At 70.8% G+C, this 56,476-nt stretch carries 50 protein-coding genes, 9 tRNA genes and 1 other RNA gene (2 of these 60 only partly in view); 31 read left to right on the top strand and 29 right to left on the bottom strand.

The window, feature by feature from the left end; genetic code table 11:
- Nucleotides 1–225 carry the 5' portion of an alginate lyase family protein gene (locus tag ABZ906_RS24325; protein ID WP_361385809.1) on the bottom strand. It extends 987 nt beyond the left edge of the window, so only the first 225 of its 1,212 coding nucleotides appear in the window; the start codon lies at nt 223–225; the stop codon falls past the left edge of the window.
- A gap of 207 nt (nt 226–432) precedes the next feature.
- Between ABZ906_RS24325 and ABZ906_RS24320 the strand changes: the two genes are divergently transcribed.
- Complete coding sequence (locus ABZ906_RS24320) at nt 433–1,209, top strand: TetR/AcrR family transcriptional regulator (RefSeq protein ID WP_361385806.1); 777 nt, start codon at nt 433–435, stop codon at nt 1,207–1,209.
- 62 nt (nt 1,210–1,271) lie between these two features.
- On the opposite strand, the gene ABZ906_RS24315 is transcribed toward ABZ906_RS24320, so the two are convergent.
- The 5 genes from ABZ906_RS24315 to ABZ906_RS24295 all read right to left on the bottom strand — a co-directional run bounded on the left by ABZ906_RS24315 (nt 1,272) and on the right by ABZ906_RS24295 (nt 6,783).
- Nucleotides 1,272–1,347 (bottom strand) — tRNA-Lys (locus tag ABZ906_RS24315).
- A 133-nt stretch (nt 1,348–1,480) separates the two neighbouring features.
- Nucleotides 1,481–3,052 (bottom strand): amino acid permease, encoded by a 1,572-nt coding sequence (locus tag ABZ906_RS24310; RefSeq protein ID WP_361385804.1) that lies wholly within the window; start codon nt 3,050–3,052, stop codon nt 1,481–1,483.
- Nucleotides 3,053–3,169: 117 nt separating this feature from the next.
- Nucleotides 3,170–5,419 carry a DEAD/DEAH box helicase gene (locus tag ABZ906_RS24305; RefSeq protein WP_361385801.1) on the bottom strand — a complete coding sequence of 750 codons (2,250 nt, stop codon included), beginning with the start codon at nt 5,417–5,419 and terminating at the stop codon, nt 3,170–3,172.
- A 338-nt stretch (nt 5,420–5,757) separates the two neighbouring features.
- Nucleotides 5,758–6,330, bottom strand: coding sequence for a hypothetical protein (locus ABZ906_RS24300; protein WP_361385798.1), 573 nt, complete (start codon nt 6,328–6,330; stop codon nt 5,758–5,760).
- Between the two features lie 102 nt (nt 6,331–6,432).
- On the bottom strand, nt 6,433–6,783 hold the full coding sequence (locus ABZ906_RS24295) for a metallopeptidase family protein (protein WP_190082831.1): 351 nt from the start codon (nt 6,781–6,783) through the stop codon (nt 6,433–6,435).
- A 59-nt stretch (nt 6,784–6,842) separates the two neighbouring features.
- Here ABZ906_RS24295 and ABZ906_RS24290 point away from each other — a divergent pair, with 59 nt between their 5' ends.
- The 4 genes from ABZ906_RS24290 to ABZ906_RS24275 all read left to right on the top strand — a co-directional run bounded on the left by ABZ906_RS24290 (nt 6,843) and on the right by ABZ906_RS24275 (nt 8,766).
- Nucleotides 6,843–8,396, top strand: a complete 1,554-nt coding sequence (locus ABZ906_RS24290) for a metallophosphoesterase (protein WP_361385795.1) — start codon at nt 6,843–6,845, stop codon at nt 8,394–8,396.
- Between the two features lie 79 nt (nt 8,397–8,475).
- Nucleotides 8,476–8,548, top strand: a tRNA-Glu gene (locus ABZ906_RS24285).
- 39 nt (nt 8,549–8,587) lie between these two features.
- Nucleotides 8,588–8,662 (top strand) — tRNA-Asp (locus ABZ906_RS24280).
- A 27-nt stretch (nt 8,663–8,689) separates the two neighbouring features.
- Nucleotides 8,690–8,766, top strand: a tRNA-Phe gene (locus tag ABZ906_RS24275).
- A 224-nt stretch (nt 8,767–8,990) separates the two neighbouring features.
- Here ABZ906_RS24275 and ABZ906_RS24270 read toward each other — a convergent pair.
- From ABZ906_RS24270 to ABZ906_RS24255, 4 genes are all read right to left on the bottom strand, one after another.
- Nucleotides 8,991–10,157, bottom strand: coding sequence for an ABC transporter permease (locus ABZ906_RS24270; protein WP_361385792.1), 1,167 nt, complete (start codon nt 10,155–10,157; stop codon nt 8,991–8,993).
- 29 nt (nt 10,158–10,186) lie between these two features.
- Nucleotides 10,187–11,044: a cytochrome c biogenesis CcdA family protein gene (locus ABZ906_RS24265; RefSeq protein ID WP_361385789.1), complete on the bottom strand. Its 858-nt coding sequence runs from the start codon at nt 11,042–11,044 to the stop codon at nt 10,187–10,189.
- Nucleotides 11,041–11,805 (bottom strand): DsbA family protein, encoded by a 765-nt coding sequence (locus ABZ906_RS24260; RefSeq protein ID WP_361385786.1) that lies wholly within the window; start codon nt 11,803–11,805, stop codon nt 11,041–11,043. The genes ABZ906_RS24265 and ABZ906_RS24260 overlap by 4 nt, the downstream gene beginning before the upstream one ends.
- Nucleotides 11,806–11,868: 63 nt before the next feature.
- The gene (locus tag ABZ906_RS24255) at nt 11,869–12,243 is read right to left on the bottom strand and encodes a hypothetical protein (RefSeq protein ID WP_361193421.1); all 375 of its coding nucleotides are present in this window, start codon (nt 12,241–12,243) and stop codon (nt 11,869–11,871) included.
- A gap of 84 nt (nt 12,244–12,327) precedes the next feature.
- Between ABZ906_RS24255 and hrpA the strand changes: the two genes are divergently transcribed.
- The 3 genes from hrpA (at nt 12,328) to ABZ906_RS24240 (ending at nt 17,024) form a co-directional block, all read left to right on the top strand.
- The gene (gene hrpA, locus ABZ906_RS24250) at nt 12,328–16,278 is read left to right on the top strand and encodes an ATP-dependent RNA helicase HrpA (protein ID WP_361385783.1); all 3,951 of its coding nucleotides are present in this window, start codon (nt 12,328–12,330) and stop codon (nt 16,276–16,278) included.
- 95 nt (nt 16,279–16,373) lie between these two features.
- A tRNA-Asp gene (locus ABZ906_RS24245) sits at nt 16,374–16,448 on the top strand.
- A 366-nt stretch (nt 16,449–16,814) separates the two neighbouring features.
- A complete protein-coding gene (locus tag ABZ906_RS24240; RefSeq protein WP_361193425.1) occupies nt 16,815–17,024 on the top strand; it encodes a DUF6274 family protein in 210 nt (69 codons plus the stop codon).
- A gap of 609 nt (nt 17,025–17,633) precedes the next feature.
- Here the strand turns inward: ABZ906_RS24240 and bldC are convergent.
- Together bldC and ABZ906_RS24230 are read right to left on the bottom strand one after the other, a co-directional pair.
- Nucleotides 17,634–17,840, bottom strand: coding sequence for a developmental transcriptional regulator BldC (gene bldC, locus ABZ906_RS24235; RefSeq protein WP_003949541.1), 207 nt, complete (start codon nt 17,838–17,840; stop codon nt 17,634–17,636).
- Between the two features lie 525 nt (nt 17,841–18,365).
- On the bottom strand, nt 18,366–19,244 hold the full coding sequence (locus tag ABZ906_RS24230) for a hypothetical protein (protein WP_361385780.1): 879 nt from the start codon (nt 19,242–19,244) through the stop codon (nt 18,366–18,368).
- Between the two features lie 208 nt (nt 19,245–19,452).
- Between ABZ906_RS24230 and ABZ906_RS24225 the strand changes: the two genes are divergently transcribed.
- The gene (locus ABZ906_RS24225; protein WP_361193431.1) at nt 19,453–20,535 is read left to right on the top strand and encodes a Glu/Leu/Phe/Val dehydrogenase dimerization domain-containing protein; all 1,083 of its coding nucleotides are present in this window, start codon (nt 19,453–19,455) and stop codon (nt 20,533–20,535) included.
- Nucleotides 20,536–20,825: 290 nt separating this feature from the next.
- Nucleotides 20,826–21,080, top strand: a complete 255-nt coding sequence (locus tag ABZ906_RS24220; RefSeq protein ID WP_055568369.1) for a DUF3073 domain-containing protein — start codon at nt 20,826–20,828, stop codon at nt 21,078–21,080.
- A 131-nt stretch (nt 21,081–21,211) separates the two neighbouring features.
- On the opposite strand, the gene purM is transcribed toward ABZ906_RS24220, so the two are convergent.
- Both purM and purF read right to left on the bottom strand, forming a co-directional pair.
- A complete protein-coding gene (gene purM, locus ABZ906_RS24215; RefSeq protein ID WP_361193433.1) occupies nt 21,212–22,279 on the bottom strand; it encodes a phosphoribosylformylglycinamidine cyclo-ligase in 1,068 nt (355 codons plus the stop codon).
- Nucleotides 22,280–22,316: 37 nt separating this feature from the next.
- Nucleotides 22,317–23,843 (bottom strand): amidophosphoribosyltransferase, encoded by a 1,527-nt coding sequence (gene purF / locus ABZ906_RS24210; protein WP_361193436.1) that lies wholly within the window; start codon nt 23,841–23,843, stop codon nt 22,317–22,319.
- A 163-nt stretch (nt 23,844–24,006) separates the two neighbouring features.
- Between purF and ABZ906_RS24205 the strand changes: the two genes are divergently transcribed.
- The 3 genes from ABZ906_RS24205 (at nt 24,007) to ABZ906_RS24195 (ending at nt 27,137) form a co-directional block, all read left to right on the top strand.
- Entirely contained in the window at nt 24,007–24,108 is a 102-nt protein-coding gene (locus ABZ906_RS24205; RefSeq protein ID WP_361193438.1) for a putative leader peptide, read from the top strand.
- A gap of 79 nt (nt 24,109–24,187) precedes the next feature.
- Nucleotides 24,188–25,594, top strand: coding sequence for a sulfatase-like hydrolase/transferase (locus tag ABZ906_RS24200; RefSeq protein ID WP_361385777.1), 1,407 nt, complete (start codon nt 24,188–24,190; stop codon nt 25,592–25,594).
- Between the two features lie 154 nt (nt 25,595–25,748).
- A complete protein-coding gene (locus tag ABZ906_RS24195) occupies nt 25,749–27,137 on the top strand; it encodes an LPXTG cell wall anchor domain-containing protein (protein ID WP_361385774.1) in 1,389 nt (462 codons plus the stop codon).
- Here ABZ906_RS24195 and ABZ906_RS24190 read toward each other — a convergent pair.
- The 6 genes from ABZ906_RS24190 to purS form a co-directional block, all read right to left on the bottom strand.
- The gene (locus ABZ906_RS24190; RefSeq protein WP_361385771.1) at nt 27,088–27,909 is read right to left on the bottom strand and encodes an META domain-containing protein; all 822 of its coding nucleotides are present in this window, start codon (nt 27,907–27,909) and stop codon (nt 27,088–27,090) included. The two genes, ABZ906_RS24195 and ABZ906_RS24190, sit on opposite strands and share 50 nt — an antisense overlap.
- Nucleotides 27,910–27,980: 71 nt before the next feature.
- On the bottom strand, nt 27,981–28,775 hold the full coding sequence (locus tag ABZ906_RS24185) for a sterol carrier family protein (RefSeq protein WP_361385768.1): 795 nt from the start codon (nt 28,773–28,775) through the stop codon (nt 27,981–27,983).
- 9 nt (nt 28,776–28,784) lie between these two features.
- Nucleotides 28,785–29,423 carry a TetR/AcrR family transcriptional regulator gene (locus tag ABZ906_RS24180; RefSeq protein WP_361385765.1) on the bottom strand — a complete coding sequence of 213 codons (639 nt, stop codon included), beginning with the start codon at nt 29,421–29,423 and terminating at the stop codon, nt 28,785–28,787.
- 134 nt (nt 29,424–29,557) lie between these two features.
- Nucleotides 29,558–31,807: a phosphoribosylformylglycinamidine synthase subunit PurL gene (purL, locus tag ABZ906_RS24175; RefSeq protein WP_361385762.1), complete on the bottom strand. Its 2,250-nt coding sequence runs from the start codon at nt 31,805–31,807 to the stop codon at nt 29,558–29,560.
- Nucleotides 31,807–32,487 (bottom strand): phosphoribosylformylglycinamidine synthase subunit PurQ, encoded by a 681-nt coding sequence (purQ, locus tag ABZ906_RS24170; protein WP_361385759.1) that lies wholly within the window; start codon nt 32,485–32,487, stop codon nt 31,807–31,809. Before purQ ends, purL begins: the two co-directional genes overlap by 1 nt.
- Entirely contained in the window at nt 32,484–32,735 is a 252-nt protein-coding gene (gene purS, locus ABZ906_RS24165) for a phosphoribosylformylglycinamidine synthase subunit PurS (RefSeq protein WP_135332092.1), read from the bottom strand. The genes purQ and purS overlap by 4 nt, the downstream gene beginning before the upstream one ends.
- A 344-nt stretch (nt 32,736–33,079) precedes the next feature.
- On the opposite strand from purS, the gene ABZ906_RS24160 reads away from it, so the two are divergent.
- From ABZ906_RS24160 to ABZ906_RS24125, 8 genes are all read left to right on the top strand, one after another.
- Nucleotides 33,080–33,397 (top strand): Lsr2 family protein, encoded by a 318-nt coding sequence (locus ABZ906_RS24160; RefSeq protein WP_344522189.1) that lies wholly within the window; start codon nt 33,080–33,082, stop codon nt 33,395–33,397.
- Nucleotides 33,398–33,588: 191 nt separating this feature from the next.
- Nucleotides 33,589–33,660 (top strand) — tRNA-Gly (locus ABZ906_RS24155).
- A gap of 79 nt (nt 33,661–33,739) precedes the next feature.
- Nucleotides 33,740–33,815 (top strand) — tRNA-Gly (locus ABZ906_RS24150).
- A 156-nt stretch (nt 33,816–33,971) separates the two neighbouring features.
- Nucleotides 33,972–34,952: an ABC transporter ATP-binding protein gene (locus tag ABZ906_RS24145; RefSeq protein ID WP_361385756.1), complete on the top strand. Its 981-nt coding sequence runs from the start codon at nt 33,972–33,974 to the stop codon at nt 34,950–34,952.
- Complete coding sequence (locus ABZ906_RS24140; RefSeq protein ID WP_361385753.1) at nt 34,949–35,743, top strand: ABC transporter permease; 795 nt, start codon at nt 34,949–34,951, stop codon at nt 35,741–35,743. The genes ABZ906_RS24145 and ABZ906_RS24140 overlap by 4 nt, the downstream gene beginning before the upstream one ends.
- Before the next feature lie 10 nt (nt 35,744–35,753).
- On the top strand, nt 35,754–37,040 hold the full coding sequence (locus tag ABZ906_RS24135) for a histidine kinase (protein WP_361385750.1): 1,287 nt from the start codon (nt 35,754–35,756) through the stop codon (nt 37,038–37,040).
- Nucleotides 37,037–37,645: a response regulator transcription factor gene (locus ABZ906_RS24130; RefSeq protein WP_361193470.1), complete on the top strand. Its 609-nt coding sequence runs from the start codon at nt 37,037–37,039 to the stop codon at nt 37,643–37,645. The genes ABZ906_RS24135 and ABZ906_RS24130 overlap by 4 nt, the downstream gene beginning before the upstream one ends.
- A gap of 23 nt (nt 37,646–37,668) precedes the next feature.
- A tRNA-Gly gene (locus tag ABZ906_RS24125) sits at nt 37,669–37,744 on the top strand.
- An 85-nt stretch (nt 37,745–37,829) separates the two neighbouring features.
- Here the strand turns inward: ABZ906_RS24125 and ABZ906_RS24120 are convergent.
- From ABZ906_RS24120 to ffs, 6 genes are all read right to left on the bottom strand, one after another.
- Nucleotides 37,830–38,726 (bottom strand): phosphoribosylaminoimidazolesuccinocarboxamide synthase, encoded by an 897-nt coding sequence (locus ABZ906_RS24120; RefSeq protein WP_361385747.1) that lies wholly within the window; start codon nt 38,724–38,726, stop codon nt 37,830–37,832.
- Between the two features lie 85 nt (nt 38,727–38,811).
- Complete coding sequence (locus tag ABZ906_RS24115) at nt 38,812–40,314, bottom strand: N,N-dimethylformamidase beta subunit family domain-containing protein (RefSeq protein WP_361193476.1); 1,503 nt, start codon at nt 40,312–40,314, stop codon at nt 38,812–38,814.
- A 277-nt stretch (nt 40,315–40,591) separates the two neighbouring features.
- Nucleotides 40,592–42,508 carry a hypothetical protein gene (locus ABZ906_RS24110; RefSeq protein ID WP_361385744.1) on the bottom strand — a complete coding sequence of 639 codons (1,917 nt, stop codon included), beginning with the start codon at nt 42,506–42,508 and terminating at the stop codon, nt 40,592–40,594.
- Nucleotides 42,509–42,875: 367 nt separating this feature from the next.
- A complete protein-coding gene (purD, locus tag ABZ906_RS24105) occupies nt 42,876–44,129 on the bottom strand; it encodes a phosphoribosylamine--glycine ligase (RefSeq protein ID WP_361385741.1) in 1,254 nt (417 codons plus the stop codon).
- A 112-nt stretch (nt 44,130–44,241) separates the two neighbouring features.
- Entirely contained in the window at nt 44,242–46,512 is a 2,271-nt protein-coding gene (locus ABZ906_RS24100; RefSeq protein WP_361385738.1) for a DNA polymerase III subunit gamma and tau, read from the bottom strand.
- 44 nt (nt 46,513–46,556) lie between these two features.
- Nucleotides 46,557–46,655: signal recognition particle sRNA small type (gene ffs / locus ABZ906_RS24095), an RNA gene on the bottom strand.
- 131 nt (nt 46,656–46,786) lie between these two features.
- Between ffs and ABZ906_RS24090 the strand changes: the two genes are divergently transcribed.
- Nucleotides 46,787–46,874: transfer RNA gene (locus ABZ906_RS24090), tRNA-Ser, on the top strand.
- A gap of 96 nt (nt 46,875–46,970) precedes the next feature.
- A complete protein-coding gene (locus tag ABZ906_RS24085) occupies nt 46,971–48,299 on the top strand; it encodes a histidine kinase (protein ID WP_361385735.1) in 1,329 nt (442 codons plus the stop codon).
- A gap of 5 nt (nt 48,300–48,304) precedes the next feature.
- On the opposite strand, the gene ABZ906_RS24080 is transcribed toward ABZ906_RS24085, so the two are convergent.
- Nucleotides 48,305–48,952, bottom strand: a complete 648-nt coding sequence (locus tag ABZ906_RS24080; RefSeq protein WP_361385899.1) for a response regulator transcription factor — start codon at nt 48,950–48,952, stop codon at nt 48,305–48,307.
- Between the two features lie 255 nt (nt 48,953–49,207).
- On the opposite strand from ABZ906_RS24080, the gene ABZ906_RS24075 reads away from it, so the two are divergent.
- A complete protein-coding gene (locus ABZ906_RS24075) occupies nt 49,208–49,972 on the top strand; it encodes a serine protease (RefSeq protein WP_361385732.1) in 765 nt (254 codons plus the stop codon).
- Nucleotides 49,973–49,978: 6 nt separating this feature from the next.
- On the opposite strand, the gene ABZ906_RS24070 is transcribed toward ABZ906_RS24075, so the two are convergent.
- Complete coding sequence (locus ABZ906_RS24070; RefSeq protein WP_361385729.1) at nt 49,979–51,202, bottom strand: helix-turn-helix domain-containing protein; 1,224 nt, start codon at nt 51,200–51,202, stop codon at nt 49,979–49,981.
- A gap of 108 nt (nt 51,203–51,310) precedes the next feature.
- On the opposite strand from ABZ906_RS24070, the gene ABZ906_RS24065 reads away from it, so the two are divergent.
- Both ABZ906_RS24065 and ABZ906_RS24060 read left to right on the top strand, forming a co-directional pair.
- Nucleotides 51,311–52,249 (top strand): SGNH/GDSL hydrolase family protein, encoded by a 939-nt coding sequence (locus ABZ906_RS24065; RefSeq protein ID WP_361385726.1) that lies wholly within the window; start codon nt 51,311–51,313, stop codon nt 52,247–52,249.
- A gap of 40 nt (nt 52,250–52,289) precedes the next feature.
- Complete coding sequence (locus ABZ906_RS24060) at nt 52,290–53,237, top strand: LysR family transcriptional regulator (protein ID WP_361385723.1); 948 nt, start codon at nt 52,290–52,292, stop codon at nt 53,235–53,237.
- Here ABZ906_RS24060 and ABZ906_RS24055 read toward each other — a convergent pair.
- A complete protein-coding gene (locus ABZ906_RS24055; RefSeq protein WP_361385720.1) occupies nt 53,177–53,740 on the bottom strand; it encodes a GNAT family N-acetyltransferase in 564 nt (187 codons plus the stop codon). The genes ABZ906_RS24060 and ABZ906_RS24055 overlap by 61 nt on opposite strands.
- 110 nt (nt 53,741–53,850) lie before the next feature.
- Between ABZ906_RS24055 and ABZ906_RS24050 the strand changes: the two genes are divergently transcribed.
- From ABZ906_RS24050 to ABZ906_RS24030, 5 genes are all read left to right on the top strand, one after another.
- Nucleotides 53,851–54,105 (top strand): hypothetical protein, encoded by a 255-nt coding sequence (locus ABZ906_RS24050; RefSeq protein WP_361193502.1) that lies wholly within the window; start codon nt 53,851–53,853, stop codon nt 54,103–54,105.
- Nucleotides 54,106–54,116: 11 nt separating this feature from the next.
- Complete coding sequence (locus ABZ906_RS24045; protein ID WP_361193504.1) at nt 54,117–55,307, top strand: SPFH domain-containing protein; 1,191 nt, start codon at nt 54,117–54,119, stop codon at nt 55,305–55,307.
- Between the two features lie 80 nt (nt 55,308–55,387).
- The gene (locus ABZ906_RS24040) at nt 55,388–55,969 is read left to right on the top strand and encodes an HhH-GPD-type base excision DNA repair protein (protein WP_361385717.1); all 582 of its coding nucleotides are present in this window, start codon (nt 55,388–55,390) and stop codon (nt 55,967–55,969) included.
- 88 nt (nt 55,970–56,057) lie between these two features.
- The gene (locus ABZ906_RS24035; RefSeq protein ID WP_361385714.1) at nt 56,058–56,375 is read left to right on the top strand and encodes a hypothetical protein; all 318 of its coding nucleotides are present in this window, start codon (nt 56,058–56,060) and stop codon (nt 56,373–56,375) included.
- Between the two features lie 66 nt (nt 56,376–56,441).
- Nucleotides 56,442–56,476, top strand: the 5' portion of a protein-coding gene (locus ABZ906_RS24030; protein WP_361385711.1) for a hypothetical protein. It continues 124 nt past the right edge of the window; the window shows 35 of its 159 coding nt (coding positions 1–35); the start codon lies at nt 56,442–56,444; its stop codon lies off the right edge, out of view.

Genomic DNA, 56,476 nt, shown 5'->3' with positions numbered 1-56,476 from the left:
CTCGAACGCCGAGAGCCAGGGCTGCTCGCGCGCCTCGACGTGGGCGCGCACGCGCTTCAGCTGCGCCTTGCTGACGAGCACTCCGGGGTGTTCGAAGCCCAGCTCGGCGGGGCGGGCCCGTGCGGTCTCCCCGTCGGAGCCGCTGCCGGATCCGCCGCAGGCCGCCGCGAGGCCGACAAGGAGTGCCGCGAGCACCATCACGAGAGCCCGTCGTACGGAACCCATGCTGTACCTCCGGATCGGCCGCCTGGCAGGCTCAGCGTCACCCGCGGGGCGCGGGGCCGCAGGCGAGACGGGGCCGTTCGGGCGGTTCGGGCGCCTAGGACGAGAAACCGAACACCGTACGCAAACTCGTACACTGTTCGCCCAAGAGCTACGCTGACGGAACCCGTATCTGACGGAACCCGTAATTCGAGTGAGGGAGGACGCCGTATGCCGGCGGACAGCGCGAACGACAAGCAGGTCCTCTCGGTGTGGACCCGCCCCGAGCGACGGCGGCGGGAGCAGCCGTCGCTGAGCAGGGGCCAGATCGTCTCCGAGGCCGTCCGGCTGCTCGACGCCGAGGGCATGGACGCCCTCAGCATGCGCAAGCTCGGCACCCGCCTCAACGCGGGCGCCACCTCGCTCTACACGCACGTGGCCAACAAGGACGAGCTGATCGAGCTGGTCGTCGACGCGGTCTACGGCGAGATGCGCGTCCCGGACCCCGCGGAGCTCGAAGCCTCCACCGACCCCGAGGGCTGGCGGACGGCCACGGTCGCCTGCGCGGACACCATCCGCTCGACGATCCTCGCCCACCCCTGGATCGTCTCCGTGCTCGGCGAGACGGGCGTGGCCCATCTCGGCCCGAACATGATGCGGCTCACCGACGGCATGCTCGGCATGCTGGAGGCCGGCGGCTTCACCCTCGAAGAGGCCGACCGCGCGGTGAACACGCTCTTCTCGTACGTCATCGGCATGACGACCACCGAAGCGGCCTGGCTCACCTCGCTCGCCCGCAGCGGCAGGAGCGAGCAGGAGTGGGTCGAGCAGCTGCGGCCCGCGGTCGAAAAGTCGGTCGAGGCCTACCCCCGGCTGCGCGCTCTGTACGCCGCGCAGCGCGAGAGCCAGGCGTCCGAGACCCGCGAGGACAACTTCACCTACGGCCTCCACCGCGTCCTCGACGGCCTCGCCCTGCGCAGGAAGGGCGCCGCCACCGACCGGGGTTGAGGCGCCACCCACCGGCGTTGACGCCACAGGCCCAGGTCAGAAGCTTCTGACCTGGGCCTGAGTGGTAGACCGTGTGGGACTCGAACCCACAACCAATGGATTAAAAGTCCACTGCTCTGCCAATTGAGCTAACGGTCCGTGCGGATGCACCCCCCGAGCATAGCCGTCCGGGCCGCGCCGTCCGATCGGGTATCGGTTCCTTGGCCCGTCGCGCGCTCCGCGACGGGCGCGCGACGGGTCCGACGAGGGGTGGCCGGCGGCCGGGTGCCGGTCAGGGATCGGTCGGTTCCGGGGCCCCTTTCCGGGCCGCCTCGCGCGCCGCCGTGCGCTCGTGGTCCGGGTTGAGGAACCAGTTCCTGGCCGATGCCAGCCACCAGGTCGCGGCGAAGCCGAGGACGACCAGGACCGCGATCGGGGCGTAGTTGAAGGTCTCCCAGGTGATCGGCGAGACCTGCGGCAGCATGAAGAGGACCGTGATCACGCCGACCCAGGCCACCGCCACGATGCCGATCGGGCGTGAGAAGCGGCCCAAGTGCCAGGGCCCGCGCTCGAATTCCTCGCCCTTGCGCAGCCTGAGCAGGGTCGGGATGACGTAGGCGATGTAGAGGCCGATGACGGCGATGGACGTCACCGCCGCGTACGCCGTGACGTTGATCAGGTAGGGCAGACCGAGGACGAGCGCGCCCAGTGCCGCGAGCCAGACCGCCGCCACGGGCGTACGCGTACGCGGGTTGACCGAGTGCCAGATGTGCGAGAACGGCAGCGCTCCGTCCCGCGAGAAGGCGTAGATCATCCGGGAGTTGGCGGTCACGGACGCCATGCCGCAGAAGAGCTGCGCGCCGATGACGACGAGCAGGAGCAACTTGCCCGCGGTCGCCCCGAGCGCGTCGAGAAGAATCTGGGCGGGCGGCGCTCCCGTCGCCGACAGGCGGGCCCCGTCGTACGACTGGATGGCGAAGGTGAAGCCCAGGAGCAGCACGAAGCCGGCGATCCAGGACGTCCAGATGGACCGGACGATGCCCTTGGGCCCGGCGGTGGACGCGTCGTGCGTCTCCTCGGTCATATGGGCGGAGGCGTCGTACCCGGTGAAGGTGTACTGGGCCATGAGCAGCCCGATGAGCGCCACGTACAGCCCGCTGCCCCACCCCGTGTTGTTCACGAACTCGGTGAAGACGAAGGACGCCGACTGGTGCGAGTCCGGCGAGAAGGCGAGCGCGCCGACGATGACGGCGACCCCGAAGACGTGCCACCAGACGCTGACGCTGTTCAGGAGCCCGACGATGCGCACCCCGAAGGTGTTGAGCAGGCCGTGCAGTACGAGGATCGCGGCGAAGAGCATGATCGTGCGCCCCTCGGTGACCTGGAAGTCGAACTGCAGATTCAGGTAGGCGCCCAGGAACGAGGCCGCCCCGAAGTCGATCCCCGCGGTGACGGCGACCTGCCCGAGCACGTTGAACCAGCCCGTGAACCACGCCCAGGCGGCCGCGGTCCGCGACGGCGCGAGCCGGTGCGCCCAGAAGTAGAGCCCGGCGGAGGTCGGATAGGCGGAACAGATCTCCGCCATGGCAAGCCCCACGAACAACGTCATGAGCCCGACCCCGACCCATCCCCAGGTGATGAGGGCGGGCCCGCCGGTATTCATGCCGAACAGATACATGGTGAGGCAGCCGGACAGAACCGAAATGATCGTGAAGGAGACCGCGTAGTTGGAAAACGCGGACATCCGCCGGGCCAGAACCTGCGTATACCCAAGCTGAGCAAGCCGCTCCTCATCGGAACCGGGTGTCGAACCGGGTGTCGAACCAGGCGGTGGGCCGGGCGGTGAGCCGGGTGGTGGTTTCATGCACGAGCGTTGCCCACGACAGGGACATGACACACGTCACGTTTGGCATACGACAGCGGGCCCGCCCCCGAAGGGACGGGCCCGCTGCTTCAGTTCAGCCGGTCAGGCCGGGTGACGTCAGCCGTTGCGCTTCCAGCGCGGCTTGTCGTCGCGGCGGCCGAAGGAGCCGGTGCCCGTGCCGGAGCGGTCGCGGTTGAACGACGGGCGGTCGTGGCCGCCGGAGCGGGCGCCGCCCGCGGGGCGGTCGTCGCGGCGGTCACGGTTGAAGGGGCGGTCGCTGCCGCGGTGGCCGCCGGAGGGGCGGTCGTCGCGACGGAAGCCCGAGCCACCGCGGTTGTCGTCACGGCGGTCGCCGCCGCGGAAGCCGCCCGAGGGACGGTCGTCACGGCGGAAGCCCGAGCCACCGCGGTTGTCGTCACGGCGGAAGCCGCCACGGTTGTCGTCACGACGCTCGAAGGAACGGCCGCCACGGTCGTTGCCGCGGTCACGGTTGAAGCCGCCACGGTCGCCACCCTCGCGACGGTCGCCGCCACGGAAGCCACCACGGTCGTCACGACGCTCGAACGAACGGCCGCCACGGTCGTTGCCGCGGTCACGGTTGAAGCCGCCACGGTCGCCACCCTCGCGACGGTCGCCACCGCGGAAGCCACCACGGTCGTCACGACGCTCGAACGAACGGCCACCGCGGTCGTCGCGGCGCTCACGCTCGTAGTTGCCGCGCTCGTCGCGCTGCGGACGGCTGTACGAGGAACGCTCCTCGCGGGCGGCGACGGGCTGCTCCGGGACGGAGACAGCGGCCTCGACGACGGCCTCGGCGGCGGCGGTGGCCTCGGCGACCGCGGTCTCCGGGTCGTCGCCGCGCTCGCGGGCGGCACGCGCGGTCAGGCGCGAGGCCTCCTCGCGCAGCTCCGTCGCGCGGCGCGTCGCGCGCTCCAGCTCCTTGGTGAGGTCCTTGACCTCCCGCTCGGCCTGGGTCGCGGCGTTGCCCGCGGAGTCGGCCTGCACCTCGGTCATCGAACGGGCGCCGGTGATCTCGGCGACCTCCGGGTCGAAGGTGCCGCCGCCGTTGATGATGTGACGCGTGGCGTCGACGCCCGCGTCCTCCATCAGGCGGAAGATCTGGCGGCGCTGGTGCGGGAGCGAGAGCGAGACGACCGTGCCGCTGCGGCCCGCGCGGGCCGTACGGCCGGAGCGGTGCAGGTAGTCCTTGTGGTCGCCGGCCGGGTCCACGTTCAGGACCAGGTCGATGCCGTCGACGTGGATGCCGCGCGCGGCGACGTCCGTGGCGACGAGGGCGTTGACGTAGCCCTTCTTGAAGTCCTCGAGGACGCGGGTGCGGGCACCCTGCGTCATGCCGCCGTGCAGCGCGTCGGCCTTCACGCCGGACTCGCAGAGCTGCTCGGCGATACGGTCGGCGCCCAGCTGGGTGCGGACGAAGATGATCGTGCGGCCCTTGCGCGCGGCGATGGCGGCCGTGACGGGCGCCTTGTCACGGGGCTTCACGATGAGGATGTGGTGCGTCATGGTCGTGACGTTGCCCTGGGCGCTGTCGACCTCGTGCGTCACCGGGTTGTTCAGGTAGCGCTTGACCAGCGTGGAGATCTCGTTCTCCATCGTGGCCGAGAACAGCATGCGCTGGCCGCCGGAGGGAACCTGGTCGAGCAGCTCGGTGACCTCGGGCAGGAAGCCCAGGTCGGACATCTGGTCGGCCTCGTCGAGCACCGCGATCTGGGTGTCCTCGAGGGAGCAGGCGCCGCGGCTGATGATGTCGCGCAGGCGGCCCGGCGTGGCGACGAGGATGTCGACACCGCGCTCCAGGGCGTAGATCTGGTTGCCCATGGACGTACCGCCGCAGACGACCTTCATCTTCAGGCCGAGCACGTCGCCGTACGGCTGGAGCGCGTCCGCGACCTGCATCGCGAGCTCACGGGTCGGCGTGAGGATGACGCCGCGGGGCTTCTTCTTCTCGGTGCGGCCCTCGGAGGCCAGCGTCGCCAGCATCGGCAGACCGAAGGAGAGGGTCTTGCCGGAGCCGGTGCGGCCACGGCCGAGGATGTCCTTGCCGGCCAGGGCGTCCGGGATGGTCGCGGCCTGGATCGGGAAGGGGGTGGTGACGCCGTTCTGGGCGAGCTTGCGCACGACGCCCTCGGGCAGGCCGAGGTCGGCGAAGGTGGGGCCGGCCTCTGCGGTGTCGGCGTCGGCCTCGGTCTCGGCCTCGGTCTCGACGACGACCTGCTCGGCGGCTTCCACGACGTCCGCGGCCCGGACGGTCTCGACAGCCTCGGCGACGGCCTCGACCGTCAGCTCGTCGGTGCCGGTCGTCTCGTTCTCGGGCAGGACGGCGTGGTCAGAATGAGAAATGGACATGCGAAATGCGAAACCTTCCGGAGTCTCGGCACGCGCCCGTCAACTCCGTGATTTCGCAATGGACCGCCTCTATGCGGTCAGCCACGGCAAGGGAGAGTACGCGCCACGCGGCGCTCTTCTTTTTCGGCGCCGGGCAAATGGGATCAAACGATCTACCACCATACGCACCCACCCCCCCATAAGGCAAACCGCATCCTCCGGAGAGCCTTGGAATCCACCCCGCGCAGCGCGTCTCACCTGCGACAAATCGGGTTTAGGACAGGTGCGTATCCATTTCGGACAGAGGCTGAGACGGGGCCTGAGACGGAGACCGAACCGCACGCCCCCGGCTCCCGAGCCTAAGCGGGCCCGGCCTGCGGCGAAGGCTCCCGTGACCTGAACCCCGCCGACCGCTCCCCCAGCTGCGGCCCCTGCCCCGGCTCGTGCGCCGACGACGAGGGCTCCGGCGTGGGCTCGGGAGTGGGCGTCGGGGTCGGCTTGGGAGGATCGGGGGTGGGGGTCGACTTCGGCGGGTCGGGGTCGTTCCGCGTGGGCGTGGGCCGCCCGCCCTGCGTCGGCGCGGCCGGGTCGTCGCCGCCCCGCGAGGCGGAGGCGGAGGCACGGGCGGCGTCGGAACCGGACCCGCCGGGCTCGTCCGAACCCGCCTTGCCCTTGCCCTTGCCTTTGCCCTTGCCGTGCTTCCCGTGCTTGCCGCCCTTCGCGTCGCCGCGGCCCCCCTCACCGCCACCGGCCGAGCCGCCGCCCGACGTGGCACTGCCGCCGTCCGGGGCGGCCGCCGCACTGTGCTCGCCGGCGGAGCGCGCGGGGCCGGGCTCGCCGCCGCCGTCGTCGCCGACGCTCATGCAGCCGGCGGTCGCCATGACCGCCACGGCCGCCGCGGCCCACCGGACAGGAACGTACAACTGGCGCACGGCCGAGCACCTCCGAGGCGCTGAGAAGCGGGGACGCCCTACCCAACTCCCGTGCCCCGCAAGAGGACACGGACCGCGACCGCCGACCGTCGGCGGATCCCGTCAGCCGTATCCCAGGGCGTGCAGGCGCTCGTCGTCGATCCCGAAGTGATGTGCGACCTCGTGGACCACGGTGATCTCCGTCTCCGCGACGACGTCCTCGCGCGACTCGCACATGCGCAGCGTCGGCCCGCGGTAGATCGTGATCCGGTCGGGCAGTACTCCCGCGTACCACTCGCCCCGGTCCGTCAGCGGAGTCCCTTCATAGAGCCCGAGAAGCTCGGGATCCTCGGCGGGTGGTTCGTCCTCCACGAACACCGCCACGTTGTCCATCAACCGCGTCAACTCGGGAGGAATCCGGTCAAGCGCCTCGGCGACCAGTTCCTCGAACTCTTCCCGCGTCATCTCCAGCACACCCCCATTGTCGGCCACCGCCCCGCATAGCCGCCTCTTCCCCCGGGCATACCGGACCAATGGCCCGCGACTTCCGTGCGCTCGCCGCCCTCGTACGCCACTACCGCTCCCGCCACCCGCACCCGGTGAGCGAGCTCACCAGCCCTCCCCATCCGTACGGCCGCGCGGCGGGACTTGTCGCGGTCGTCCTGTTCGGTGCCTGGCTCGGCCTGCTGATCGTCGGCAGCGTGCACGCGCCGGTGGGCCCGATGGACACCCGGATGACGCTGCGCCCCTCGCTCACGGGCGGCACGAAGATCAACGTCTCCCCGCTCGGCGCCCTCGAACTGCGCTCGCACATCGCCCCCATCCGCCTGGACGTGGACGTGGACCGCCTGGACCCGGTCCGCTCCCAGGCGCTGGTCGACCACCCCGAGCGGCTCTCGGGTCTCCAGGACGAGGTGGCCGACGACGTCGGGCACGGCACGCTCGATCTGGCCGCCCGCTCCTGCGCCGCCGTCGTCGCGGGCGCCACGGGACTGGGCCTCGCGGTCTACCGGCGGCCGCGCCGGGCCCTGGCGGCGGGCGGACTCGCCCTCGCGCTCCTCGCGGCGTCGGGCGCGGCGGCGTACGCGACGTGGAACCCGAAGTCGGTCCTCGAACCGAAGTTCTCGGGCCTCCTCAGCAGCGCCCCTTCGGTGGTCGGCAACGCGCGCAACATCGTGAGCGAATTCGACGTGTATCAGCAGGAATTGGCACGCTTGGTCACCAACGTGACGAAGTTGTACGACGCGACGTCGACGCTTCCCGCGTACCAGCCGGACCCGTCCACGATCCGCGTCCTGCACGTCTCGGACATCCACCTGAACCCGGCGAGCTGGAAGATCATCGCTTCGCTCGTCGAGCAGTACGACATCAACGTCATCGTCGATTCCGGCGACACGATGGACCACGGCAGCGCGGCGGAGAACGCGTTCCTGGACCCCATCGAGGAGCTAGGGGCGCCCTACGTCTGGGTCAGGGGCAACCACGACTCCCGTACGACCCAGCGCTATCTCCAGCGCATGAAGAACGTCCATGTCCTCGACGACGGGGCGGCCGTGTCGGTGGCGGGGCTGCGGTTCGCCGGGACGGGCGATCCGCAGTACACGCCGGACCGTTCCGAGGCGCAGTCGCAGGGCAAGCTCTTCGAGGAGACGGCGGGCATCCGGCTCGCCTCCTCGCTGCGGGACCAGCGGGCGGCCGGCACTCCCGTCGACATCGCCGTCGCGCACAACCCCGACGCCGCGCGGAAGACGGACGGCGAGGTGCCGCTCGCCCTCGCGGGGCACGTGCACCACCAGGAGATGGAGGTCATGGACGGCGGCACGCGACTGCGCATCGAGGGGTCCACGGGCGGGAGCGGGCTGCGGGCGGTCGAGGGCAAGTACCCCGATCCGGTCGAGGCATCGGTCCTCTACCTGGACCGGGAGACCCGGCGCCTCCAGGCTTGGGACGAGATCAAACTGGGCGGGCTCGGCCTGACGAAGGCGGAGGTCAGCCGCCATCTGCCGAAGGAGAACCAGCCCGGCGCGACGCCTTCGCCGGCCCCCGGGGGCCGGTCGCCGGGGAGCGGTTCCCCGGCCCCCCGATAACCGTTTTGGCGATACCTCCCCGCATCCCATATGCTTCTCACGTCCCCGACGCGCTGCAAAGCGCCCAGGTGGGCCCTTAGCCCTCATCGTCTAGTGGCCCAGGACGCCGCCCTTTCAAGGCGGTAGCACGGGTTCGAATCCCGTTGGGGGCACGCAACACCTTGTGCGAGACTAGTGCTCGCACAAAGCATGGTCCTGTGGAGCAGTTTGGAGTGCTCGCCACCCTGTCAAGGTGGAGGCCGCGGGTTCAAATCCCGTCAGGACCGCTTGCAGATCACTCAGGTGAACTGCGTGGCTGGGTAGCTCAGTTGGTACGAGCGATCGCCTGAAAAGCGATAGGTCGCCGGTTCGATCCCGGCCCCAGCCACCACCCCGAAGGCCCCGTCCACTGGACGGGGCCTTCGCCGTTCCCGTGCCGGGCCGCGCCTGCTGCCCCGCAGCGACCGGCGATTACCCGCAGCCGGCAGCGCACGCGAGGGGGTGTGCCGGTATTTCCGCCCGGAGCACGGTTCGCAACACTCCCCAGCCGCAGCAAATAGGCGTCCACCGGCGGATGGCGAGGACGGACATACCGGCGCGCCCCCGCACCCACAGTCAGACGGCCCCCGCACCGCCCAAGCCGCCCGCAGCCGCATGTGCCGCCGGCTTCTCCCGGCCCCCCGGGTGCCGGTGGCGCCATACCCAGAAGACCGCGGAGGCCAGCACCGCCCATCCCGCGAGCACCAGGAACGGGAAGGCGTGCTGGCTCTCGCCGAAGTAGACCGCCGTGTGCTGGGCGTTCACCGATGCGCCCGGTGGCAGCCACTGTCCGATGTGGCCGAGTACGGACGGAAGCAGCGGCCACGACACCGCGCCGCCCGACGACGGGTTGCCGAGCAGCACCATCAGGCCCCACGTCGGAATCATCGCCCAGCGCCCGAACAGGGTGTTGAACATCGTGAAGACCATCCCCGACGTGAACATCGTCAGCGCCAGGATCAGCCAGGACTCGACGAACGGCAGATCCACCGCCCCCAGCCACCAGTCCACCACCGCCGCGATCACGAACCCGCCGAGCAGCGCGTAGAGGATGGTGAAGCCGATCCGCTCCGCCGGGTTGAGACCCCGCGCGTGCACGCTCAGCTGGATCGCGCCGACGAAGCCGATGATCACCGCGGCCAGCGAGATGTAGAAGATCGCGAGCCCCCGCGGGTCACCCTCCTGGAGCGGCTTGATGTCCTTCACCGTCACCGGCACCCCCACCTTCTCCCCGACCTTGGGCGCGGTCTCCTCCAGGACCTGGGCCACGGACGCCCCGGAGGCCCCCGAGACGTCGAGGGTCACCTTGCTGCCCGCCTCCCCGCCGCCCGGGGACACCGCGAGGATCGCGAAGACCTTCTGCTCCTCCATCGCGTCCCGCGCCGCGGCCACGCTGTCGTACTCGTGCACTTCGAGGGAGGCGTTCAGCGCCTTCTCCATGCCGTCGAGGAACGCCTTCCCCCGCGTCGCGTCCTGTGCCCCGACCACCGCCGTGGGGATGCGGTGCGGGGTCGGGTTCGCCATGGAGTACGTGTACGAGCCCGCGAAGAGCCCCGCCGCCGCGGCCAGGATGAACACCAGCACGATCGCCGGCAGGAACGGCGACTGTTTGAAGGCCTCCCACCGCTCGCCGCGCGTGGGAGGCCTCCCGTGGGCGCCGTGCTGGTGCTCTTCGCGCTCGGGCCGCCCGGACTCGGGCCGGTCGGGCGCGGGCCGCTCGGGCTCCTGCTGAGGGTGGGACATATACGTACGCTAAACCACCCAAAGCAGACTCACCCTCGCTCGGCCTCCACTGGCCCACGCCCCCTCCGGCGCCGCCCCCGAAGCCCCCGCACCCCGAACCCCACGCCCACAACAGTCACCACGGCGACCAGGAGCACCGAGTCAGGCACCGCCCGGCCCACGTCCCCGGCCCACCGCTCCACGGCGAACGAGTCGTCCACGTCGAGCAGCCCCGGCAGCGCGGTGGTCCCGTCGTACGCGAGGAAGAGCGCGCCCAGGGCCACGAAGAAGAGGCCCGAGAGGAGCGAGGTCGTATGCAGTTCGAAGCGGCCGATCCGGAAGGCGCGGCCCCGCAGCCAGCGCCGCCGCCCGAGGTCAAAACGCTCCCAGAGCAGCGCGAGCACGAACAGCGGCACCGCCATCCCCAGCGCGTAGACGGCGAGCAGCAGCCCTCCGTAGACGGGGCTGCCGCTCACCGCCGCCACGGTGAGGACGCTCCCGAGGATCGGCCCCGCGCAGAAACCGGCGAGCCCGTACACCGCACCCAGCGCGTACACGGACACCGCCGTGGTCGGCCGGATGCGTCCCGAGAGCTCGGCCATCTTCCGCGAGGCGAACCCCATGCCCACGACCTGCAGCACGCCGAGCGCGATGATCAGCCACCCGGCGACGAGCACCAGCTGGTCCCGGTGCCCGAAGAAGAACCGCCCGGCGACCGAGCCCGCCGCGCCGAGCGGCACGAGGGTCGTGGCGAGGCCCGCGTAGAAGATGCCGGTGCGCGCGAGCAGCCGTGAGGCCGAGTCGATCGAGTACGCGAAGAAGGCGGGGAGCAGCAGCGCGCTGCACGGGCTGATCAGGGCGAGGAGACCGCCCAGGAACGCCGCGAAGTACCCGACGTCGGCGGTCACTTCTTCGCCCCGGAAGACTTCGCCCTCTTCGCCGCCTGTTCGATCGCCTGGTCGAAGACCTCGTCCGGCTGCGCCCCTGAGATGGGCTGCCCGTTGACCAGGAAGGACGGGGTCGACGTGGCCCCGAGGCCGTACGCCTCCTCCTGGTCCTTCTTCACCGCGGCCTTGGCCCCGGCGCTGTCCGCGTCGTCCGAGAAGCGGCCGATGTCCTTGACCCCGGCCTCCTTCGCGAGCTCCTTCAGGCGGTCGCCCCCGAAGCCCTTCTCCTTGGCGCCTTCGGCGTACGCGGCCTCGTGGAACTGCCAGAAGCGGCCCTGCTGCCCGGCGGCCCACGCCCCGCGCGCGGCGGACTCGGAGTCCGCGCCGAAGATCGGGAAGTTGCGCCACTCGATGCGCAGGGTGCCGTCCTCGACGTACTTCTTCACCAGGTCGGGCTCGGTGTCGCGGGCGAATTTGCCGCAGTAGCCGCACTTGAAGTCGGCGTACTCGATGAGCACGACGGGAGCGTCCTCGGGCCCCTGCGCGAGCGGGTCCTTGCCGTCGCGCCGGGCGAGCTTGGCCAGCTCCGGGTAGACCCCGGCCTGCGGGTCGGCGGAGACGTCCGCGGCGGACTCCTCCTTCGCGGTGACCGAGGAGGGCTCGTCGGGCTTGGTGGCGCTGTAGGAAGCGGCGCCGAGCAGCAGGGCGGCGACGGCCACTCCCGCTCCGATGGCGATGTTCTTCTTGCGGGGGTTGCTGGACGTGCCGGGCTTCTTGGGCATGGCTGTGCGTTTCTCCTGTTGTGTACGTCGATTCGAGGGACCCCTGGCTGGGACAGGGGTCTCCTAGACGCGCAGAACGGAGAGTTCTATCGGGGTGGGCGGAGCGAGTACGGGCGGTGCGCGGCCGGGGGTGACGGCGAGGAATGCCTGGTCGGCGCCCCAGGAGCCGGTCGCGGCGTGGGCCTCGTACAGGGCGGGGAGCAGTTCGTGTGCCGAGCTGGGGCGCGGCGGCGACACCGGACGGCCCCCGCTGTCCTGCTGCCCGCCCTTGCCGCAGCCGGGCACGCTGTCGGCCTCGTGGACGAGGGAGGTCGCCGCGGGTCGCGGCTGCTGGTCCGCGGCGCTCGACGCGACGGCCGCGGGCCCGCAGAACGCCCCGAGCACGACGAGCAGCACCCCGAGGAAGGGGCACCACGGCAGACGCGCTCGGGACAACATGCCCGGAATCGTACGTCCCCTGGCGCCCCGCCAGAGAAATCGGTTCGCCACCTCCGAGCGGCGGGTGAGATCCTGGACGCCGATATGTCTACGCAGCCTGCCCTCACCCTCGACGCCCTCGCCCCCCGCCTGTCCGAGCTGTCGCTGCGCGACGAGCACCGGATCGGCCGCCGGCTCGAGGGTGCGCGCCGGATCCGCAAGCCCGAGGCCCGGGCCGCCGTCCTCGCCGAGATCGCGACGGACGTCGACAAGGCCGCGGCCCGGATGGCCGAGCGGGGCAGCCGTCTGCCCAAGATCACGTATCCCGAAGAGCTGCCGGTCAGCCAGAAGAAGGACGACATCGCCGAGGCGATCCGCGACCACCAGGTCGTGATCGTCGCGGGTGAGACCGGCTCCGGCAAGACGACGCAGATCCCCAAGATCTGCATGGAGCTCGGCCGCGGCCTGCGCGGCATGATCGGCCATACGCAGCCCCGCCGTATCGCGGCCCGTACGGTCGCCGAGCGCGTGGCCGACGAGCTGAACACCCCGCTCGGCGAGGCCGTCGGCTGGAAGGTCCGCTTCACCGACCAGGTGGGCGGCGACACGTACGTGAAGCTGATGACGGACGGCATCCTGCTGGCCGAGATCCAGACGGACCGCGAGCTGCGCGCGTACGACACGATCATCATCGACGAGGCCCACGAGCGGTCCCTCAACATCGACTTCCTGCTCGGCTATCTCGCCCAGCTGCTTCCCAAGCGCCCGGACCTGAAGGTCGTCATCACCTCCGCGACCATCGACCCGGAGCGCTTCTCCAGACACTTCGGGGACGCCCCGATCGTCGAGGTCAGCGGCCGTACGTATCCGGTGGAGGTGCGCTACCGCCCCCTCCTCGAAGAGGACTCCGAGGACTCGGACCGCGACCAGATCACCGCGATCACGGACGCCGTCGAGGAGCTCCAGGGCGAGGGCAAGGGCGACATCCTCGTCTTCCTCTCCGGGGAGCGCGAGATCCGGGACACGGCGGACGCGCTCAACAAGAAGAACTACAGATTCACCGAAGTCCTCCCCCTCTACGCCCGTCTGTCGCACGCTGAGCAGCACCGCGTCTTCCAGCAGCACACGGGCAGACGCATCGTCCTCGCGACGAACGTCGCCGAGACCTCCCTGACCGTGCCGGGCATCAAGTACGTGATCGACCCGGGCACGGCCCGCATCTCCCGCTACAGCCACCGTACGAAGGTGCAGCGGCTGCCCATCGAGGCAATCAGCCAGGCCAGCGCCAACCAGCGCAAGGGCCGCTGCGGCCGTACGTCCGACGGCATCTGCATCCGCCTCTACTCGGAGGACGACTTCGTCGCACGCCCCGAGTTCACGGACGCGGAGATCCTGCGCACGAACCTCGCATCCGTCATCCTCCAGATGACGGCGGCCGGTCTCGGCGACATCGAGAAGTTCCCCTTCATCGACCCGCCGGACCACCGCAACATCCGTGACGGCGTCCAGCTCCTCCAGGAACTGGGCGCGCTCGACCCGAAGCAGAAGGACCCGAAGAAGCGCCTCACCGAGCAGGGCCGCAAACTGGCCCAGCTGCCGGTGGACCCGCGCCTGGCCCGCATGGTCCTGGAGGCCGACAAGAACGGCTGCGTGCGCGAGGTCATGGTGATCGCCGCCGCCCTCTCCATCCAGGACCCGCGCGAGCGCCCCGCCGAGAAGCAGACGCAGGCCGACCAGCAGCACGCGCGCTTCAAGGACGAGACGTCCGACTTCCTGGCCTTCCTCAATATGTGGCGGTACATCCGCGAGCAGCAGAAGGAGCGCGGCTCGTCCTCGTTCCGCCGGATGTGCAAGTCGGAGTACCTCAACTTCCTGCGGATCCGCGAGTGGCAGGACATCTATACGCAGCTGCGCACGGTCGCCAAGCAGATGGGGATACAACTCAACGAGGACGACGCGCCCGAGCAGCACGTCCACATCTCGCTCCTGTCCGGCCTGCTCTCCCACATCGGGATGAAGGACGTGAAGGACGGCGCGAAGAACGAGTATCTGGGCGCCCGTTCGGCGAAGTTCGCGGTCTTCCCCGGCTCCGCGCTCTTCAAGAAGCCCCCGCGCTTCATCATGTCCGCGGAGCTGGTGGAGACCTCGCGCCTGTGGGCCCGCGTCAACGCGAAGATCGAGCCCGAGTGGGTCGAGCCGCTCGCCCAGCATCTGCTCAAGCGCACGTACAGCGAGCCGCACTGGGAGAAGGACGCGGCGGCCGTGATGGCGTACGAGAAGGTGACGCTGTACGGCGTCCCGATCATCGCCCAGCGCAAGGTGAACTACGGCCGCATCGACCCCGAGGTCTCCCGCGACCTGTTCATCCGCAACGCCCTCGTCGAGGGTGACTGGCGCACGCACCACAAGTTCTTCGCCGCCAACCGCAAGCTCCTGACCGAGGTCGAGGAGCTGGAGCACCGGGCCCGGCGCCGCGACATCCTCGTCGACGACGAGACGCTCTTCGACTTCTACGACCAGCGGGTGCCCGAGGACGTCGTGTCCGGCGCGCACTTCGACTCCTGGTGGAAGAAGAAGCAGCGCGAGGAGCCCGAGCTGCTCGACTTCGAGCGCTCGATGCTGATCAATGAGCGCGCGGGCGACGTGTCGAAGGACGACTATCCCGATACGTGGCGTCAGGGGCCGCTCAAGTTCAAGGTGACGTACCAGTTCGAGCCGGGCGCGGACGCGGACGGCGTCACGGTGCACGTGCCGCTCCAGGTCCTGAACCAGGTGACGGCGGACGGCTTCGACTGGCAGATCCCGGGCCTGCGCGAGGAGGTCGTGATCGAGCTGATCCGCTCCCTGCCGAAGCCGATCCGCCGGCATTACGTGCCCGCGCCCAACTATGCGAAGGCGTTCCTGGAGCGGGCCGTACCCCTCCAGGAGCCGCTGCACGTGACCCTGGCGCGCGAGTTGCAGCGGATGGTCGGGGTGCCGGTGTCTCCGGACGACTTCGACCTCTCCCGCGTACCGGACCACCTGAAGATCACCTTCCGGATCACCGACGAGCGGCGCAGGAAGCTCTCCGAGGACAAGGATCTGGAGGCGCTCAAGCTCCAGCTCCGCCCGAAGGCGCGCAAGGCGCTGTCGCAGGCCGCGGCCGCGACGGCGGAGCGGACGGGCGGCTCGGCGGTCGAGCGCTCCGGGCTCACGGACTGGTCCATCGGCTCCCTCAGCCGCGTCTTCGAGACGCGTCGCGCGGGCCAGCCGGTGAAGGCGTTCCCCGCGCTCGTGGACGACGGCTCCGACGCGAACACCGTCTCCGTACGGCTCTTCGACACGGAGGCCGAGCAGCAGCAGGCGATGTGGAAGGGCACGCGCCGGCTCATCCTGCGCAACATTCCGGTCAATCCGGCCAAGTTCGCCTCGGACAAGCTGACCAACGCCCAGAAGATCGCCCTGTCCGCGAACCCGCACGGCTCCATCCAGGCGCTCTTCGCCGACTGCGCGATGGCGGCGGCGGACAAGCTGATCGGTGACTTCGGGGGACCCGCCTGGGACGAGGAGTCGTACCGCAAGCTGTACGAGAAGGTGCGCGCCGAGATCGTCGACACCACCGTCCGTACGGTGAGCCAGGTCCAGCAGGTGCTCGCCGCCTGGCAGGCCTGCGAGCGGCGCCTGAAGTCGACGAAGAGCCCGACGCTGCTGCCCAACCTCACGGACGTCCGCGCCCAGTTGGACGCGCTCATCGGCCCCGGCTTCGTCACGGCCACGGGGATTCGCCGCCTGCCGGACCTGATGCGCTACATGGTGGCCGCCGACCGGCGCCTCCAGCAGATGCCGACCAACGTCCAGCGGGACACGTCACGCATGCAGAAGGTCCACGAGATGCAGGACGAGTACGCCTGGCTCCTGGAACAGCTCCCGCAGGGGCGGCCCGTCCCCAAGGAGGTCCTGGACATCCGCTGGATGCTGGAGGAGCTCCGGGTCAGCTATTTCGCGCACGCGCTCGGCACGGCGTACCCCATCTCGGACAAGCGGATCGTGAAGGCCGTCGACGCCGCCGCACCGTGATCACCCGGGCACCCTGGGTGAGTTCGACCGCCGGGCCTGCGCTGCTGTAGAGTCCTGTCTCGCAGCGCAACGCAGCAATCAGCGCCGCAAAGCAAGGTCCTGTGGAGCAGTTTGGAGTGCTCGCCACCCTGTCAAGGTGGAGGCCGCGGGTTCAAATCCCGTCAGGACCGCAGTAGAAGAAGGGCCGCACCGGCAAAGGTGCGGCCCTTCTTGCGTTCCCCCTCCCCTCCGCCAAGCCCGGAGGCCGCGCCCGCGGCGGAGCCGCAATCCAACACAGCAAATCCCGTCAGGACCGCAACACCCAGAAGGGCCGCACCTACCAAGGTGCGGCCCTTCTTGCGTCTCCGCCCACCCCTGGCCCCCTCGCCGCCAGCAAATCCCGTCACGACCGCAGCGCCCAGACGTGAGTGGGGCCCACCGGCGCATAGAGCCGCCCCCCCCTCGCGCCCCGCCCCGCGTCTTGACTGCTTCGCGCTCCGCCGGTACCCAGGCAGCAGGGAGCGGGGCGGGACCGGGTTTCCTTTTGGAGGTGGCGTATGGCGGCTTCGGCGGCGTCCGCACGGCACGAGACACGCGCTCTGCTCCGCGCCCACCTCTCCGCGGCGATGAGCTACCGCCATCTGACCCGGCACTGCCCGATCTGCCACCGTCTGGAGCGCCTGGCCCTGGAGACCTCTCCCGCGGCCCAGAGCGACTGTGAGGGCGACCTGGAGGCGGACGAGGACGAAAGTCCCCCGAACGCGTGACCAAAGCCGACCCGCGACCCACCCCGGTGGTGGCAGGGTGAGGGATAGGCCCTCGGGGTTCAGGGTTCGGGGGTCCTCGGCCAACTCCCCCGAACAGCCCGCGATCTCCTCTAACTCAGAGACATCGCGGGCAACAAGGCTCACGGCGTGTGACGGGTGTCACCGAACTTCTTTTGGAAACCCCGGAACTTACACCCGTCTTACAACCAGTCAATTTAATATGTGCAATTGCACCGCCCCGCAGCCACCCCGCCCAACGTCCGCCCGGACACCACAAGGCCGCCGCGGGGACGGTACGGAGCCGGCGCCACAGCCTCCCCACAGCGCGGCGACAGCACCCCCCAGAGACCAACAAGCCCGCTCACAGCGGCACTCACCAGCACTCATCGGCGGGCTCATCGGCGGGCCCATCGGGCGCTCAAAAAAGATCGCGCTGGACCCGGCGGAGTCCAGCGCGATCTTCAGACGACTCACCCATGAGGCTCAGGCGTGGGACCCGTTGGGGCGGGACCCGCGTCGCATGTAGCTAAAAATCGGACGTTGCGGCCGGATTGGGGGACCCAGCAGCGGTCGTACTTTTTCGTCCGGGTACTGCGGTTATGCGGTAATTCAGGCCTCGCTGCGCTGCTGCGGGATACCCGCGAGCAGTGCGCGGACCTCAGCCTCGCGGTAACGGCGATGGCCGCCGAGCGTGCGAATCGACGTGAGCTTGCCAGCCTTGGCCCAGCGCGTAACCGTCTTGGGGTCGACGCGGAACATCGTGGCAACCTCAGCCGGGGTCAGCAGCGGCTCGGCATCAGGGGTGCGAGCGGTCATGAGCGGCCTCCTCGGAGAACCGAACCTTCTCGGTTCATTCCTCTAAATTCTGCACCTTGACCCGCGTTGCCCGAAATGGCGGACGCGAGTCGAGTCGGTTATAGGACGAACGGCTTGTCCTCGGCACTACAACTACACCATCCGTCCAGCCACGTCGGCCAAACCGATGGAATTGCCCTCCCAGGTGTCTATCAGCGACGGAAGCCGATGGACCATGCCATAGCGGACAGTCACGCCACAGTGACGATCAGTCACAGAGCGATCAGGAGTCAACAGACCCCCCATTAGCGTGCAATGCTGAGTATTCCGCCCAGACATGGACGGAAGGAGCCCTCCCCGGACTCCTTGTCCTATTTTGGCACGAGGGTGGGTGATGGGCGCAAGGGCGCAGTAAGTGCGGTCCGTCACGCTTGACACAAAAGCCCGGATCGGGACCAACGTCCTGTGTAGGCGCCGCGTATGGATGACGGGACGCCTGACGGGATGAAGACCTACGGGATGACCTACGGACGGCCCGGCTGACGCTCAGTTCGAGAACTGACGGTCCCGGACCGCCTTCCATCGCTCCATGAGCCTCGCATACGCCTCGCCGGCCCCCTCGCCGTCGCCGTTGCGCAGCGCCTCGATTCCTTCCGCGACATCCGCCGCCGAGTGATCCTCGTCGAGCTGCTCCTCGGACAGGGAGTGCACGAGCCCGCCGTAGTCGAGCTCGACCAGCGAGCGCGGATGGAACTCCTCCAGCCACCGGCCCACGTCCATGAGCCCGTCGACGAGCGGCCCGTCGTCGATCGTGTCCCGCAGCGTCCTGAGCCCGCGGGCCACCCGGCGCCGCGCCTGCACCATCGGCGTGCGGTAGCGCAGGACGGGGGCGCAGGCCACCTCCTCGCCCGCCCCGCCGTCTCCGGTCCCCTTCTCGTACCCCTTCTCGAACTGACGCTCCTCGTCCGAGACGAGCACGAACCAGTTCAGCGGGACCTGCCACGTCGACGTACGGATCCAGGGGCGGGCGTCGGGGTTCCTGGCGAGCCACTGCTCGTAGTCCGCGGCCGTCTGGCGGCGCACCACCGGCGGCAGGACCGCGTCGAGCACCGGCGTCGGCAGCTGTCCCGGCAGCTCCCCCAGGGCCTGCCAGCCGCGCAGCCGGGTGCGCCAGGGGCAGACGCACACCACCCCGTCGGCCTCCACCACGAACGCGTCGCTGCTCTCGTGCACCGGCACGGGGACGGGCGGTGTGGGCAGCAAGTCCGCCAGGGAGCGCCGGAGTTCGTCCTGGTACGAGGGGCGGTCGGGGCGACGCGCGTAGCGCGCCCAGTGGCCGCGCTCGGGTTCCGGGAAGGCAGCGAGTGGCTCATAAACGCGCAAGTAGGACGCGTACGGGACAACCAATGAAGACACCTTGGGCACGGCTGCTCCCTCCCCCGCCTACCGGCTGGAAAACACTGCAAATCGTGCCATGGCCGAACTCCATCGTGCTTCCAGCGCGACAGGAGAGGGTGATCCTCGGCACTGCGCGGTCAGCGGGTTCTCCCAGGCTCTAGTCTCATGCCCAATGGGCCCCGCCACCCGCACGGGCGCCCGCCTAACCGCCGCCACTTGACCGGGAGTCACCACCGTGACCGAAGCAGACAACGGCGTCCTGCACACCCTGTTCCACTCGGACCAGGGGGGCCATGAGCAAGTAGTGCTCTGCCAGGACCGTGCCAGCGGCCTCAAGGCCGTCATCGCCATCCACTCCACCGCCCTGGGCCCCGCCCTCGGCGGCACCCGCTTCTATCCGTACGCGAGCGAGGAAGCCGCCGTCGCGGACGCGCTGAACCTCGCGCGCGGGATGTCGTACAAGAACGCCATGGCCGGTCTCGACCACGGCGGCGGCAAGGCCGTGATCATCGGTGACCCGGAGCAGATCAAGAGCGAGGAGCTCCTGCTCGCCTACGGCCGCTTCGTGGCCTCGCTCGGCGGCCGCTACGTGACGGCGTGCGACGTCGGTACGTACGTCGCGGACATGGACGTCGTCGCGCGCGAGTGCCGCTGGACGACGGGCCGCTCCCCCGAGAACGGCGGCGCGGGCGACTCGTCCGTGCTCACCGCCTTCGGTGTCTTCCAGGGCATGCGGGCCTCGGCCGACCACCTGTGGGGCGACCCGTCGCTGCGCGGGCGCAAGGTCGGCATCGCGGGCGTCGGCAAGGTCGGCCACCACCTCGTGGAGCACCTCCTGGAGGACGGCGCCGAGGTCGTGATCACCGATGTGCGCGAGGAGTCCGTGAACCGGATCATCCACAAGCACCCCTCCGTGACGGCCGTCGCCGACACCGAGGCGCTGATCCGGGTCGAGGGCCTGGACGTGTACGCCCCCTGCGCGCTCGGCGGCGCCCTGAACGACGACTCCGTGCCGGTGCTCACCGCGAAGGTGGTCTGCGGCGCCGCCAACAACCAGCTCGCGCACCCCGGCGTGGAGAAGGACCTCGCCGATCGCGGGATTCTCTACGCGCCCGACTACGTGGTGAACGCAGGCGGCGTGATCCAGGTCGCCGACGAGCTGCACGGCTTCGACTTCGACCGGTGCAAGGCGAAGGCGTCAAAGATCTTCGACACCACTCTTGCCATATTCGCTCGCGCAAAGACGGATGGCATTCCGCCGGCTGCCGCGGCCGACAGGATCGCCGAACAGCGGATGGCGGAGGCCCGCCGCCCCTGACCCCGTAAGACCCCTCGGAAGGCCCCGCCGACGTGCGCGAGAGACAAGACTCACCCCCGTCGGCGGGTCGCCCGGCAAGAAGAGGTTAAAATCGCAGTTGACCAGCGAGGACAGGGCTCCTCGCGGGTTCTGCGCCGAGGCGCGTCCTGCGGGCGACGTACCGTATGGCCGCAGGAGCAGGTACCGTGGAAGCCCTACGGACCGGCCTCTCCACGGAGAGCCCGTTCCTGATCATGAACGCGTGTCAAGACTCTGGGGTCACCAAGCCCCATATCCGAGGGGGTCGAGCCATGGGGCGCGGCCGGGCAAAGGCCAAGCAGACGAAGGTCGCCCGCCAGCTGAAGTACAGCAGCGGCGGGACTGACCTCTCGCGTCTGGCCAATGAGCTGGGCGCTTCGACTTCGCAACAGCCGCCGAATGGCGAGCCGTTCGAGGACGACGACGAGGAAGACGACCCGTACGCCCAGTACGCGGATCTGTATAACGACGACGAGGACGAGGACTCCGACGAGTCCGGTCCTTCGTCGCAGCGCCGCGGCGCTTGACCTCGTTGCATTCGCAGCATTCAGAGCACGTGCAGCATTCGCAGTTGGCGTAGCAACTGCACTTCACCCGGTCCGGGGTGGTCATCACACCGGACCGGGTTTTGTGCTGCTCCCGCAAGCGGCTCACCCGCCTACTTCGCGTAGTCACCGATCAGCGCCGCGCCCTCGGTGTGGTCGCCGCGCTCGGTGATCTCACCGGCGATCCAGGCGTCCACGCCGCGGTCCGCGAGGGTCGTGAGGGCCGCGTCCGCGGACTCCTCGGGGACGATCGCCATCATGCCGACGCCCATGTTCAGGGTCTTCTCCAGCTCCAGGCGCTCGACCTGACCGGCCTTGCCGACCACGTCGAAGATCGCGCCGGGTGTCCACGTCTCGCGGTCGACGATCGCGTGCAGACCGTCCGGGATGACCCGGCCCAGGTTCGCCGCGAGGCCGCCGCCCGTGATGTGGCTGAAGGCGTGGACGTCCGTGGTGCGGGTGAGCGCCAGGCAGTCCAGGGAGTAGATCTTGGTGGGCTCCAGGAGCTCCTCGCCGAGCGTACGGCCGAACTCCTCGACCTGGCGGTCCAGGGCCCAGCCCGCGCGGTCGAAGACCACGTGACGGACGAGCGAGTACCCGTTCGAGTGAAGACCGGAGGACGCCATGGCGATCACCGCGTCACCCTTACGAATGCGATCCGGACCAAGGACACGGTCGGCCTCGACCGCGCCCGTGCCGGCGCCCGCGACGTCGAAGTCGTCCGGGCCCAGGAGGCCGGGGTGCTCGGCCGTCTCGCCGCCGATGAGGGCGCAGCCGGCGAGCACACAGCCCTCGGCGATGCCCTTCACGATGGCCGCGACGCGCTCGGGGTGGACCTTGCCGACGCAGATGTAGTCGGTCATGAAGAGCGGCTCGGCGCCGCACACCACGATGTCGTCCATGACCATCGCGACCAGGTCGTGCCCGATGGTGTCGTACACGCCGAGCTGGCGGGCGATGTCGACCTTCGTGCCGACACCGTCGGTGGCGGAGGCGAGCAGGGGGCGCTCGAAGCGCTTGAGGGCGGAGGCGTCGAAGAGTCCGGCGAAGCCGCCGATGCCGCCGAGGACCTCGGGGCGCTTCGTCTTCTTCACCCACTCCTTCATCAGCTCGACGGCGCGGTCGCCCGCTTCGATGTCTACGCCTGCGGCTGCGTAGCTGGCACCAGTGGTCTCAGGCATGGGGGATGAGAGCTTTCGTGTCGTTACTACGGGTGGCTTACGGGCGACGGATCGCGTCGGCCGCAGCGGTGGACGCCGGACCGGCGGCCAGCTCCGTCTCCAGGAGCTGCTTGCCGAGCAGCTCGGGGTCGGGGAGATCCATCGGGTACACGCCGTCGAAGCAGGCGCGGCAGAGGTTCGGCTTGTCGATGGTGGTGGCCTCGATCATGCCGTCGATGGAGATGTACGAGAGCGAGTCGGCACCCATGGAGGTGGCGATCTCGTCGATCGTCATGCCGTTGGCGATGAGCTCGGCGCGGGTGGCGAAGTCGATGCCGAAGAAGCAGGGCCACTTCACGGGCGGCGAGGAGATCCGGATGTGGATCTCGGCGGCGCCGGCCTCGCGGAGCATCTTGACCAGGGCGCGCTGGGTGTTGCCGCGCACGATCGAGTCGTCGACGACGACCAGACGCTTGCCCTTGATGACTTCCTTGAGGGGGTTCAGTTTCAGACGGATGCCGAGCTGGCGGATCGTCTGCGAGGGCTGGATGAAGGTCCGGCCCACATAGGCGTTCTTCACCAGGCCGGCGCCGAAGGGGATGCCGGAGGCTTCCGCGTAACCGATCGCGGCGGGCGTTCCCGACTCCGGGGTCGCTATGACGAGGTCGGCCTCCACCGGGGCTTCCTCGGCCAGTTTCCGGCCCATTTCGACGCGCGAGAGGTAGACGTTCCGGCCGGCGATGTCGGTGTCGGGGCGCGCCAGATAGACGTACTCGAAGACACAGCCCTTGGGCTTCGCTTCCGCGAATCGGGACGTTCGCAGTCCGTTCTCGTCGACCGCGATGAACTCGCCGGGCTCGACCTCGCGGACGAAGCTGGCGCCGCAGATGTCGAGCGCCGCGGACTCCGACGCCACGACCCAGCCGCGCTCCAGGCGGCCGAGGACCAGCGGGCGGATGCCCTGCGGGTCACGCGCCGCGTACAGCGTGTTCTCGTTCATGAAGACGAGGGAGAAGGCGCCCTGGACGTCCGGGAGGACCTTCGTGGCGGCTTCTTCGATGGTCAGCGGCTTGCCGTCGTCGTCCACCTGGCCCGCGAGGAGAGCCGTCACCAGGTCGGTGTCGTTGGTCGCGGCGACTTGGGTCGCGCGGCCGTTCTCCTTGGGCAGGTCGGCGACCAGCTCGGCGAGCTGGGCCGTGTTGACGAGGTTGCCGTTGTGCCCGAGCGCGATGGAGCCGTGCGCGGTGGCACGGAACGTCGGCTGGGCGTTCTCCCAGACGGAGGCTCCGGTGGTCGAGTAGCGGGCGTGACCGACCGCGATATGACCCTGGAGCGAGCTGAGGGAGGTTTCGTCGAAGACCTGGGAGACGAGCCCCATGTCCTTGAAGACAAGGATCTGGGAGCCGTTGCTGACCGCGATTCCCGCGGACTCCTGGCCTCGGTGTTGAAGGGCGTACAGCCCGAAGTATGTGAGCTTGGCGACCTCTTCACCCGGAGCCCAGACACCGAAGACGCCGCAAGCGTCCTGGGGGCCCTTCTCGCCGGGGAGCAGATCATGATTGAGTCGACCGTCACCACGTGGCACGACATCGAGTGTAGGCGAGATCGACCACTGGTCCGAATTGGGGATACGGCCCCCGCACGGAGCGTGATGACACCGCCGGGGCGTACGTGGAGTGCTACGCCCGTGTGAACAGGTGGGCCGGAGCGTTGACAGGGGCACACGGGCCCCGTGAAGCTCCTGGTCCATGCCCCTGCAGCCCCTCGGTGACCCGTCGGTCACCCTTGTGGAGCGCCGCCACGTCGACCTGGTCCGTGTCGCGAGCGCCATCTGTCGCAGCGCTGCCTGAAATCACTCTCCGTTCCCTTTCTTCCCGTCTCCGGGTACGCGTCGCCGCCGAGCGCCGCGGCCCGTCCAGGAGCGCAGCCATGTCTTCGTCCTCGCACGACTCGTCCCCTTTGTCCCGACGCGCCTTCGGGGGTGCCGTGGGAGCCGGTGCCGCAGCCGCCGTGGGGCTGCCCGCTGCCGCCGAGGCGCGTGAGCGGCCCTTCCGCGCCGCGCGCCGCCCCGGCTCCAAGAGGCCGAACATCCTGTTCATCCTCGGCGACGACCTGGGCTGGGCCGACCTCTCCTCCTACGGGTCGCCGCACATCAAGACCCCGAACCTGGACCGCCTGGCCCGCCAGGGCGTGCGCTTCACCGACGCCTACTCCGGGTCCGCGACCTGCTCGCCGACCCGCTTCAGCCTCTACACGGGGCGCTTTCCGGGGCGTACGAAGGGCGGGCTCGCGGAGCCCATCGCGGACAAGTCCGCGGGCCTCGATCCGACGCATCCCACGCTGGCCTCGCTCCTGAGGGACGCCGGGTACGCGACCGCGCTCATCGGGAAGTGGCACTGCGGATATCTGCCGGACTACTCGCCCACGAAGTCGGGCTGGGACGAGTTCTTCGGGAACTTCGGCGGGGCTCTTGAGTACTACTCGAAGCTGGGGCTCGGCGGTGAGTACGACCTCTACGAAGGCGACGCCGAGTACAAGGACCTGCGCTACTACACGCGCGTCCTGACCGAGCGGGCGAGCGAGTACGTGCGGCGGGACCACGGGGACAAGCCCTGGCTGCTCAACCTGAACTTCACCACTCCGCACTGGCCGTGGATAGCCGACGGGGACACCGAGGAGAGCGCCGAGATCGTACGGAGGATCAAGGCGGGCGAGAAGGGCGCGCTCTGGCACCAGGACGGCGGCTCCGTGGAGAAGTACACGGAGATGGTGCAGGACCTGGACCGGTCGGTCGGCGAGGTGCTCAAGGCCCTGAAGAAGTCCGGGCAGGAGCGGGACACCCTGGTCTTCTTCGCCTCCGACAACGGCGGCGAGCGCTTCTCGTACAACTGGCCCCTCTCCGGCAACAAGGCCTCCCTCCAGGAGGGCGGCATCCGCGTGCCGACCATCGTGCGCTGGCCCGCGCGGCTCGACGGCGGGCAGGTCAGCCACGAGCCCGTGTTCACGCCGGACTGGACGGCGACGCTCCTGGAGATCGGCGGGGCCCGGCCCAGTCCCGCGTACAAGCTCGACGGGACCAGCCTCGCGCCCTATCTCCTGAAGGGCGAGAAGCTCGCCGAGCGTGAGCTGTTCTGGCGGGTGCGCGGGGAGCGGGCGCTGCGGCGCGGGGACTGGAAGTACTACCGGGGCAAGGGCGGCGAGGACCAGCTGTTCAACCTCGCCGCTGATCAGCGGGAGCAGGCCGACCGGGCCGCGGTCGAGCCGAAGCTGCTCGCGGAGCTGAAGGCGGCGTGGGAGAAGACGGACGCGGGCCTGCTGCCGTATCCGGCCGCGTGAGCCGCCTGGACTGCCGGGCTGCCTGAACTGAGCCTTAAGCGCGGCCTAAGAAGCCCTCCGAGGGGTTCGCGCGGGCCGATGTGATCGCTAGCGTGCCTCGCGCGCGCCGAGTTGATCTCCAGGTCCGCGCGATCCCCCACCCGGAAGGTCCCCCATGAAGCCGTCCCCGCGCCTCTGCCTCGTTCCGGCCGCCGTGGCAGCCGCCCTGACCGCTGCCGCCGCCGCTCCCGCGCCCGCCGCCGACGAGCCGGAGCGGCGCGTCCAGGTCGCCATGGTCAACTTCACGGACAGCCGGATCCCGGACGCGGGCAAGCTCGAAACCGCCCTGAAGGACAACTACTTCGGCGAAAGCGGCTCTCTGACCTCGTACTACAACGAGGTCACCGGCGGCGCGACCACCTTCAAGGCCGCCGAGGGCGACGGCGTCACCGGGCCCGTCGACATCGATCTCGCGGCCACCGGCTGCGACACCGGCAAGATCAACGACCTGACGCGCAAGGCACTGGCCGCGAAGGGCGTCCCCGAGGACAGCTACGACCACCTGTCGCTCGTCTTCCCCTCGGAGAAGGCCGGCTGCGACTGGCTCGCGCTCGGCACCGTCGGCGGCGGCACCACCTGGATGCCCGTCGGCGCCGACGCCAAGATGTCGATGACGGCCCTGGTCCACGAGTTCGGCCACAACTTCGGCTACAGCCACCACATGCGCCTGCGCTGCCCCGACGGCGACCTCGGCGAGGGCTGCAAGGAGGACGGCACCAGCCACAAGACCCCGATGGGCGGCGGCGGTTGGGAGGCCGGTCTCACCTCGCCCGAGCTCCTGCACAACAAGTGGCTGACGGGCGGCGAGGTCGCCAAGCCCGGCAAGTCGGCGACCTACACACTGCGTCCGCTGTACGGGAACGGGAGCGGGGTCCGTGCCATCGACATTCCGCTGGGCGACGACCGCCTGGTCGTGGAGCTGCGGCACGAGTCGGGCACCGTGGACGGCGAGATCCAGGGCGTGCACGCCTACCGGGTGCCGGGCGGGGACTACGCGAAGTCCGCGCTGGTCGACCCGACCCCGGACGCCGACGAGTCCACCGGCGGCGACGCCCCGGCCGACGCGGACGCGCTCAAGGCGGGGGCGACCCTGACGGACAAGGCCCGCAAGGTCGAGGTCGAGGTCGTGAAGGCGGGAGCCGAAGCGGCGACGGTGAAGGTGAGCCTGGACGGGGTTGCGGCCCCGGCGGCCCCCGCAAAGGCAGCACCTGAGAAGCCCGCGGAGGCCGGGGAGCCCGTACAGGACGAGCCCGCGAAGGCCGGGGAGGCCGGAGAGCCCGCCCCGGAGAAGGCCGCCGAGGCCCCCAACGAAGCGCGCCCCGCCGGCAATTCCACCGAGCTCGCCGAGACCGGCGGCGATTCCGACACCACGCTCGCCTACTCGATCGGCGGCGGCCTGCTGCTCGCCGCAGGCGGGGCGTTCCTGCTGAAGTCCCGCACCCGCCGACCGGCCGCTACTTCTGCTTCTCCTGCTTCTCCTGCTTCAGGTCGGCATTCGCGCTGACGACCGTGCCGTCCTCGGCGGTGAGCGAGAGCCCGTTGTGGCTCAGCCGGTAGCTCACCTTGCCGTCGAACAGCTTGAGGAGCTTCTTCTCGGTCTCCCCTTCGGCCCCCTGGCACATCATCCGGGTGGTCCGGGGGGCGCCGAAGGTGATCTGCCCGTCCTTCACCTCGGCCTTGGCGGTGACGCTGTTGCAGCCGAGCTTGCCGCGGACCATGCCGTCCTTGCCGAAGGTCAGATGGGCCTTGCCGTCCACTTCCTTCGGCAGGGGGGCCACGGCCTTGCGGTCACCGACGGCGTTCACGTTCCACTTCGTGCCCGTCAGCGGGGCGTCCGGCTTCGAGGTGAGGGCCACGCGGTCTCCCTTGTCCGTGGTGAGCGTCAGCTTGTCGCCGTCGACCGCGGCCTTCAGCTCACCCTTGCCGATGGCGCCCTTGAAGGCGTTCTCGAAGTCCAGCTTGTCGCAGCCCGCCTTGGTGGAGAGGGCGTTGGCGAAGTCGACGGAGTCGCCGTCCATCGACACGTCCGCGGTGAAGCCGTTGCAGCCGTAGTTGCCCTCGGCCTTGCCCTTGTCGCCGATCTTTACGTACGCATCGCCGGGGGCCTGCTGCTTCTTGCCGTTCACCGTGACGCTCTCGACGCTCCAATGGACGCCGGTGAGGTTCGGCTGTGACCCGACGGACCCGCTGCCGGATCCGGTCTCGGTGCCGCACGCGGTGAGCATGCCCGCGGCGGCCAGGGCCATGACGGTCGGAGTCAGTCGTTGCTTCTGCATGCCGCTGTGACGGGACAAGTGGGTGATCCGGTTCCCTCCGGCCCGCGACGCACCCCGTTCCGGGGCCCCCGCTAGCTCATGACCGGCAGCAGTTCCGCCAGATCCGCCCGCTCCCCGCTGGCGCTCACCTTCGCCGCGTCGAGGGCTGTCTTCCAGTCCGTACGCCCGGTCGCCAGGCGGATCCAGGTCAGCGGGTCGGTCTCGACGACGTTCGGCGGGGTGCCGCGGGTGTGCCGGGGGCCTTCCACGCACTGGACCACGGCGAACGGCGGGACCCTGACCTCGACGGCACCGCCGGGCGCCTTCACCGCGAGGGCGTCGGCGAGCAGCCGGGTGCAGGCGGCGAGGGCCTGGCGGTCGTACGGGACGTCCAGGCCCGGCACCGCGTCGTTCAGGTCGTCGGTGTGGACGATGAGTTCCACGGTCCGCGTGACCAGGAAGTCGTCCAGGGTCATCGCGCCGAACCGCGTCGGCATGAGCCGCCCCTGCGTGAGATCGGGCAGCGCCTCCTCGAACTCGGCGAGCGTGCGCGCGTACAGCCCGGGCAGGTCCTCCTGCGCGGCGAAGGCACGCGATGCCTCGTCGACCTGCCGGGCGGCCGACGCGGTCGCGAAAGGCCAGTCGAGCAGCGCCACTTCACGGGCGGGCGGCTCCGGCATGGCGAGGAAGCGGGTGGTGCCGCCGAGCGCCATCGTGAGGTGCGCGGCCAGTTCGCGGACGGTCCAGCTGCCGAGCCGGGTCGGCAGGGCGAGCTGCCCGGGCTCCAGGGCGCCGACCGCCGCTCGTACGTTGCCGAACTGGGCGAGCACGGCGGTGCGGATCTTGGCGGGGTCGTACGAACGGGTGCGCTTCTTGGCCGGTGGCATGGGCCGAGCCTAATTCTTCCCGGGGTAGCCCCGAAGACCGTTTTCCACCTGGTCGAAGACCCGCTCGGCGGAGGCGGCGCAGTCCTTGGCGATCTCCTCCAACGGGTCGCCGTCGAGGGTGCGGCGGTGGTTCTCGACGACGAGCGCGTTGCGGGCGCCGATCAGCTGCGACGCGGCGACGCGTGCCAGGAGCATGTCGCCCGTCTCCTCGGCGAGGGCATCCGCGAGGAGCTGGACGCTGCGCATGTGGAAGCCCACCATGCGGTGCGCGAGGGTCGGCGTCTCGCTGATGAGCTGGCGCACCTTGAGGGCGCGCGGATCGCCTGCGAGGCCGATCGAGGGGTCCCGCTCGTTGATCTGCGCGAGGAACTGCGCGCGCAGCGCGGTGACCGCGGACTGGCCGGGCTGCCGTTCGCGCACCGCGCGGGCCGCGTCGCCGACGTGCTCCTCCATGGGGCTGACGATGACGCCTTCCTTGGTGCCGAAGTAGTTGAAGACGGTCATCTTCGACACTTCGGCGGCCTCGGCGATCTCCGCCACGGAGACGTGGTCGAAGCCCCGCTCCGAGCAGAGATCCACCGCGGCCCGCCAGATACGTGAGGCCGTCTGCTTCTTCTTGCGCGCACGCAGCCCCAGCTCGTCAGTCATGCAGGTCACGGTACCGGGGCGGCTTCTTCCCCGACCCCGAGCGCCATGGGCATCGTGAGCGTCGTGAGCGCGACGAAGCCCCCGCCCGGATCAGCAGTCCGGACGGGGGCTTCGTGAGCCGATCGGAGAACGGATCAGGCGAAGAGCCCCGGCAGGGTCCCCTCGTACGCCTCGCGGATGTCGCTCAGCGGCAGCGTGAACTCGCCCTGGAGCTCCACCGCGTCACCGTCGACCACGCCGACGCGCGTCGCGGGAAGACCCCGCGCCCCGCACATGTCGGTGAAGCGCAGCTCCTCGGAGCGGGGGACGGAGACGACCGCGCGCCCCGCCGACTCGCTGAACAGCAGGGTGAACGCGTCGAGACCGTCCGGGACGACCAGGCGCGCGCCCTTCCCGCCGCGGAGGCAGGACTCTGCGACGGCCTGCGCGAGACCGCCGTCCGAGAGGTCGTGCGCGGCGTCGATCATGCCGTCGCGCGAGCCCGAGATGAGGATCTCGGCGAGCAGCCGCTCACGCTCCAGGTCGACCTTCGGGGGAAGCCCGCCGAGGTGATCGTGGACGACCTGCGACCAGGCCGAGCCGCCGAACTCCTCGCCGGTGTCGCCCAGGAGGTAGAGGAGCTGGCCCTCTTCGGCGAACGCGATCGGCGTGCGCCGCGCGACGTCGTCGATCACGCCGAGCACCGAGACGACCGGGGTCGGGTGGATCGCCGCCTCGCCCGTCTGGTTGTAGAGCGAGACGTTGCCGCCGGTCACCGGGGTGCCCAGGATCTGGCAGGCGTCGGCGAGACCGCGGGTGGTCTCGGCGAACTGCCACATGACGTCCGGGTCCTCGGGCGAACCGAAGTTCAGGCAGTCCGATACGGCGAGCGGCTTGGCGCCGGTCGCGGCGACGTTGCGGTACGCCTCCGACAGGGCCAGCTGCGCACCCGCGTACGGGTCGAGCTTGGAGTAGCGGCCGTTGCCGTCGTTGGCGAGGGCGACACCGAGGCCGGACTCCTCGTCGATACGGACCATGCCGGAGTCCTCGGGCTGCGCGAGCACCGTGTTGCCCTGCACGAAACGGTCGTACTGATCCGTCACCCACGCCTTCGAGGCCTGGTTCGGCGACGCGACGACCGCGAGAACCTGGTCGCGCAGCTCCTGCGAGGTCGCCGGACGTGCCAGCTTGCCGGCGTCGTCGGCCTGGAGGGCGTCCTGCCACTTCGGCCGGGCGTACGGACGCTCGTAGACCGGGCCGTCGTGGGCGACGGTGCGCGGGTCGAGGTCGACGATCTTCTCGCCGTGCCAGAAGATCTCCAGGCGGTCGCCGTCGGTCACTTCACCGACGACGGTGGCGATGACGTCCCACTTCTCGCAGATCGCGAGGAAGCGCTCGACCTTGTCGGGCTCGACGACCGCGCACATGCGCTCCTGCGACTCACTCATGAGGATTTCCTCGGGAGTGAGCGTGGAGTCGCGAAGCGGTACGTCGTCGAGCTCGACGCGCATGCCGCCGGAGCCGTTCGACGCAAGCTCCGAGGTCGCGCAGGAGAGTCCGGCGGCGCCCAGGTCCTGGATGCCGACGACGAGCTTCTCGGCGAAGGCCTCCAGGGTGCACTCGATGAGGAGCTTCTCCTGGAAGGGGTCGCCGACCTGCACGGCCGGACGCTTCGACGGCTTCGTGTCGTCGAAGGTCTCACTCGCCAGGATCGAGGCGCCGCCGATGCCGTCGCCGCCGGTCCGGGCCCCGTAGAGGATGACCTTGTTGCCGGGGCCGCTGGCCTTGGCGAGGTGGATGTCCTCGTGCCGCATGACGCCGATGGCACCGGCGTTGACCAGCGGGTTGCCTTGGTAGCAGGCGTCGAAGACGAGCTCGCCGCCGATGTTCGGCAGGCCGAGGCAGTTGCCGTAGCCGCCGATGCCCGCGACGACGCCCGGCAGGACACGCCTGGTGTCGGGGTGGTCGGCGGCGCCCATCCGCAGCGGGTCCACGACCGCGACCGGGCGCGCGCCCATCGCGATGATGTCGCGGACGATGCCGCCGACACCGGTGGCCGCGCCCTGGTAGGGCTCGACGTACGAGGGGTGGTTGTGCGACTCGACCTTGAAGGTGACCGCATAGCCGTTGCCGACGTCGACGACACCGGCGTTCTCGCCGATGCCGACGAGCATCGCGTCGTTCTCGGGGGCCTTCTCGCCGAACTGGCGCAGGTGGACCTTGCTGCTCTTGTACGAGCAGTGCTCGGACCACATGACGGAGTACATGGCGAGCTCGGCGCCGGTGGGACGGCGGCCCAGGATCTCGCGTACGCGGGCGTACTCGTCTTCCTTCAGGCCCAGTTCGGCCCAGGGCAGCTTGACGTCGGGCGTCTCCGCTGCGTGCTTGACGGTGTCCAGAGTCATCAGGCGTTGACCAGCTTCTTCAGGATCGAGGTGAAGAATCCGAGGCCGTCCGTGCCACCGGTCCCGACCAGCGGCTCGACGGCGTGCTCGGGGTGCGGCATGAGGCCGACGACGTTGCCCGCCTCGTTGGTGATGCCGGCGATGTCACGGAGCGAGCCGTTGGGGTTGCCGTCCAGGTACCGGAAAGCGACGCGCCCCTCGGCCTCCAGCATGTCCAGGGTCCGCTCGTCGGCGGTGTACTTGCCGTCGATGTTCTTGAGCGGGATCTGGATCTCCTGGCCTGCCGTGTAGTCGGCGGTCCAGGCGGTCCGGTCCGTCTCCACCCGCAGCTTCTGCTCGCGGCAGATGAAGTGCAGGTGGTTGTTGCGCAGCATCGCGCCCGGCAGCAGGTGCGACTCGGTGAGCACCTGGAAGCCGTTGCAGATACCGAGAACCGGCATCCCGGCCTTCGCCTGCTCGATGACCGACTCCATGACGGGCGAAAACCGTGAAATGGCCCCGGCCCGCAGATAGTCGCCGTACGAGAATCCGCCGGGAAGCACCACGGCGTCGACCTGCTTCAGGTCCTTGTCCCGGTGCCAGAGCGGCACGGCTTCGGCGCCGGCGACGCGGACGGCGCGCTGGGTGTCGCGGTCGTCGAGCGTTCCGGGGAAAGTGACGACTCCGATTCGAGCAGTCACTTCTCTTCCTCCACCTTTACGAAGAAGTCTTCGATCACGGTGTTGGCGAGGAAGGTTTCCGCCATCTCGTGGATACGGGCGAGGGCGGCGTCATCGACGGGCCCGTCCACCTCGAGTTCGAAGCGCTTTCCCTGACGTACGTCGGCGATCCCCTTGAATCCGAGGCGCGGCAGTGCACGCTGCACCGCCTGGCCCTGGGGGTCGAGGATCTCCGGCTTGAGCATGACGTCGACTACGACGCGTGCCACTGGCACTCCCGGTGTGTGGTGCTGGCTGAGCGGTCCCTTCAGACTACCCGTACAAAAATTCTACTCGCGTAGATTCGTAGAAACCTACGTGAGGACGGTCACGTTCCGACTCATACTCACGTATCGAACGGGGCACCTTCGCGAAAAATCCAGGAAAAGATCACGCAACACCATTGCGTCCGGACACGCGGGCGGATTTAGTCGGGCTTCACAATGCAATGCCAGGCACTGTACAAAGGAAATGGCATTAGCCGATGCTTTGCACATAACAGTGCCCATAACAGCCGGACAGTCGGCATCACCGCACGTCAACGCGGTCGAGCCGCACGAAGGGACCGATATTCGTGGCGCAGCGTGTCGTAGTCACTCTCTCTGACGACATCGACGGCGGGGATGCGGCCGAGACGATCGCCTTCGGTCTTGACGGCAAGTCGTACGAGATCGACCTCAATCAAACCAATGCCAAGAAACTGCGCAAGGCACTTGCCCCGTACCTGGACGCGGCCCGCAAGCAGTCGAAGTCCGGCAAGGCCTTCAAGCACACGACGGTGGCGGCGAACCCGGCGGCGGTCCGCGCCTGGGCCCGCTCGCACCAGATGGACGTGCCGCCGCGCGGCCGCATCCCGAAGAAGGTCTACGAGGCCTTCGAGGCGGCGAACTGACGCCGGCCCCGGAGAGCCGACCTGACGCCGGACCAGCCGGACCACCGGCGCGGCGAGGGCACGGCCACCTCGGCCGACCCCCTGCCAGGAGGGCCCCTCGGGAACCGACTTGACCTGCACCCCCGCTGGTCGGCTAGAGTTTGGTCATCGCCGAGGGGCAAGGCCGAAAGGCCCGAACCTCACGAAGTCTTGCGGGTGTAGTTCAGTAGTAGAACATCCCCCTTCCAGGGGGAAGGCGCAGTGTGCAATTCCTGTCACCCGCTCTGCATCGCCGACCAGGCACTCTTTCGAGTGCGGTAGGCTGATGCCCGCACCGATCAGTGAAAGCTGGTCGGAGGCAATGCGAACGTAGCTCAGTTGGTAGAGCGCAACCTTGCCAAGGTTGAGGTCGCGAGTTCGAACCTCGTCGTTCGCTCCAGAGAAGAAGGCCCCGGTCATCACGACCGGGGCCTTCTTCGTGTCTCCTCGTTCTTGCTCTCCCCCGTTCTTGGTCTCCCCCGCTTCTGACATTTGTCATGCGAGCCGGTGACAGCGCGCACTGCTCCGGCGCCCGGCAGCGGGGGACGCTTCTTGCATGACTGACCAAGTGATCGACGTGACCGATCTGCGGCGCGTGTACGGGGGCGGTTTCGAGGCGGTCCGGGGAGTCTCGTTCTCCGTAGGACGAGGTGAGCTCTTCGCACTGCTCGGAACGAACGGCGCGGGAAAGACCTCCACCCTCGAACTCCTCGAAGGGCTCGCCGCACCCGCCGGGGGGCGGGTGCGGGTGCTCGGGCACGATCCGTACGCCCAACGCGGCGACGTACGCCACCGGATCGGCGTGATGCTCCAGGAGGGCGGTTTCCCCTCCGAACTGACCGTCGCCGAGACCGCCCGGATGTGGGCCGGCTGCACCAGCGGCGCCCGTCCCGTGGCGGAGGCCCTGGACGTCGTGGGGCTCGGCAAGCGCGCCGACGTCCGCGTGAAGATGCTGTCCGGCGGCGAGAAGCGGCGCCTTGATCTCGCGACGGCCCTCATCGGACAGCCCGAAGTGCTCTTCCTCGACGAACCGACGACCGGGCTCGACGCCGAAGGGCGCCGCGAGACCTGGGAGTTGGTGCGGGCCCTGCGCGACGGCGGCACGACCGTGCTGCTCACCACGCACTACCTCGAAGAGGCCGAGAACCTCGCCGACCGGCTCGCGATCATGCACGAGGGTCGGATCGCGGCCTCGGGACGGGTCGCCGACGTGGTGGCCGAGCAGCCCTCGCACGTCTCCTTCGAGCTGCCCACCGGGTACTTCGTCGGGGATCTGCCGCCGCTCGCCGAGCTCGGGGTGAGCGATCACGAGGTGGTCGGCGGCCGGGTCCTGCTGCGTACGCACGAATTGCAGCGGGCGGCGACGGGGCTGCTCCTGTGGGCGCGGGACGCCGACGTCTCGCTCGGCAGGCTCGACGTGCGTGCGGCCTCGCTGGAGGAGGCGTTCCTGCGGATCGCGCGGGACGCCGAGGGTTCGGCAGGTGGCCGGGGTGCCGCTGGTGCGGCTGGTGTTGCGCAGAAGGAGACGGTGGCATGAGTACGACGACGATGAACCCTCCGGCGACGACGAGCCCCGCCGGACGGATGCGGGCCCTCGCGCGGGCCGAACTGACGCTGCTCGGGCGCGCCAAGGGGACACTGTTCGCGGCGCTCTTCGTGCCGCTCGTGATGCCGTTCAGCCTGCGCCAGGTCGCGGGAGGCATGGACCTGAAGGCCAACGGGCTCACGGTCGGGGCCGTCGTGGTGCCCGGCGCCATCGGGATCTCGCTGCTCTTCGCCGTCTACTCGGCGCTGACGGCCGTCTTCGTCGCCCGCCGCGAGGAACTCGTCCTCAAGCGGCTGCGCACCGGTGAGCTGCGGGACCCGGAGATCCTCGCCGGTGCCGCGCTGCCCTCGATCGCCATCGGCGTCGCGCAGTGCGTGCTGCTCGCGGTGGGCTGTGGGGTGCTGCTCGACGCGGGGGCGCCGAGCGCGCCCCATCTCGCGATCGTCGGCGTGCTGCTGGGGATCGTGATGTTCGCCGCCCTCGCCGCGGTCACCGGCAGCTTCAGCAGGTCCACGGAGTCCGCGCAGGTCATGAGCATGCCTCTGATCTTCGCGTCGATGTTCGGCTCGGGGCTCTTCATCCCCTTCGAGGTCATGCCCGACAGGATCGCCTCGATCTGTGAGCTGCTTCCGCTCTCGCCGGTGATCGAGCTGGTGCGCGGCGGCTGGACCGGGGGACTCTCCGGGTCCGACACCCTGAGCGCCCTCGCGCTCGCGGTGGCCTGGACCACGGTCTCGGTGTTTGCTGTACGCCGGTGGTTCCGGTGGGAGCCGCGGCGATGAGGAAGCGGCGTTGAGAAAGGGGTCAGAGGTGGTCGGTGGCCGGGTGCGGGGGTGGTGGAAGCAGGAGTGGCGGGACCGGAACAAGATCGAGAAGGTCGAGTTCCAGAGCATGGTCATGTGGCACGTCATGCCGTGGTTCTTCTTCCTCAGCTGGGCATCGCTGCCGCTGGGCGTGAGCATGAAGCACGAGGCGCTGCCGCTGGTCCTCGGCTGGACGCTGATCGCGGTGGCCGCCCTCCAGTGCCTGCACGTCAACCGCTCGCTGCGCCGGTCCGTCGACCACTATCTGAAGCGCGCGGGGATGCCGCGCCGCGACCTCGCCGTGGCGGGCGCCCTCATGGCCGTCGGCCTCGGCCTCACCCTCGCCCTGACGGCCTCCGACGGCGTCAAGGACGAGATGATCGGCTTCCCGCTGCTCTTCCTCGCCGTTCCCTTCGGCCAGGCACTCGGCTTCGCCGTGCCGATCCGCCGCTTCTTCGTCTACTTCGCCGCGCTGGATGTCCTGCTCGTGGGGGCGTTCGCCGCCGTCGGGGTGCGCGGCGGACAGCTCGCCGCGCTCGCCGCGATCATCGTCGTCGCCGGTCTGCTGACGCTGCTCACCTCGCGCTGCGGCGCCTGGACGCTCGCCGTGATGTGGGAGGGCGACCGGGCCCGCGAGGTCGAGGCGCGGCTCGCGGTGGCCGAGGAGCGGCTGCGCTTCGGGCGGGATCTGCATGACGTGATGGGGCGCAATCTGGCGGTCATCGCGCTGAAGAGCGAGCTGGCGGTGCAGCTCGCGAGGCGGGGGCGGCCCGAGGCGGTCGACCAGATGGTCGAGGTGCAGCGGATCGCGCGGGAGTCGCAGCGGGAGGTGCGGGAAGTGGTGCGGGGCTATCGCGAGGCCGACCTCGCGGTCGAACTCGTGGGTGCGCAGGGCGTACTGGAGGCGGCGGGGATCGACTGCCGGGTGAGCGGCTCGTCGGCGGGACTGCCGGTCTCCGTCCAGTCGGCTCTGGGCTGGGTCGTACGGGAGGCGACCACCAATGTGCTGCGGCACGGGGACGCGCAGCGGTGCGACATCGCGCTGACGGTCACCGGGGAACGTACGACGTTGACGATCGAGAACGACGGGGCGCCCGAGGTCGTCCCGGAGAGTACGGGTTCGGGCCTCGCCGGGCTCCGGGAGCGGCTGGCCATGGTGGACGGAACGCTGGACGTCACGTCCGGCAACGGCACGTTCCGCCTGGCCGCTCAGGTGCCGCTGCCCCGCCCGCAGAAGTCGGCGGGGGCACGGGAGCCGGAAGAGGTGGGGCTGTGAGCCTGCGTGTGCTGCTCGCCGACGACGAGCACCTCATCCGCGGGGCGCTCGCCGCGCTCCTCGCCCTTGAGGACGACCTTGTCGTGGTCGCCGAGGCCGCGACGGGGCCCGAGGCGCTCGCCATGGCGCGGGCCCACCGGCCCGATGTGGCCGTCCTCGATCTGGAGATGCCGGGCGCCGACGGTGTGAGTGTGGCCACATCGCTGCGCGACGAACTGCCGCACTGCCGCACCATGATCGTGACGAGTCACGGCAGACCGGGGCATCTCAAACGGGCACTCGCGGTGGGCGTACGGGGCTTCGTGCCCAAGACCGTGAGCGCGCAGCGCCTCGCCGAGATCATCCGTACGGTTCACGCAGGTAACCGCTATGTGGACCCGGAGTTGGCCGCCGACGCGATCTCCGCCGGGGACTCGCCGCTGACCGCCCGTGAGGCCGAAGTGCTCGAACTGGCCGCCGACGGGGCGCCCGTCGCGGAGATCGCCGAGCGGGCCGCGCTGTCCCAGGGGACCGTCCGCAACTACCTCTCGTCGGCCGTCATGAAGACCGGGGCGGAGAACCGTCATGCCGCGGTGCGTCTCGCACGCGAGCGAGGTTGGGTATAGTTGGCGTCGCGCTTCGGCGCAGCGCGGACGTAGCTCAGTTGGTAGAGCGCAACCTTGCCAAGGTTGAGGTCGCCAGTTCGAACCTGGTCGTCCGCTCCACATGAAGAACCCCCGGTGCCTCGCACCGGGGGTTCTTTCGTCTGCCGCTTTCGTCTGCCGCTTTCGTCTGCCGCCGCGGGCGTCCCTACCAGGGCAGGCCCGTCAGCCGCTCGTACGCCTCGATGTACTTGGCGCGGGTGGCGTCCACCACGTCCTGCGGGAGCGGGGGCGGCGGCTGCTCGCTCTTGCGGTCCCAGCCGGAGGCCGGCGAGGTCAGCCAGTCGCGGACGAACTGCTTGTCGAACGACGGCTGGGCGCGGCCCGGCTGCCAGCTGTCCGCGGGCCAGAAGCGGGACGAGTCGGGGGTCAGGACCTCGTCCGCGATGACCAGCGTCTCGCCGTCGAAGCCGAACTCGAACTTCGTGTCGGCGAGGATCACGCCCCGCTCGCGGGCGATGTCACGGGCGCGGCCGTAGACCGCGAGGGTCGCCTGGCGCAGCTGGGCCGCCGTCTCGGCGCCCACCTGACGGGCCACTTCCTCGTAGCTCACGTTCTCGTCGTGCTCGCCGACCTCCGCCTTCGTGGCGGGCGTGAAGATCGGTCCCGGCAGCTCCGAGCCGTCGCTGAGGCCGTCGGGCAGCGCGAGGCCGCAGACGGTGCGCGACGCGTCGTACTCCAGCAGGCCCGAGCCCGTGAGATAGCCGCGGGCGACGCACTCGACCGGGACCATCGACAGGGACTTGCAGACCGTGGTGCGGCCCTCCCACTCGGCGGGGGCGCCGGGCGGCACGTCGGTGGAGATGACGTGGTTGGGGACGAGGTCGGCGAGCTGCTCGAACCACCACATGGAGAGCTGCGTGAGGACCCTGCCCTTGTCGGGGATCTCCGTGGGCAGCACCCAGTCGTAGGCGGAGATGCGGTCGCTCGCGACCATCACGAGGTCGCCCGCCTCGTTCCGGTACAGGTCGCGCACCTTGCCGGTGTGCACATGCACCAGGCCCGGCACCTGAAGCGGCTCGGGCTTTTCTACGAATCCGGACACGGTTCCTCCCCGTGGTTCTGACTGAATGCTGCTGATTCTCCCGCATGGGGAGAGGGCTCGCGGCCAGGGGGGATGCCGGTGAGCGTCAGTCGCGTTTGCAGATGCGGTCCAGGAGGTTGGCCGTGGCGCGCTGGACGCGGGTGTCCACATGGCCGGGGCGGTCGAGCGCCGGGGACCAGGCGAAGGTGCCGGAGGCGAAGACCAGGGCTCCGGAGGGGGCGCGGTAGAGGGACGACTCCTGGTGGCGCTTTACGCCGTCGGAGTCCTCGTACGGAGAGTGGGCGAGGAGGATGCGGTCCTGGTGCTCCGGGAGCGAGGTGCGCGGGAAATAGCGGTCGGCCTCGCCCGCGACCAGTCCTGCGATCTCGTCCTTCTCGTGCGCGCCGGTCGCGTCCCACAGCCAGTGGTCGGCGTTGCGCACGACGAGGGGGGCGGGCTCGGGGACCCGGCCCGCGTACTGGATGCCGAGGAGTTGCTGTTCGGCGCCCTTGCCGCCGTCCCGCTCCCGCCAGAGGGCCGGTTTGCCGGGGCCGTGGCGCTTGCGGCAGGTGAGCAGGCGGTCTTCCACGCCGGACGCGGAAGGGCCCAACTCCACCTGCCAGTACATCGTGTTGGCGGAGAGGAAGACGAGGGATGTGCCGTGGTCGCGGGCCTGCTCCGTCGTGCGGCGCATGCTCGGCGACCAGTACTCGTCGTGGCCGGGGAAGACCAGGCCTCGGTAGCGGGCCGGGTCGACGCGGCCCGCGTGCAGGTCACGGGTGTCGGCGTACGCGAGGTCGTAGCCGTACCGCTCGGCCCAGCGGATGAAGTCGTAGGCGTGGCCGACGTGCAGGGGCAGGCCCGCGCCCGCGTACGGACGGTCGAAGGAGACCGTGTGCGCGGCCTCGCTCTCGCCCAGGAGGCGGCCCTTCTCGTCCCACGCGTGGTAGAGGCTGGCGCCCGTGCGGCCGTCCTCGGGGTAGAGGTTGTAGGCCTGCCACGTGATGTCGGGCAGGAGCAGCAGGAGATCCGCCCGGTGGTCGTCACGGACCGTGAACGGGACGTGGGAGCGGTAGCCGTCGACCGTGGTGAGCACCGCCACGTACGCCCCGACGCTCCAGTAGCTCGGGATCTGAAGCCGCCAGGAGAGCCACCAGTGGTGGCAGGAGACCGTGCGGTCGGCGGTGAGCGGGGCGGGCTGGACGAGGCCGGAGAGACGGGGGCTCGTACTGATCTTGCTGGCGCCGTCTCCGCCGTAGTGCCCGATGCGGTAGATGTCGACGTAGAACTGCTGGGGCGGGTCGACCGTCACGTGGAAGTCGATCGCCTCGCCCGGGGCCGCGGCGCCGGTGGACGCGAAGCCTTTGATCTGGCCGTGCACGTCGTCGGCGGTGCGGGGGCCGTTCGTACGGACGCGGTTGCGGGGCGCGGGGATGTTCTGCGCGCCGGGGGCCGGGGCGTGGTCGACGTACCAGGGAACGACCTGGCCGGTGTCGTCGAAGTAGTGCTCGGCGCCTCGGAGCCAGGGCAGGGGTCCCTGGCCGAAGGGGTCGGTCACGGCGTGCGCCAGGGCGCCCGATTCCCACCTGCGGATCTGCTCCGACCCCATGTTCGTACCCCTCCCTCACTGCTCCCCCGCGACTGCCCTGTGGTGATGCTGCGTCGTGGTGCGCCGTCCTCACACGGCGGAGCTGCCGGCAGGTCCCGTACGGCGGACGATCCCAGCACATCACATTACGCACGCAGTCCGTCACCGTTCGTCGCTAATCGACGAGAACGGAAGGAAGCGTTCCGCGGGCCGCGCGCTGGCCGGGGCCGGAGGCTGGAGCAACTCCGGGTGGGCGTGGGGTGGATGGGGCCGGCGGGAATGTCCCGGCCCGGACCGGTCAGACCAGGCGGACCGGCTTCTCCGGGCGGACGCCTAGGCGGGCCAGCCAGCCGCGCAGGGGGATGGGGTCGCCGTCCTCCACGAGGCTCAGGACGTGCGGCGCGAGGTCCTTCGCGCGCTCTCCGTCGATCAGGAGGGACGGGCCGTCGAGCCAGTCGAGGCCGGGGGCCGCGCCCGCCGTGTCGACGGCGGCGCAGCAGACGAGGGCCGTGACGTGGTCTGCAAGCAACTCCCGTCCCGTGCGCGGCGGCTGGAGCGGGAAGAGCGGCAGCATGCCGTCGTCCCAGAGGGCGTCGTCCGGGCCCTGTCCCGTGGGCGCGGGGCGGGGCGGCGCGGCGGCTTCCTCGCGGGCCAGCTCCGCGGTCAGGCCTGCGGCGAGGCGTCCGCCGGGGCCGTCGGCGGGCTCTTCCTCGTCGTCCGCTTCGGGGTGCGCTTCGTTGTCCGCTCCGGGGTGCGCTCCGGGGTGTGCGGCTTGGGCTTGGGCCTCGGCTTCGGCTTCGGCTTCGGCTTCCGCGAGGATGGCTTCGAGTTCGGCTTCGGGGTGGGCGGTCCCCGCCTCGGCTTCCGCCGCGGCTTCGGCGAGGTCCGGCCGGGCGGGGCCGGGGTTCTCCGCCGTCAGGTGGTCCAGTACGCGGCCCAGCGTCGGCCCCTCGGAGCCCGGCGTCGACGCGCCCGCGCGATGGCCGACGCCCAGGGAGTCGAGGACGCGGTGGAGGCGGGCTGCGTCCATGCGCCACTTGCGGTCGACGACCTCGTCCGGATACTCCTGCCACGCCACCGGCGCCCAGTCCGGCGTCTGCTCGGCGGGCCCGCCGTGGAAAAGGCGGGCCGCGAGCAGGGAGGCCGCCTCGTCCACCGCGCCCGGCTCCTCAAGGAGGTCACAGGCGGGGCGCTCGCCAAGGCGTGAGGTGAACCCCTCGGCCAGGCGGTCCCTGCGGGAGAGCTCGGTGAGCGCGGAGACCACGCCCGCGTCCAGCCGCGACGGCCAGCGGCCCATCCGCCACGCGGGAAGCGCGACCTTGGTCAGGAGCCGGTCCCACCCGGCATACGCCAGGCCGACCTGCTCCTGGGCGACGATCCGCACTCCGTAGTCCACGGCCTGGGCGCGTTCGGCGGCGGCTGCCGCGACCCCGCGCTCCATCTCACCGGCGTGCCCGCGGCAGCTGCGCAGGAGCAGCCGCGTCACCCAGCCGACACCGCCGAGGACCGTACGCACGAGCGGACCGCGCCCGGGAGCGGAGCTGACCGCGACCGCCGCGTCGAGACCGCGGATGAAGCGCCGGGCCGCGGCTATGTCGGGATGCGCCGAGGGGCCGGTGCCCGCGACGACCGGGGCGAGCACCGCGCGCAGTTCGCCGACCCGCATCCACCACAGGAAAGGGGAGCCGATGACGAGCACCGGAGCCACGGGGGTCTGGCGGCGGGGGCCGGGGCGGCCGTCCCGTACGCCATTGCCCTCGTCCTTCGCCGATGCCGGTCCCGACGTCTCAGCGGGCGGGCCGTGGGCCGGGTGGGTGCGGTCCTCCAGCCAGCTGTCGCAGTCCGGGGTGAGCGCTATCGCCGACGGCGCGGGCACGTCCAGGCGGTCGGCGAGGTCGCGCACCAGGCGGTACAGATCGGGGGCCGAGCCCTCGGTGATCGGGACCGTCGGGCTGACGGCGGGCCTGGAGCGCGCGACCACGAGGGCGACGCCCGCGGCGGCGAGCAGCACGAGGACGGCGACGGCGATCACGATGCCGCGCACGACGTCCCAACTGCCGCCGCTCATCTGGCCCGTGGCCTCACCGGCGATCAGCACGACGGCGACGGCCGCCGGCAGCAGTGCGACGGCAAGGGCCCTGCTGCGGATGCGCAGCACGGCGAGCGCCTGGGAACGCGCTGACTGCACGCCCACGTCCACACCCGGACCTGACACGACCGATGTCACCCCCTGCTGCCTGTGCCGCCTGCTGCCCGGCCGTCGGCCGGGTCGGTGGGCGGACGGCAGCCGCCGATGGATTTGCTCACTCCCCCACTGTGGCACCCGCCACCGACATCGCAATGCCGGTGGTCTGTTTGGCTCTGGGCACCTGAACCGCTTGCGCCGCACCCTAGTTGGGGTGTCGGGCATCGTCAGCCGGATGGGCGAGCGGTCACTCGATCGAATGGCTTTGGGCAGAGGTGTATGAGGGCGGCAAGGCGATTACGGGACGACAAGGCCCCGGATCCAATGCCGGATCCGGGGCCTGTGAGCCGTTGCCGGGCGGGCGCGGGGAGCCTCTGCCGACGCCCCCGCCCTTCGCTTACGCCTCCGCCGCCGCCTTCGCCGCGATGTCCGTGCGGTGCTGGGAGCCGTCGAGGCGGATGCGGGACAGCGCCGCGTACGCACGCTCGCGCGCCGCGGTCAGGTCCGTGCCGGTGGCCGTCACGGAGAGCACACGGCCACCCGCGCTGACCACGGCGTCACCGTCGCGCTTCGTCCCCGCGTGCAGGACGTACGCGTCCGGGGCATCCTGTGCCGCCACGTCGCCGAGCCCCTCGATGGGGTCGCCGGTGCGCGGCGTACCGGGGTAGTTGTGCGAGGCGATGACCACCGTCACCGCGGCGTCGTCGCTCCAGCGCAGCGGGGGCAGGTCGGCCAGGGTGCCGTTCGCCGCGGCCAGCAGGACTCCGGCGAGCGGGGTCTTCAGGCGGGCGAGGACGACCTGCGTCTCGGGGTCGCCGAAGCGGGCGTTGAACTCGATGACGCGTACGCCGCGGCTGGTGATCGCGAGGCCCGCGTAGAGCAGCCCCGCGAACGGGGTGCCCCGGCGGCGCAGCTCGTCGACCGTCGGCTGGAGCACGCTCTCCATGACCTCGTCGACCAGCTTCGGGTCGGCCCACGGGAGGGGCGAGTAGGCGCCCATGCCGCCGGTGTTCGGCCCTTCGTCGCCGTCGAGCGCGCGCTTGAAGTCCTGCGCGGGCTGGAGCGGGACGACGGTGACGCCGTCCGTGACGGCGAAGAGGGAGACCTCGGGGCCGTCGAGGAACTCCTCGATGACGACGCGGTCGCAGGCGAGGGCGTGGGCGCGGGCGGCCTCGACGTCCTCGGTCACGACGACGCCCTTGCCTGCGGCGAGGCCGTCGTCCTTGACGACGTACGGCGCTCCGAAGGCGTCGAGGGCCTTGTCGATCTCTTCCGCGGTCGTGCAGACGTAGGACCGGGCGGTGGGCACCTGGGCGCCCGCCATCACGTCCTTCGCGAAGGCCTTGGAGCCCTCCAGCTGGGCGGCCTGCTCGGAGGGCCCGAAGCAGGGGATACCGGCGTCGCGTACGGCGTCGGCGACTCCGGCGACCAGGGGCGCCTCCGGGCCCACGATCACCAGGTCGGCGCCGAGCCGGGTGGCCAGGGCGGCCACCGCGCCGCCGTCGAGGGCGTCGACCGGGTGCAGCTCGGCCGCGTCCGCGATGCCGGCGTTGCCGGGGGCGCAGTACAGGGCGGAGACGTCGGGGTCGAGGGACAGAGAGCGGCACAGGGCGTGTTCGCGGGCACCACTGCCGATGACGAGGACCTTCACGGGCGTCAGCCTAGCTGGCGCGGGCCAGTGCGTTCGTACAGGAGCCCCAGCCCCAACACCCTCCCCACTCGTACGTTCCTCCAGCCCGACGCCCCTGCCTCGCACTCCCCGGTCAGGGTTCGTTGTTGTATTCCTCGAGGATTGTTGCGCCCAGTTCGCGGACGATCAGGTCGTGGCCGGAGAGGGCCGACTCGACCAGGTCGGGGTCGTCGTCCGCCGGGATGTCGTCCTCGGCGGAGACGTGCTCCGGGGCGCGGCGTTCCGGAGCGGGCGCGGGAGCCGGGGCCGGCGTCCGGTTCGCGGCGGGCGGCGGGGACGGCTGCTGCGGCTGCGGAGCCGGGCGGGAGGGGGCTGGCGCGCTGCCCCCGAAGTTGCCCGCGGCGGGCGGCGGCGCCGAACCCCCCGAGGGGTCGACGATCGCCTCGACCTTCCACTGCACCCCGAACTGCTCCGACAGCGCCTGCCGCAGCACATCCTCACTGCCGCTGCTCGCGAAGTTGTCCCGCGCCCCCGCGTTCACGAAGCCGATCTGCAGGGTCGTCCCGTCGAAGCCCGCCACCTGGGCGTTCTGGCTCAGCAGGATCCAGGTGAAGCGGCGGCGCCCCTTCACCGCGTCGAGGATGTTCGGCCACAGGGAACGCGGGTCGGGCCCGCCCGCGGGAGCCGCCTGAGCCGGGGCAGGCGCAGGGGCAGGGGCAGCAGCCGGAGCCGGGGACGCCGCCGGAGCGGGCGTCGCCTGCGCGGGCTGCTGCGGAGCCGGAGCACCGCCCCCCGCCGCCGCGGCCGTGGGCCAGCCCCCCGGGCGAGGCGCCGCCGGAGGAGGAGTGGCGGCGGCAGGAGCAGGGGCACTCGCCGGGCCGCTCCCCGGCGCCGAAGCCGTGGGCCACCCGCCGGGCCGCCGCTCACCGGCGGGCGGCGCGGCAGCCGCCTCCGGAGGAGCGGCCGGGGGAGCCGGAGCAGCCGGAGCCTCCTGCACCGGAGGAGCCACCGGCTCAGGCGCAGACGCAGGAGCTGGAGTAGAAGCCGGAGCCCCCGGCCCCCCGCCCCGCACAGCCGCCCGCGCAGCAGCCGCCCCGCCCCCCGGCGGCACCTGCGCCGCGGCGGGACCCGAAGGCATCGCGCCGCCCCCTTGCTGCTGAACCCCCTGCTGCACCCCCGCATGCGCCTCCGGACCCGGCGCGTACCCCATCGCGGGGCCGCCCCCCTGTCCCGCCGCCACGAAGTTGCCGCCACGCTCCAGCCGGTCGATGCGGGCCATGAGCGAGCGCTCGTCGTCATACGCCGCCGGAAGCAGTACGCGGGCGCAGATCAGTTCCAGCTGGAGCCGGGGCGACGTCGCCCCCCGCATCTCCGTGAGGCCTTCGTTGACGAGGTCGGCCGCGCGGCTGAGCTCGGCGCCGCCGAAGACGCCCGCCTGCGCCTGCATCCGCTCCACGACGTCCGACGGGGCGTCGATGAGCCCCTTCTCCGCCGCGTCCGGGACGGCCGCGAGGATCACCAGGTCCCGCAGCCGCTCCAGGAGGTCGGCGACGAAGCGCCGCGGGTCGTTCCCGCCCTCGATGACGCGGTCGACGACCTCGAAGGCGGCCGCCCCGTCCCCCGAGGCGAAGGCCTCCACCACGGAGTCGAGCAACGACCCGTCCGTATAACCGAGGAGGGACGTCGCCATGGCGTATGTCACACCCTCGTCGCCCGCGCCGGCGAGAAGCTGGTCCATGACGGACATCGAGTCACGCACGGACCCGGCACCGGCCCGCACGACCAGCGGGAACACGCCCTCCTCGACGGTCATCTGCTCCCGGCCGCACACCTCCGCCAGATACTCGCGCAGCGTCCCCGGCGGCACGAGCCGGAACGGGTAGTGGTGGGTGCGCGAGCGGATCGTCCCGATGACCTTCTCGGGCTCCGTCGTCGCGAAGATGAACTTGAGGTGCTCCGGCGGCTCCTCGACCACCTTCAGGAGGGCGTTGAAGCCCGCCGAGGTGACCATGTGGGCCTCGTCGATGATGTAGATCTTGTAGCGACTCGACGCGGGGCCGAAGAAGGCCTTCTCGCGCAGGTCACGGGCGTCGTCCACGCCACCGTGCGAAGCCGCGTCGATCTCGATGACGTCGATCGAACCCGGCCCGTTCCGTGCGAGGTCCCGGCAGGACTGGCATTCGTTGCACGGCGTGGGAGTGGGACCTTGCTCACAGTTGAGGCAGCGGGCCAGGATGCGCGCGCTGGTCGTCTTGCCGCAGCCGCGCGGACCACTGAACAGGTAGGCGTGATTGACCCGGTTGTTGCGCAGCGCCTGCTGCAGCGGGTCGGTTACATGCTCCTGCCCGATGACCTCGGCGAACGACTCCGGGCGATAGCGGCGGTACAACGCGAGAGACGACACGCATACGAGGTTAATGGCGACCACTGACAACCTGGACCGCCCCAACGCAAAGCGCCCCCCACGCACCCGCCAGAGCCAACCTACCCTTGCTGCCTTCCGGCCCTGGGGGAGTTCAGTCAGATAGCGCCACGTGAGGGGCTGACGCCCACCCTAGCGGATCCCCGGGGGCGGAAGCGACGCCGGGAGGCGGCGATCTGACCTCGGGGTGACCCCGGGGAGCCGCCGAGTGGATCGTGTTCGCGAGCACTCCCCAACGTCTTGTATTGTTTGCGGCGGAGGATTCGCCTAGTGGCCTAGGGCGCACGCTTGGAAAGCGTGTTGGGGGCAACCCCTCACGAGTTCGAATCTCGTATCCTCCGCCATTGCTCTCACCGGGCAATACGACGAAGGCCCCCGCTGTTCGCAGCGGGGGCCTTCGTCGTTGGTGTGCGGACGCCGCCGCCTCCTATCCTCGCCGGGTGAGTACCACCCGTCGCACCCGCCACTTCCGCAACACCTTGCGCAGCTGGGCGCTCCTGCCCTCCGGCGACGGCGGTATGGCGCAGAGACATCCGGCGCCGCCCGTACCGCGCTCGCCCCGTCTGCCGCCGCGCGCCACGGATGTGGTCCTCATGGTCGTCGCGGTGGTGCCCGCGCTGATCAGCAATGTGCAGAACCCCTACATAGGACCGGCCGCCCAGTGGGTGAACCTGCTGCTCGCCGCGGTGAGCCCGCTGCCGCTGCTCGCGCGGCGCCGGGCCCCCGAGCTCGTGCTCGCCGCCGGACTGCTCGCCAAGGTCCTCCAGATCTCGCCCTTCGTGACGCCCCTCGCCTACTACGCGGTGGGCGCCTACCGCGGGCCGCACAGCCGCCGGGCCGCGTGGGCCTCCGCCGGTGTCGGGCTCGTGGTGCTCTCGCCCTGGAACGCGGGGGCGTGGTCGAGCTTCCGGACGGTGGCGCTCTGGTTCTCGGTGAACTTCGTCCTCTCCTGCCTGGTGCCGCTGCTCCTGGGGCTCTACGTGGGCCAGCGGCGGGCCGTCGTCGCCGGTCTCGTCGAGCGGGCGGAGCGCGCCGAGCGGGAACAGCGGCTCGTCGCCGAGGCGGCGCGGGAGGAGGAGCGGCGGCGTATCGCGGGCGAGATGCACGACGTGGTCTCCCACCAGGTGAGCCTGATCGTCGTGCACGCGGGCGCGCTCGGCGCCGTCGCCCATGACCCGGAGGTGACGGGCGAGACCGCGGAGATCATCCAGACGGCCGGGCGGCGGGCCCTCACCGAGCTCCGCGAGATGCTGGGGCTGCTCAGGAACGGCCCGGCCGCAGGGGCCGACGCGGCGGAGGAGTCGGAGGGCGCGTCCGCCGAGCAGCGGCCCGTTCCCGGTACGACCGTCGACAGGGTCACCGAGCTCGCCGACGGCTCCAGGGCCGCCGGTCTTCCCGTCACCGTGCTCGTCGAGGGCGATCCGCAGCCGCTGGCCGAGCCGGTCGAGCGTGCCGCGCACCGGGTCGTGCAGGAGGCCCTGACCAACGTGCACAAGCACGCCCCGGGTGCCACGACGCGGATTCATCTCGCGTTCGACCCGCGAACCGTGCGGGTGCGGATCGTCAACGGTCCGCCGGAGAGGCCCGCCGAGCCCGCCGCCGACGGTACGCCGCTGCTGCCAAGCGGGGGCCACGGCCTCATCGGTCTGACGGAGCGGGTCCGCCTGGCCGGGGGCACCATCGAGTCCGGGCCCACCGCTGACGGCGGCTTCCGGATCGACGCCGCGCTGCCCACCTCGGTCAACGGAGCGGACCGAGCGGCGGCTTGAGGCCGTCAGGCCAGTCCGGCGTCGTGGGTGATGAGCGCGACCTGGGTGCGGTTGGCGGCGTCGAGCTTGGTCATGATGCGGCTGAGGTGGACCTTGACCGTGGACTGGCTCACGAACAGGTCTTTCGCGATCTCGGAGTTGCTGCGGCCCCCGGCGACCGCCACGGCGACCTCGCGTTCGCGGTCGGTCAGCTCCGCCATCCGCGAGCGCGCCCGCGGGGCGGCGGCCGCGCCCGTGGCGAATACGGCGAGGAGCTTGGTGGTGATGCGCGGTGAGAGCATCGCCTCGCCGCGCGCCAGGACCCGTACCGCTTCGGCGAGTTCGCGCGGCGACGTGTCCTTGAGCAGGAAACCCGCCGCGCCGTGCTGGAGCGCGGCGTGGACGTACTCGTCGACGTCGAAGGTGGTGAGCACCGCGACGGCGGGCGGATCGGGCAGCGCGGCGAGCCGGCGGGCGACCTCGAGGCCGTCCGTGCGGGGCATCTGGATGTCGGTGAGCACGACGTCCGGGCGGTGCTCGGTCACCAGGTCCAGTGCCACCGAGCCGTCATCGCCTTCGGCGACCACCTCGATGCCGGGCTCGGCGTCGAGGATCATCCGGATGCCTCTGCGCACCAACTCCTCGTCGTCGAGGAGGATCACCCTGACGGTCACGTTGCCGGTCACGTTGCCGGTCACGCACACCACCTCCTCGTCCGCCTTTACGGGCCGCATCGCCTGCACACGGTATCCGCCGTCCCCCGCGGTCATTCCGAGGCATGATCCGGCCGCCGTGCGCCGTAAGACTTTCGGGCAAGTGCGCCCGAGCGGAAAGGGTGACGACCCGGGGGCGGCGGGCGGGACAGGATCGACGGTGTCGGTTTCCCCGACGGGACACAGTCCTTCCCCGACGAGACACAGGAGGAACAGATGGCCAGGCGCGGCAAGGCGGCACTGTTTGCGGCGGCGGGGGCGGGTGCGATCGCGCTCTCCATGGCGATGGCACCGTCGGCTTCGGCGATCATCGGGGGACACGACTCCACCGCGAAGTACCCGTTCATGGTGAGCCTCCAGAAGGACGGCAAGCACTACTGCGGAGCCTCCCTGATCAAGCGGGACTGGATCGTCACCGCCGGGCACTGCTCGGTGAACGTCAAGCCCGGGCAGCTGTCCGTACGGGTCGGCGACCAGGACCGTACGAAGGGCGCCAAGGCGAAGGTCACCAAGGTCGTCGCGCACCCCGGCTTCTCGTACGAGCCGTTCCGCAACGATGTGGCCGTCATGAAGCTGGACCACCCGGTGGACGCGAAGCCCGTCGAGCTGGCCGCCACGGCCGGGCCGGAGGGTACGGACACGCGCATCCTCGGCTGGGGCATGACCTGCGAGGACGGCAGCGAGTGCCCGAAGCCGCCGGTGCGCCTCCAGGAGCTGGACACCGAGCTCGTCGCCGACCGCCGGTGCAGCGAGAACTACAACCGTGACAACGAACTGTGCACCGACAGCCCGACCGAGAACGTGCAGGCGTGCATCCTCGACTCCGGCGGTCCGCAGATCAAGGGCCGTCCCGGTCACTGGGAGCTGATCGGCGCGACCAGCCGCGACGGCGACGCGAACCCGAAGTGCGCCACGGGCCCCGGCATCTACACGGACCTGACCGCCCACCGCGCGTGGATCGAGCGGGTCACCGCGAAGTGACCCCCGTCAGGGCTTCGCGGCCGCGTCGTACGCCGTCAGCGCCGCCCGCAGGGTGAGCAGGTCCGTGTGGGCCGTGAGGTCGAGGCCCGTCAGGGTGGCGATGCGGCGCAGGCGGTAGTCGACCGTGTTGGGGTGGACGTGCAGGCGGGAGGCTGTTTCGCGGCGGTCCAGGTTGGCGGCGAAGTACGTGCGCAGGGTGGCCGGGAGGTCCGGGCCTTCCCTCAGCGGGGAGAGCAGCGCGGCCAGATGGGCGCGGGCGGGGCTCGCGCGGGTGAGCTGGTAGTCGAGGAGCAGCGACGTCAGGGGGTAGACGCCCGGCGGCCGTCCCGTGCCCGTCGCCGTGTCGCGCAGCTCGGTGGCCAGGCGCACCGCCTGCGGGACCCCGGCGGGTGTGCTCGCGGCGACGCCCGCGGTCAGGGGCACTCCGCTGACGGTGATCAGGGATGCCGTCAGCTTCTCCAGGCGGGCCCGCTCGGTGTCGGGTGCCTGGTCCGGTGGGGTGTCCGACGGGATGAGCGCGAGGCCCTCGTCGGCGGACAGGCGGGAGAGGACGGGGTGGCCGAGCGCGCGGTCGAGCTCGGTGCGCAGGCGTCTGATCTTGCGCCGGGATGCCACGGTGGCGTCGACGTCGGCGCGGTCCTCGTCGGGGTGGCGCCCGATGGTGAAGGCGAGCGCCAGATAGCAGGGCGGGAGGCGTATCCCGAGGTGGGCGGAGTCCAGTTGCGCGCCTCCGCCGTCGAGTTTGCCGTCGAGCAGGGCGGAGAGGGCGGTGTGCCGGGCCGCGTCGCGCTCGCCGATCAGTGACTGGCTCTCCTCCACGTATCCCGCGGTGACGGCGGCCGTGATCTCGCGCAGGCAGTCGAGCAGGAGCCGGTGGGCCTCGATGAGTTCGTGCGGTTCGGCCGTCGCCGTCACCTCCTCGACGCAGATGCCGGCCCCGTAGTGGTAGGCGCTGACGACGGCGTCCACGGGGAGGCGTTCCTCCGCGCGCCTGGCCGCCGATACGCGCACCTTCTCCAGGAACTCCGGGGGCGGCATGCGTTCCGTGCGCAGCACTTCGGCGAAGGCGCGGATGGTCATGCCGACGATGGTCCGGACGTCTCCGTGCAGCTCCTCGGCGGGCAGCCGTCCGTAGACGGGCAGGTCGTCGGCGATGCGCCGGGTGACCCTCGCGGCGAGGCCCGGTACGTCGGCGATCAGGAAGCGGCCCACGCTTTTGTCACCGGTCACAACTGGCCTCCCGGAAAGTCTGGTCGCGCGCCCACAACACCGGGGCCGTGATGGCCCGGATCATAAGGGCGTCCGTTACCCCCGGTACACCCCCACCCAGGAGAGCCCGTGCGCCCCACACGCGCCCGCACCACCACCGCGGTCATGGCCGCCGCCCTGACCGCCGCCTGCCTCCTCGGAGCGGCTCCGGCCGGCGCCGCTTCCGCACAGACGGGGTCCGCGAAATCCGGGCCCGCGAAGAGCGCATCCGCGAAGAGCGCGTCAGCGAAGAGCGCGTCAGCGAAGACCGGCGAGCCCCTGGAGTACGTGGCCATCGGCGACTCGTTCGCGGCAGGCCCCCTCATCCCGGACCAGAACCAGCTGTCCTGTCTGCGCTCGGCCCGCAACTACCCGGCCGTCGCCGCCGAGGCCCTGGGCGCGCGGCTCACCGACGTGAGCTGCTCGGGCGCGAAGGTCAGCGACTTCTCGGGCCGCCAGTTCGGCCTGCTCGCGCCCCAGTACGAGGCGCTGAAGCCGAGCACCGACCTGGTGACCGTGACGATCGGCGGCAACGACGTCAGCCTCGTCGCCACCGCGCTGGGCTGCGTCAATCTCCTGCCGAAGCCCACCGGCATCTCCTGTGCCGACACCGCCGCGAGCAAGGGCGACCCCACCGCGAAGGCCATCGACGCCTGGAGCGCCACCTTCGGCAAGGCCCTGGACGAGGTGCACCGGCGCGCCCCGAACGCGAAGATCGTCGTCGCGGGCTACGCCACCTACATACGCGAGGACGGCTGCTGGCCCACCCAGCCCATCTGGGACAAGGACGGCAACTACCTCCAGGCGCGCGTGAACCAGCTCAACGGCGTGCTCGCCGCGCAGAGCAGGGCCCACCACGCCACCTACGTCGACACCGCCGCCGTCAGCGCGGGTCACGACACCTGTGCCGCGCCGTCCCAGCGCTACATCGAGGGTCTGGTGCCGACCAGCGTCGCGGCGCCGCTGCACCCCAACGCGCGCGGCATGGAGGCCTTCGGCAAGGCGGTGGCCGGGGCCGCCCGCAGTTAGTCGTACGTCACGATCGCGGCGCACGCTTAAGCTCGGCTGCATGCTTGATACGCGGCGCATGCAAGTCCTCCGGGCGGTGGTCACCAGCGGCTCCGTGACCGCCGCGGCGCGGAACCTCGGGTACACGCCCTCCGCGGTGAGCCAGCAGATGGCCGCCCTGGAGAAGGAGGCGGGCATCGCCCTCCTGGAGCGCACCGGCCGCGGGGTGCGGCCGACGGACGCCGGGCGGCTGCTCACCGAGTACGCGGTCGCGATCGGCGGGCAGCTCGCGGCGGCGGAGACCGCGCTCGCCGAACTGCGGGCCGGGCGGACGGGCCGGGTCTCCGTGCGGTACTTCACCACCGCCGGGGCGCGGCTCGTCGCCCCGGCGGTCGCCGCGCTGCGGCGCGCGCAGCCCGGCGTACAGGTCGAGTTGAAGCTGTCCGACCCCGACGACCCGATGCCGCAGGTACAAGGCCGGCAGGCGGATCTCGCGCTCGTGGTCAGGCCGCGGGGCCAAGCGGGCGTGGAGGGCGTGCGGTTCGAGCATCTCCTCGACGACCGCTACCACGCGGTGCTGCCCGAGGGGCATCCGCTCGCGGCCGCGCCGGTGCTCGACATGACGGACCTCGCCGACGAGCCGTGGGTGGCGAGCGAGTCGCCGGGTCCCTGCCTCGATCCCGTCCTGGAGGCGTGCGGCGCGGCCGGTTTCAGCCCGGACTTCGTGGTGGAGAGCGGGGACTACGCCACGGCGCAGGGCTTCGTCGCCGCGGGTCTGGGCGTCGGCCTCGTCCCGCAACTCGGCCTCGACGCGCCCCGCTCCGGTGTGGTCGTCCGTCCGGTCAGGAACCCGGTGCCGGTGCGGACGGTCTACGCGGCGGTGCGGGGTCCGGCGCCCGACCGCCCGGCGGTACGGGGTCTCCTCGACGCGCTGCGGGACGCGGCGGCTCAGACAGGCTCGCCCGACGAGCCCGGCCCGCCCGGCACGACCGGCTCCGGAGCCGCATAGCACCGCACGGTGACCGTCTGCCGCGGGCTCCAGTGCTGCTCGCCCGTGCCGAGGAAGCGCCAGCCCGTACGTTCGTAGAGCGCGGTGGCCGAAGTGTCGGACTCGACGACGTCGAGGACCGGGAAAAGACCCAGCTCCCCGGCCTCCGCGACGACCCGCGCGAGGAGCCGCGCCCCGAGCCCGTGCCCGCGGGCCCCCGGCGCCACGAACAGGCGGCTGACCACGGCGATCCGGTCGACGGGCACGCCCTCGCGCCTGCTCCACAAGCCGGGCGCCACATCGTCCGTACCGCCACGGCAGAGCACGACATGCCCGGCCACGCGCCCGTCGAGCTCGGCGACCCAGGCGCCGAGGAGCGAGCCCCCGGTCAGCCACCCGGCGGGCTGCTCGGGCCAGTTGGTGGGGTAGCCGTCGGCCACGTGCACTTGGGAGAGCGCTTCTACGCAGGCGGGCAGGTCGGGGGCGTGGCGGGGACGGACGTACGCGGCCGGGGCATGACTCATCCCGTCATCCTCCCCCGCACGCTCCCCGCACGCGAAGGCCTTTCCCGCGCTCCTGACGCTATGGTCAGGATTGAGACAGAGCCTGCATGACATGGGGGAGGCGGCCGCTGATGGCGCCGGATGAGGCTGTGATCGGCTGTACCGGTGAACTCGTCATCGGTACGCGCGGATCCGCGGGGCCCGGAGAGGTCCTGGTGCGGGTCCGAGGAGGTTCCGAGACGTTTCTCGCCTGGTCCGACGAGCCGCTGCCGTACGGCGCCGCCGTGCTCGTGATCGAGTCGCGGGGCAGCCGCCAGGTCGATGTCATCAAGTGGGCGGACCCGTTGGACGCGTTGACCGGCGACGGTGCCGGCAGCGCCGGTTGAGGAGTCGATCGATGTTCGGTTACCGCGTTCCCGCCCCCGACGAGGCGATGCTGATCTCCGGCGGGCGGCGAGGTCTCGGCGGCGCGCCCTTTCGCGTCGTGACGGGCCACGGCAAATTCGTCCTGCCGGTCTTCCGCAAGACCCGCTTCCTCACGCTCTCCATGTGCGAGGCGGAAGTCGTCGAGCACTGCGTGACCCGGCAGGGCATCGCCCTCAAGGTCCGGGCCGTGATCGCCTTCAAGGTCGGCAACGACACGGAGAGCATCGTCAACGCCGGTCAGCGCTTCCTCTCCGACCAGGACCAGATGTCCGTCCTGACCGGCCGCATCTTCGCCGGTCATCTGCGATCCATCATCGGCTCGATGACGGTCGAGGAGATCGTCACCGAGCGGCAGAAGCTCGCCACGGAGGTCCTGGACACCTCGAAGTCCGAGATGGCGAAGATCGGGCTGCACGTGGACTCGCTCCAGATCCAGTCGATCGACGACGGCGACACGGGCTACATCGACGCCATGTCCGCGCCGCACAAGGCCGCCATCCAGCGCCAGGCGCAGATCGCCCAGGCGCAGGCGACGCAGGCCGCGGCCGAGGCCGAGCAGGAGGCGGCGCGGAACCAGGCGGAGTACGCGCGCAAGACCGCGATCGTGCAGGCCCAGTACTCCGCCGAGGTCGAGCAGGCGCAGGCCAGGGCCGCCCAGGCGGGGCCGCTCGCGGAGGCGCACGCGCAGCAGGAGGTACTGGACGCGCGCACCGAACTCGCGGAGCGCGCGGCACAGTTGCGCCAGCAGCAGCTGGTCGCCGAGGTGGTCAAGCCCGCCGAGGCGGACGCCGAGCGCATCCGGGTCCTCGCCCTGGCCGAGGCCGAGCGGATGAAGATCCAGGCGGAGGCGGCGGCGTCGTACGACCGTGTCGCGCTCGACCGGATGCTGATCGACCAGCTGCCGCTGATCGTGAAGGAGGCGGCGACCGGCCTCTCCGGTGCCAACGTCAACGTCCTGAACGGCGCGGACGGCCTCGGCGAGATCGCGGCTGGCCTCGTCGGGCAGGGCCTGACCATCCTGGACTCCGTACGCAACAACCTCGGTGCGCCCGCGGGAGAGGGCGAGGCCAAGCCGACGGACCTCAAGCGGTACTTGGGGGCGCCGGGGAATCGCGGGCAGGCGGACAACGGCAGGAGCGAAGGGCCCGTGGAGATCCAGTAGCCGTACGGGTCCTGCCGTACGGGTCCTGCCGTACGGGTCCTGCCGTGCGGTGGACCGGCGGCCGGGGGAGGATCGACTCCATGGACGTCACCCTGCACCTGGCACAGCAACCGGAAGCCGACGAGCTCCTCGGCCGCAGTCCGCTGGCCGCGCTCGTCGGCATGCTGCTCGACCAGCAGGTACCGATGGAGTGGGCCTTCGCGGGCCCGCACACGATCGCGCGGCGGTTGAACGCGGACGATCTCGACGCGCACGAGATCGCCGCGTACGACCCCGAGGAGTTCGCCGCGCTGCTCTCCGCCAAGCCCGCGGTGCATCGCTATCCGGGGTCGATGGCCAAGCGCATCCAGCAGCTGTGCGGGTATCTGGTGGAGCACTACGACGGTGACCCCGCCGCCCTCTGGGAGGGTGCCGCCTCCGGCAAGGACCTCCTGAAGCGCCTGAACGACCTCCCCGGCTTCGGCAAGCAGAAGTCCCAGATCTTCCTGGCCCTGCTCGGCAAGCAGCTGGGCGTGCGGCCCCCGGGCTGGCGGGAGGCGGCGGGCGCCTACGGCGAGCCGAACGCGTACCGCTCGGTCGCGGACATCACGGACCCCGAGTCCCTCCAAAAGGTCCGCACCCACAAACAACAACTGAAGGCAGCAGCGGCCTCCGGCCAGTAGCGGGTACGAGCCCCCCGCCTTAGCCCAACTGGGCCAATCTCGGCGCAGGGCAACACCAAGCGGGCCCCGTCGGGGGACATGACCCCGTATGAGCCGCGCCGCGTCGCCCCGAATCGCGTGGCTCCGCGCTGCCCTCATCCTGCTGGCACTCCTCGGCACCGTCCTCGCCCCGGCGTCCCCCGCCGAGGCCGCCCCCGCCCCACCCCCCGCGGCCGTCTCCACCGAGCCCGCAGGCGAGGCCCACCAGGACGCCACCGACAGCGCACTCCGCGCCCCCACGAGGCGCCCCGCCCCCCACACCACCCCCGCCGTACGACGCCCCCGTACCGCACGCCGGAGCCTCCCCCGCCCCACCCGGAGCCGCACGCACCTCCCCGCCCCGCGCTCCGTCGTCCTGCGCTGCTGACAGGACAGTCCGCCCGGACTGACCACCACCCCCCATCAAGCAGCAGCGAACCAAGGACAGACACCCATGCCCATCGACCCGTACGCGGCCCTGCACGCCCT

The sequence above is a fragment of the Streptomyces sp. NPDC046925 genome (assembly GCF_040644915.1).
Lineage (GTDB): Bacteria > Actinomycetota > Actinomycetes > Streptomycetales > Streptomycetaceae > Streptomyces.
The sequence above is the reverse complement of the archived record's forward strand: the minus strand, read 5'-3'. Positions and strand labels throughout refer to the sequence as shown.

Coding starts and splice junctions, on each gene's coding strand:
- bldC (WP_003949541.1), bottom strand. CDS start 17,840: ATGACCGCTCGCACCCCTGATGCCGAGCCGCTGCTGACCCCGGCTGAG.
- ABZ906_RS24220 (WP_055568369.1), top strand. CDS start 20,826: ATGGGGCGCGGCCGGGCAAAGGCCAAGCAGACGAAGGTCGCCCGCCAG.
- ABZ906_RS24320 (WP_361385806.1), top strand. CDS start 433: ATGCCGGCGGACAGCGCGAACGACAAGCAGGTCCTCTCGGTGTGGACC.
- purM (WP_361193433.1), bottom strand. CDS start 22,279: ATGCCTGAGACCACTGGTGCCAGCTACGCAGCCGCAGGCGTAGACATC.
- ABZ906_RS24040 (WP_361385717.1), top strand. CDS start 55,388: ATGGACGTCACCCTGCACCTGGCACAGCAACCGGAAGCCGACGAGCTC.
- ABZ906_RS24190 (WP_361385771.1), bottom strand. CDS start 27,909: ATGCAGAAGCAACGACTGACTCCGACCGTCATGGCCCTGGCCGCCGCG.
- ABZ906_RS24310 (WP_361385804.1), bottom strand. CDS start 3,052: ATGAAACCACCACCCGGCTCACCGCCCGGCCCACCGCCTGGTTCGACA.
- ABZ906_RS24035 (WP_361385714.1), top strand. CDS start 56,058: ATGAGCCGCGCCGCGTCGCCCCGAATCGCGTGGCTCCGCGCTGCCCTC.
- ABZ906_RS24055 (WP_361385720.1), bottom strand. CDS start 53,740: ATGAGTCATGCCCCGGCCGCGTACGTCCGTCCCCGCCACGCCCCCGAC.
- ABZ906_RS24115 (WP_361193476.1), bottom strand. CDS start 40,314: ATGGGGTCGGAGCAGATCCGCAGGTGGGAATCGGGCGCCCTGGCGCAC.
- ABZ906_RS24185 (WP_361385768.1), bottom strand. CDS start 28,775: ATGCCACCGGCCAAGAAGCGCACCCGTTCGTACGACCCCGCCAAGATC.
- ABZ906_RS24270 (WP_361385792.1), bottom strand. CDS start 10,157: ATGTCCCACCCTCAGCAGGAGCCCGAGCGGCCCGCGCCCGACCGGCCC.
- purL (WP_361385762.1), bottom strand. CDS start 31,807: ATGACTCTGGACACCGTCAAGCACGCAGCGGAGACGCCCGACGTCAAG.
- ABZ906_RS24050 (WP_361193502.1), top strand. CDS start 53,851: ATGGCGCCGGATGAGGCTGTGATCGGCTGTACCGGTGAACTCGTCATC.
- ABZ906_RS24240 (WP_361193425.1), top strand. CDS start 16,815: ATGGCGGCTTCGGCGGCGTCCGCACGGCACGAGACACGCGCTCTGCTC.
- ABZ906_RS24200 (WP_361385777.1), top strand. CDS start 24,188: ATGTCTTCGTCCTCGCACGACTCGTCCCCTTTGTCCCGACGCGCCTTC.
- ABZ906_RS24305 (WP_361385801.1), bottom strand. CDS start 5,419: ATGTCCATTTCTCATTCTGACCACGCCGTCCTGCCCGAGAACGAGACG.
- ABZ906_RS24180 (WP_361385765.1), bottom strand. CDS start 29,423: ATGACTGACGAGCTGGGGCTGCGTGCGCGCAAGAAGAAGCAGACGGCC.
- hrpA (WP_361385783.1), top strand. CDS start 12,328: ATGTCTACGCAGCCTGCCCTCACCCTCGACGCCCTCGCCCCCCGCCTG.
- ABZ906_RS24195 (WP_361385774.1), top strand. CDS start 25,749: ATGAAGCCGTCCCCGCGCCTCTGCCTCGTTCCGGCCGCCGTGGCAGCC.
- ABZ906_RS24205 (WP_361193438.1), top strand. CDS start 24,007: ATGCCCCTGCAGCCCCTCGGTGACCCGTCGGTCACCCTTGTGGAGCGC.
- ABZ906_RS24075 (WP_361385732.1), top strand. CDS start 49,208: ATGGCCAGGCGCGGCAAGGCGGCACTGTTTGCGGCGGCGGGGGCGGGT.
- ABZ906_RS24255 (WP_361193421.1), bottom strand. CDS start 12,243: ATGTTGTCCCGAGCGCGTCTGCCGTGGTGCCCCTTCCTCGGGGTGCTG.
- ABZ906_RS24145 (WP_361385756.1), top strand. CDS start 33,972: ATGACTGACCAAGTGATCGACGTGACCGATCTGCGGCGCGTGTACGGG.
- ABZ906_RS24290 (WP_361385795.1), top strand. CDS start 6,843: ATGGCCCGCGACTTCCGTGCGCTCGCCGCCCTCGTACGCCACTACCGC.
- ABZ906_RS24260 (WP_361385786.1), bottom strand. CDS start 11,805: ATGCCCAAGAAGCCCGGCACGTCCAGCAACCCCCGCAAGAAGAACATC.
- ABZ906_RS24060 (WP_361385723.1), top strand. CDS start 52,290: ATGCTTGATACGCGGCGCATGCAAGTCCTCCGGGCGGTGGTCACCAGC.
- ABZ906_RS24045 (WP_361193504.1), top strand. CDS start 54,117: ATGTTCGGTTACCGCGTTCCCGCCCCCGACGAGGCGATGCTGATCTCC.
- ABZ906_RS24140 (WP_361385753.1), top strand. CDS start 34,949: ATGAGTACGACGACGATGAACCCTCCGGCGACGACGAGCCCCGCCGGA.